This is a genomic window from Actinoplanes sp. NPDC051494 (genome assembly GCF_044454705.1).
In the GTDB taxonomy this organism is placed as follows: Bacteria; Actinomycetota; Actinomycetes; order Mycobacteriales; family Micromonosporaceae; genus Actinoplanes.
Map to the genome: position 1 here is coordinate 336,302 of NZ_JBITDZ010000008.1, position 56,819 is coordinate 393,120.

52 protein-coding genes (2 of these 52 running past the window's edge) are annotated in these 56,819 nt (G+C 71.3%); 30 read left to right on the forward strand and 22 right to left on the reverse strand.

Annotated elements, in window-relative coordinates:
• A protein-coding gene (locus ACIA6A_RS27110) for a M28 family peptidase (RefSeq protein ID WP_396100668.1) crosses the window boundary here: on the forward strand, positions 1-566 show its 3' portion. It extends 1,795 nt beyond the left edge of the window; 566 of the gene's 2,361 nt are visible here — the last part of the coding sequence; its start codon lies off the left edge, out of view; the stop codon is at positions 564-566.
• On the opposite strand, the gene ACIA6A_RS27115 is transcribed toward ACIA6A_RS27110, so the two are convergent.
• On the reverse strand, positions 563-850 hold the full coding sequence (locus ACIA6A_RS27115; RefSeq protein WP_396100669.1) for a Smr/MutS family protein: 288 nt from the start codon (positions 848-850) through the stop codon (positions 563-565). The two genes, ACIA6A_RS27110 and ACIA6A_RS27115, sit on opposite strands and share 4 nt — an antisense overlap.
• Positions 851-860: 10 nt before the next feature.
• Positions 861-1,250, reverse strand: coding sequence for a tetratricopeptide repeat protein (locus tag ACIA6A_RS27120; RefSeq protein ID WP_396100670.1), 390 nt, complete (start codon positions 1,248-1,250; stop codon positions 861-863).
• Between the two features lie 139 nt (positions 1,251-1,389).
• Here ACIA6A_RS27120 and ACIA6A_RS27125 point away from each other — a divergent pair, with 139 nt between their 5' ends.
• Entirely contained in the window at positions 1,390-3,525 is a 2,136-nt protein-coding gene (locus ACIA6A_RS27125) for a hypothetical protein (protein WP_396100671.1), read from the forward strand.
• 24 nt (positions 3,526-3,549) lie between these two features.
• Entirely contained in the window at positions 3,550-4,077 is a 528-nt protein-coding gene (locus ACIA6A_RS27130) for a DUF3592 domain-containing protein (RefSeq protein WP_396100672.1), read from the forward strand.
• Positions 4,078-5,106: 1,029 nt separating this feature from the next.
• On the opposite strand, the gene ACIA6A_RS27135 is transcribed toward ACIA6A_RS27130, so the two are convergent.
• Positions 5,107-5,514, reverse strand: a complete 408-nt coding sequence (locus tag ACIA6A_RS27135) for a hypothetical protein (RefSeq protein ID WP_396100673.1) — start codon at positions 5,512-5,514, stop codon at positions 5,107-5,109.
• 130 nt (positions 5,515-5,644) lie between these two features.
• Here ACIA6A_RS27135 and ACIA6A_RS27140 point away from each other — a divergent pair, with 130 nt between their 5' ends.
• Together ACIA6A_RS27140 and ACIA6A_RS27145 are read left to right on the forward strand one after the other, a co-directional pair.
• Positions 5,645-6,382, forward strand: coding sequence for a response regulator transcription factor (locus tag ACIA6A_RS27140; protein ID WP_396100674.1), 738 nt, complete (start codon positions 5,645-5,647; stop codon positions 6,380-6,382).
• A 1-nt stretch (position 6,383) separates the two neighbouring features.
• Positions 6,384-7,973: a sensor histidine kinase gene (locus ACIA6A_RS27145; protein ID WP_396100675.1), complete on the forward strand. Its 1,590-nt coding sequence runs from the start codon at positions 6,384-6,386 to the stop codon at positions 7,971-7,973.
• Here the strand turns inward: ACIA6A_RS27145 and ACIA6A_RS27150 are convergent.
• Positions 7,920-8,324 carry a hypothetical protein gene (locus ACIA6A_RS27150; protein ID WP_396100676.1) on the reverse strand — a complete coding sequence of 135 codons (405 nt, stop codon included), beginning with the start codon at positions 8,322-8,324 and terminating at the stop codon, positions 7,920-7,922. The genes ACIA6A_RS27145 and ACIA6A_RS27150 overlap by 54 nt on opposite strands.
• Positions 8,325-8,620: 296 nt before the next feature.
• Here ACIA6A_RS27150 and ACIA6A_RS27155 point away from each other — a divergent pair, with 296 nt between their 5' ends.
• The 4 genes from ACIA6A_RS27155 to ACIA6A_RS27170 all read left to right on the forward strand — a co-directional run bounded on the left by ACIA6A_RS27155 (position 8,621) and on the right by ACIA6A_RS27170 (position 13,776).
• Positions 8,621-9,682 (forward strand): 3-deoxy-7-phosphoheptulonate synthase, encoded by a 1,062-nt coding sequence (locus ACIA6A_RS27155; RefSeq protein WP_396100677.1) that lies wholly within the window; start codon positions 8,621-8,623, stop codon positions 9,680-9,682.
• 102 nt (positions 9,683-9,784) lie between these two features.
• Positions 9,785-11,983: an ArnT family glycosyltransferase gene (locus tag ACIA6A_RS27160; RefSeq protein ID WP_396100678.1), complete on the forward strand. Its 2,199-nt coding sequence runs from the start codon at positions 9,785-9,787 to the stop codon at positions 11,981-11,983.
• 134 nt (positions 11,984-12,117) lie between these two features.
• Entirely contained in the window at positions 12,118-13,353 is a 1,236-nt protein-coding gene (locus ACIA6A_RS27165) for a glycosyltransferase (RefSeq protein WP_396100679.1), read from the forward strand.
• Positions 13,354-13,482: 129 nt separating this feature from the next.
• Positions 13,483-13,776: a DUF3040 domain-containing protein gene (locus ACIA6A_RS27170; RefSeq protein WP_396100680.1), complete on the forward strand. Its 294-nt coding sequence runs from the start codon at positions 13,483-13,485 to the stop codon at positions 13,774-13,776.
• On the opposite strand, the gene ACIA6A_RS27175 is transcribed toward ACIA6A_RS27170, so the two are convergent.
• The 5 genes from ACIA6A_RS27175 to ACIA6A_RS27195 all read right to left on the reverse strand — a co-directional run bounded on the left by ACIA6A_RS27175 (position 13,742) and on the right by ACIA6A_RS27195 (position 18,116).
• Entirely contained in the window at positions 13,742-14,047 is a 306-nt protein-coding gene (locus ACIA6A_RS27175; protein WP_396100681.1) for a hypothetical protein, read from the reverse strand. The two genes, ACIA6A_RS27170 and ACIA6A_RS27175, sit on opposite strands and share 35 nt — an antisense overlap.
• Positions 14,048-14,105: 58 nt before the next feature.
• Entirely contained in the window at positions 14,106-15,191 is a 1,086-nt protein-coding gene (locus ACIA6A_RS27180; RefSeq protein WP_396100682.1) for a winged helix DNA-binding domain-containing protein, read from the reverse strand.
• A 16-nt stretch (positions 15,192-15,207) separates the two neighbouring features.
• Entirely contained in the window at positions 15,208-15,822 is a 615-nt protein-coding gene (locus ACIA6A_RS27185) for a GNAT family N-acetyltransferase (protein WP_396100683.1), read from the reverse strand.
• Positions 15,823-15,893: 71 nt separating this feature from the next.
• Positions 15,894-16,691, reverse strand: a complete 798-nt coding sequence (locus ACIA6A_RS27190) for an IclR family transcriptional regulator C-terminal domain-containing protein (protein WP_396100684.1) — start codon at positions 16,689-16,691, stop codon at positions 15,894-15,896.
• 3 nt (positions 16,692-16,694) lie between these two features.
• Positions 16,695-18,116, reverse strand: coding sequence for an amidohydrolase family protein (locus tag ACIA6A_RS27195; RefSeq protein ID WP_396100686.1), 1,422 nt, complete (start codon positions 18,114-18,116; stop codon positions 16,695-16,697).
• 196 nt (positions 18,117-18,312) lie between these two features.
• Here ACIA6A_RS27195 and ACIA6A_RS27200 point away from each other — a divergent pair, with 196 nt between their 5' ends.
• Genes ACIA6A_RS27200 through ACIA6A_RS27220 form a run of 5 tightly spaced genes read left to right on the forward strand, consistent with a single transcriptional unit; the run spans position 18,313 to position 22,011 of the window.
• Entirely contained in the window at positions 18,313-19,437 is a 1,125-nt protein-coding gene (locus ACIA6A_RS27200) for a CaiB/BaiF CoA transferase family protein (protein WP_396100687.1), read from the forward strand.
• Entirely contained in the window at positions 19,419-20,183 is a 765-nt protein-coding gene (locus ACIA6A_RS27205) for a citryl-CoA lyase (RefSeq protein ID WP_396100688.1), read from the forward strand. Before ACIA6A_RS27200 ends, ACIA6A_RS27205 begins: the two co-directional genes overlap by 19 nt.
• Positions 20,184-20,193: 10 nt before the next feature.
• The gene (locus tag ACIA6A_RS27210; protein WP_396100689.1) at positions 20,194-21,057 is read left to right on the forward strand and encodes an extradiol ring-cleavage dioxygenase; all 864 of its coding nucleotides are present in this window, start codon (positions 20,194-20,196) and stop codon (positions 21,055-21,057) included.
• On the forward strand, positions 21,054-21,413 hold the full coding sequence (locus ACIA6A_RS27215; RefSeq protein ID WP_396100690.1) for a hypothetical protein: 360 nt from the start codon (positions 21,054-21,056) through the stop codon (positions 21,411-21,413). Before ACIA6A_RS27210 ends, ACIA6A_RS27215 begins: the two co-directional genes overlap by 4 nt.
• On the forward strand, positions 21,364-22,011 hold the full coding sequence (locus tag ACIA6A_RS27220) for a class I SAM-dependent methyltransferase (RefSeq protein ID WP_396100691.1): 648 nt from the start codon (positions 21,364-21,366) through the stop codon (positions 22,009-22,011). Before ACIA6A_RS27215 ends, ACIA6A_RS27220 begins: the two co-directional genes overlap by 50 nt.
• Here the strand turns inward: ACIA6A_RS27220 and ACIA6A_RS27225 are convergent.
• Both ACIA6A_RS27225 and ACIA6A_RS27230 read right to left on the reverse strand, forming a co-directional pair.
• Entirely contained in the window at positions 21,974-22,330 is a 357-nt protein-coding gene (locus ACIA6A_RS27225) for a hypothetical protein (protein ID WP_396100692.1), read from the reverse strand. The genes ACIA6A_RS27220 and ACIA6A_RS27225 overlap by 38 nt on opposite strands.
• Before the next feature lie 21 nt (positions 22,331-22,351).
• Complete coding sequence (locus ACIA6A_RS27230; protein WP_396100693.1) at positions 22,352-23,209, reverse strand: AbfB domain-containing protein; 858 nt, start codon at positions 23,207-23,209, stop codon at positions 22,352-22,354.
• 185 nt (positions 23,210-23,394) lie between these two features.
• Between ACIA6A_RS27230 and ACIA6A_RS27235 the strand changes: the two genes are divergently transcribed.
• Complete coding sequence (locus ACIA6A_RS27235; RefSeq protein WP_396100694.1) at positions 23,395-24,396, forward strand: hypothetical protein; 1,002 nt, start codon at positions 23,395-23,397, stop codon at positions 24,394-24,396.
• Positions 24,397-24,447: 51 nt separating this feature from the next.
• Here ACIA6A_RS27235 and ACIA6A_RS27240 read toward each other — a convergent pair whose 3' ends face one another.
• Positions 24,448-25,236: an aminoglycoside N(3)-acetyltransferase gene (locus ACIA6A_RS27240; protein ID WP_396100695.1), complete on the reverse strand. Its 789-nt coding sequence runs from the start codon at positions 25,234-25,236 to the stop codon at positions 24,448-24,450.
• Between the two features lie 106 nt (positions 25,237-25,342).
• Here ACIA6A_RS27240 and ACIA6A_RS27245 point away from each other — a divergent pair, with 106 nt between their 5' ends.
• The gene (locus ACIA6A_RS27245) at positions 25,343-26,152 is read left to right on the forward strand and encodes a calcium-binding protein (RefSeq protein WP_396100696.1); all 810 of its coding nucleotides are present in this window, start codon (positions 25,343-25,345) and stop codon (positions 26,150-26,152) included.
• A 1-nt stretch (position 26,153) separates the two neighbouring features.
• On the opposite strand, the gene ACIA6A_RS27250 is transcribed toward ACIA6A_RS27245, so the two are convergent.
• On the reverse strand, positions 26,154-26,723 hold the full coding sequence (locus tag ACIA6A_RS27250; RefSeq protein WP_396100697.1) for a hypothetical protein: 570 nt from the start codon (positions 26,721-26,723) through the stop codon (positions 26,154-26,156).
• A gap of 49 nt (positions 26,724-26,772) precedes the next feature.
• Positions 26,773-27,780 carry a LacI family DNA-binding transcriptional regulator gene (locus tag ACIA6A_RS27255; protein ID WP_396100698.1) on the reverse strand — a complete coding sequence of 336 codons (1,008 nt, stop codon included), beginning with the start codon at positions 27,778-27,780 and terminating at the stop codon, positions 26,773-26,775.
• Positions 27,781-27,819: 39 nt separating this feature from the next.
• On the opposite strand from ACIA6A_RS27255, the gene ACIA6A_RS27260 reads away from it, so the two are divergent.
• The 4 genes from ACIA6A_RS27260 to ACIA6A_RS27275 all read left to right on the forward strand — a co-directional run bounded on the left by ACIA6A_RS27260 (position 27,820) and on the right by ACIA6A_RS27275 (position 31,214).
• Positions 27,820-29,010, forward strand: coding sequence for a glycosyl hydrolase (locus tag ACIA6A_RS27260; protein ID WP_396100699.1), 1,191 nt, complete (start codon positions 27,820-27,822; stop codon positions 29,008-29,010).
• A 90-nt stretch (positions 29,011-29,100) separates the two neighbouring features.
• Positions 29,101-29,535 (forward strand): glycosyltransferase, encoded by a 435-nt coding sequence (locus ACIA6A_RS27265; protein WP_396100700.1) that lies wholly within the window; start codon positions 29,101-29,103, stop codon positions 29,533-29,535.
• A gap of 180 nt (positions 29,536-29,715) precedes the next feature.
• Positions 29,716-30,450, forward strand: coding sequence for an EAL domain-containing protein (locus ACIA6A_RS27270; RefSeq protein ID WP_396100701.1), 735 nt, complete (start codon positions 29,716-29,718; stop codon positions 30,448-30,450).
• Positions 30,451-30,521: 71 nt separating this feature from the next.
• The gene (locus ACIA6A_RS27275) at positions 30,522-31,214 is read left to right on the forward strand and encodes a response regulator transcription factor (protein ID WP_396100702.1); all 693 of its coding nucleotides are present in this window, start codon (positions 30,522-30,524) and stop codon (positions 31,212-31,214) included.
• Between the two features lie 2,371 nt (positions 31,215-33,585).
• Here ACIA6A_RS27275 and ACIA6A_RS27280 read toward each other — a convergent pair.
• Positions 33,586-34,254, reverse strand: coding sequence for a hypothetical protein (locus ACIA6A_RS27280; RefSeq protein ID WP_396100703.1), 669 nt, complete (start codon positions 34,252-34,254; stop codon positions 33,586-33,588).
• 119 nt (positions 34,255-34,373) lie between these two features.
• Here ACIA6A_RS27280 and ACIA6A_RS27285 point away from each other — a divergent pair, with 119 nt between their 5' ends.
• A complete protein-coding gene (locus tag ACIA6A_RS27285; RefSeq protein WP_396100704.1) occupies positions 34,374-35,279 on the forward strand; it encodes a glycosyltransferase family 2 protein in 906 nt (301 codons plus the stop codon).
• Between the two features lie 78 nt (positions 35,280-35,357).
• Here the strand turns inward: ACIA6A_RS27285 and ACIA6A_RS27290 are convergent, their stop codons facing one another.
• The 3 genes from ACIA6A_RS27290 to ACIA6A_RS27300 are packed head-to-tail and all read right to left on the reverse strand — an operon-like array spanning position 35,358 to position 39,877.
• Positions 35,358-37,865, reverse strand: a complete 2,508-nt coding sequence (locus tag ACIA6A_RS27290) for a hypothetical protein (RefSeq protein WP_396100705.1) — start codon at positions 37,863-37,865, stop codon at positions 35,358-35,360.
• 35 nt (positions 37,866-37,900) lie between these two features.
• Positions 37,901-39,286, reverse strand: a complete 1,386-nt coding sequence (locus ACIA6A_RS27295) for a thymidylate kinase (RefSeq protein WP_396100706.1) — start codon at positions 39,284-39,286, stop codon at positions 37,901-37,903.
• A gap of 18 nt (positions 39,287-39,304) precedes the next feature.
• Positions 39,305-39,877, reverse strand: coding sequence for a hypothetical protein (locus ACIA6A_RS27300; RefSeq protein WP_396100707.1), 573 nt, complete (start codon positions 39,875-39,877; stop codon positions 39,305-39,307).
• A gap of 100 nt (positions 39,878-39,977) precedes the next feature.
• On the opposite strand from ACIA6A_RS27300, the gene ACIA6A_RS27305 reads away from it, so the two are divergent.
• From ACIA6A_RS27305 to ACIA6A_RS27320, 4 genes are read left to right on the forward strand one after another with little or no spacing between them, the layout of a single operon-like run.
• A complete protein-coding gene (locus ACIA6A_RS27305) occupies positions 39,978-41,222 on the forward strand; it encodes an oligosaccharide flippase family protein (protein WP_396100708.1) in 1,245 nt (414 codons plus the stop codon).
• Between the two features lie 16 nt (positions 41,223-41,238).
• A complete protein-coding gene (locus ACIA6A_RS27310; protein ID WP_396100709.1) occupies positions 41,239-42,324 on the forward strand; it encodes a glycosyltransferase family 4 protein in 1,086 nt (361 codons plus the stop codon).
• 16 nt (positions 42,325-42,340) lie between these two features.
• On the forward strand, positions 42,341-43,141 hold the full coding sequence (locus ACIA6A_RS27315; protein ID WP_396100710.1) for a glycosyltransferase family 2 protein: 801 nt from the start codon (positions 42,341-42,343) through the stop codon (positions 43,139-43,141).
• Complete coding sequence (locus ACIA6A_RS27320) at positions 43,138-44,289, forward strand: glycosyltransferase family 4 protein (protein ID WP_396100712.1); 1,152 nt, start codon at positions 43,138-43,140, stop codon at positions 44,287-44,289. The genes ACIA6A_RS27315 and ACIA6A_RS27320 overlap by 4 nt, the downstream gene beginning before the upstream one ends.
• A gap of 37 nt (positions 44,290-44,326) precedes the next feature.
• Here ACIA6A_RS27320 and ACIA6A_RS27325 read toward each other — a convergent pair whose 3' ends face one another.
• Complete coding sequence (locus tag ACIA6A_RS27325) at positions 44,327-44,980, reverse strand: hypothetical protein (protein WP_396100713.1); 654 nt, start codon at positions 44,978-44,980, stop codon at positions 44,327-44,329.
• Between the two features lie 124 nt (positions 44,981-45,104).
• Here ACIA6A_RS27325 and ACIA6A_RS27330 point away from each other — a divergent pair, with 124 nt between their 5' ends.
• The 5 genes from ACIA6A_RS27330 to ACIA6A_RS27350 all read left to right on the forward strand — a co-directional run bounded on the left by ACIA6A_RS27330 (position 45,105) and on the right by ACIA6A_RS27350 (position 51,402).
• Positions 45,105-46,244 (forward strand): HupE/UreJ family protein, encoded by a 1,140-nt coding sequence (locus ACIA6A_RS27330; RefSeq protein ID WP_396100714.1) that lies wholly within the window; start codon positions 45,105-45,107, stop codon positions 46,242-46,244.
• Between the two features lie 121 nt (positions 46,245-46,365).
• Positions 46,366-48,258, forward strand: a complete 1,893-nt coding sequence (locus ACIA6A_RS27335; RefSeq protein ID WP_396100715.1) for a fibronectin type III domain-containing protein — start codon at positions 46,366-46,368, stop codon at positions 48,256-48,258.
• Between the two features lie 56 nt (positions 48,259-48,314).
• Entirely contained in the window at positions 48,315-49,346 is a 1,032-nt protein-coding gene (locus tag ACIA6A_RS27340; RefSeq protein WP_396100716.1) for a WxL protein peptidoglycan domain-containing protein, read from the forward strand.
• 116 nt (positions 49,347-49,462) lie between these two features.
• Complete coding sequence (locus tag ACIA6A_RS27345) at positions 49,463-49,993, forward strand: hypothetical protein (protein WP_396100718.1); 531 nt, start codon at positions 49,463-49,465, stop codon at positions 49,991-49,993.
• Positions 49,984-51,402 carry a DUF4407 domain-containing protein gene (locus tag ACIA6A_RS27350; RefSeq protein WP_396100719.1) on the forward strand — a complete coding sequence of 473 codons (1,419 nt, stop codon included), beginning with the start codon at positions 49,984-49,986 and terminating at the stop codon, positions 51,400-51,402. Before ACIA6A_RS27345 ends, ACIA6A_RS27350 begins: the two co-directional genes overlap by 10 nt.
• A gap of 49 nt (positions 51,403-51,451) precedes the next feature.
• Here ACIA6A_RS27350 and ACIA6A_RS27355 read toward each other — a convergent pair whose 3' ends face one another.
• From ACIA6A_RS27355 to ACIA6A_RS27365, 3 genes are all read right to left on the reverse strand, one after another.
• Entirely contained in the window at positions 51,452-54,403 is a 2,952-nt protein-coding gene (locus ACIA6A_RS27355; protein WP_396100720.1) for a Neogenin, read from the reverse strand.
• A 206-nt stretch (positions 54,404-54,609) separates the two neighbouring features.
• On the reverse strand, positions 54,610-55,452 hold the full coding sequence (locus ACIA6A_RS27360) for an ATP-binding protein (protein WP_396100721.1): 843 nt from the start codon (positions 55,450-55,452) through the stop codon (positions 54,610-54,612).
• Positions 55,436-56,819, reverse strand: partial view of an ATP-binding protein gene (locus tag ACIA6A_RS27365; RefSeq protein ID WP_396100722.1) — the 3' portion only. 821 nt of this gene lie beyond the right edge of the window; only the last 1,384 of its 2,205 coding nucleotides appear in the window; its start codon lies off the right edge, out of view; the stop codon is at positions 55,436-55,438. Before ACIA6A_RS27365 ends, ACIA6A_RS27360 begins: the two co-directional genes overlap by 17 nt.

Sequence of the window (56,819 nt, forward strand, 5' to 3'; positions counted from 1 at the left end):
TGTACGCGCTGGACGCCGACACCGGTCAGGCCCGCTGGCTGAGCGAGTCCCCGGCCCCGGCCGACTGGACCACGCAATACGTCTCGGGCAAGCCCGCCCCGGTCACCGACCTGCTGCCGGCGTTCGGCGACGAGGCCCTGCTGAGCGGACCGGCCGAGGCGGCGGCGCTGCCCGCACCGTTGCTGACCACGACGTCGGACACGATCGCGGACGGGCTGCGAACCGTACGGGTGCACCTCACCCCGCAGCGCCCGAGCCGGCTGATCACGATGCACGTGGGCAGCACGGCGACGGTCACCGCGGCCACGATCGGGGGCCGCGAGGTGGCCACCGATCAGGTGGCCGGCGGCGCCTGGGGTTTCGGTTTCGTGTTCCACGCACCGCCCGCCGAAGGGATCGACGTGACGCTCACCGTCCGTACCGATGAGAAGCTGAAGCTCCGGGTGATGGACGCCAGCGACGGTCTTTCCGGGTTGCCCGGCTTCCGCCCCCGCCCGGCCGACGTCGGCATCGTCGGTTCACACAGCTCCGAGATGCTGGCGGTCGCCAAGACCTACGAGATCTAGCGGCCGCGGCCGCGACCCCGGCCGGTCGAGGTGTTGAAGCGGAAGTGGATGAACAGGCGGCCCCAGTTGTCGCCGTCCTTCTCGACCCGGTGGTAAAGCTGCTTGATCTCCTTCTGGTCGAGGAACCGCAGCACCTTCTTCTTGAGCGCCCCGCTCCCCTTGCCCGGGATGATCTCCACGAGGGTGGCCTTCTTGTCGATGGCCTCGTCGATGATGTCGCGCAAGGCCTTGTCGATCTGGGTGCCCTTGTTGAAGATGTCGTGGAGATCCAGCTTGAGCTTCACACCGGCCAGGCTACTCGTCGCCGTACGAGGTCCGGCCGCCGTTCTTGCCGACCCAGGCCTCCACCCGCTGCAGGGCCGTCTCGTAGTCGGCGTGCTGTTTCATCGCCGCCGCCAGCCGCAGGTGCGGCAGGGCCTCGCTGAACCGGCCGGCCCGCTCCAGGGTGCGCCCGAGCACGTGGTGCGCGTAGTGGTCCGACGGGTCCCGCTCGATCAGCTCCCGGAGCTGGGCCTCGGCGTTACCCAGCTGCGCCGAGTTGAAATACGCCCGGGCCAGCAGCAGGCGCACGGCCGCGTTGCGGGGCTCGGCCTCGACTATGGGCTCCAGCATGCGCGACGCCCCGAGCGGGTCGCCGGACTCGAAGACGAAATTTGCCCTGCGGTACTCCTCGAGAAGATCCATGAACGCGCTCCCCACGGTCGCTCACGCCGCCTACTTGACCAACGCTGGCACAACTCCGGCCGTACGGCGAGTGTTCCATCGCCTCCAGATTCCCGACTTTCCTGGGCATTCCGCAACCCTCGGGGCAGACAATGCCGGAGTGGGGGACTTCCCGCTGCACCTCGTCCAGGCTCCGGTCCGGCCTCGCTTCGGCCGGGCGAAGGCCGCGGCCATCGGGGTCGTGACGCTCGCGATGTGCCTGTTCCTGGCCGGCGCGACCCCCCGGCCCGAACTGCGGACCGCCGCGTTCGCGATCCCGGGCATGGACGAGATCGGCTCGCCCCCGGAAGGGCATTCCTGGGCGCCCGCCCCGGTCACCGGCCACGGGCTGCTCAGCCTCGCGACCGCGGACCGCGCCGGCTTCGCCCTGCACACCGCGTCCGGGGACGTGACCTTCCTGCCCGGCGTCAACCTGGGCAGCACCACCCCGGGCCATCTGCCCGGCGAGCTGGCGATCAGCGCGGAGCAGTACCGCACCTGGTTCGCGGCGATGGGCTGGCTGGGGCTGCGGGTGGTCCGGATCTACACCATCCATCCGCCCGCCTTCTACACGGAACTGGCCCGGTACAACATCGCCAACCCGCGCAGCCCGCTCTATCTCATGCAGGGCGCCTACTTCCCGGACGAGTCACAGGATCTCTACGACCCGGCGGTGACCAGGGGGTTCCAGGACGAGTTGCGGGACGCGAGCGCCGCGGTGCACGGCCGGCTCAGCCGCGAGCCGCGCCGGGGCCGGGCCGCCGGCACCTGGGACACCGACGTCACGCCCTGGCTGGCCGGATGGATCATCGGAATCGAGCTCGACCCGTACGCCGCGAGCGCCGTCGACCAGCGCAACACCGCGGCGCCGGCGGTCCGCGGCCGGTACTTCCAGAGCACCCCGGCGGCCTCACCCACCGAACGCTGGCTCGCCGCGCGGATGGACGAACTGGCCGGTTACGAGGCGAAGGAGGGGGTCAGTCAGCCGATCGCGTTCGTCAACTGGCCGACCACCGACCCGCTTCGGCACCCCGACGAACCGCTGGAGCAGGAGGACCTGTTCCAACTGGACGCCAACCACGTCCTACCGACCGGGAACTGGCCCGCGGGGACGTTCGCGAGCTATCACGCGTACCCGTACTATCCCGACTTCCAGCGACACGAACCGGCCTACCAGCGCTTCGTCCACGACGGCCGGACCGACCCGTACGCGGGCTATCTCACCGCCCTCGCCCGGCACCACCGGGACATGCCCACGCTGGTGACCGAGTTCGGCGTACCGTCCTCGATCGGCTCCGCCCACCAGAGCCCGCTCGGCCGCACCCAGGGTGACCACAGCGAGCAGGAGGCGATGCGGATCGACGCCGAGCTGCTCCGGCTGATCAAGGACGTGGGGCTGTCCGGCGGTTTCGTCTTCGCCTGGACCGACGAGTGGTTCAAGTTCACCTGGAACACCATCGAGCACCAGGACGGCGAGCGCCGCCAGCTGTGGCACGACCCGCTGACCAACGAGCAGCACTTCGGCCTGATCGCGACGGACCCCACCGGCTCCCCCGACGCCGGGCCGGAATATCTGCTCGACGACGAGGCCGCGTGGCCGGCCCGGCGGGTGATCGCCCGGGTCGACGAGGCGTACGTGCATCTGCGGGTCGGCCTGGGCACCCCCGATCCCGGCGCGCTGACCCTGGGTTTCGACGTCCTCCCCGGCCTGACCGGGCCACCCGCCCCGGGCACCGGCAACCGCGACGCCGACGCGGCGTTCGTGCTGGACCCGGTCGCCCGCACCGGCCAGGCCTACCTGCGCCGCGAACTCGACCCGGTGCCACTCGACTACGACGTGCCGGCCTCCCGGCGCGGTCCGGCGCCGGGCGGCTGGCGCCGCGTCGAGCTGATCGTCAACCGCGACCTGACCATCCCCACCACCGGCGAAAAACTCCCCACGGAACTGCAGAACGCCGGACTGCTCCGGTACGGCACCCCGCGGGACGACAGCCGGGCGCTCTGGTACCGCGACGGGGACGACCTGGTGGTACGGGTGCCCTGGGCGATGCTCGGATACGCGGACCCCTCGAAGCACAAGGTGGGACCGCGCCGGGAGGTCAGCCCCGGAGTCGCGGTCTCGGTGTCGGCCGCCGGCACCGACCAGCCGGTCGGCCACGTGACCTGGACCAACTGGAACCGCGTCTATTATCAGGAACGCCTGAAACAAGGGGCCGACCAGGTCCGCGACGCCGCCCTGGAGACGACGACACCATGATCATCCTCGGTTACCCTCACCGTCATGCCTGAGACGGACTTCATCGGGGACGGCGGCGGTTTCGCAACCCTCGTCTCCGCCCTGGTGGTCGGCTTCCCGGCGCTCGTCGGGCTGGCGCTCGTAGCGTTCGGGATCCGGACCTGGCTGCGGACCCGCACCCTCGCCACCGAGGGCGTCCAGGCCATCGCGGTGGTCGTCGACAACCAGCACGAATCCCGCACCGACGGCGAGATCATCTTCCGGCCGGTGGTCCAATTCCGGACCATGGACGGCCGCGAGATCACCACCGCACTCGAGAACGCGCCGAGCCGCCGCTCGCACATCGCCGGCCGCCAGGTCACCGTCGCCTACGACCCCCAGAACCCGGAACGAGCCAACGGCACCGGCGAAACCGGCTCCCGCAGCGGCGGAGGCATCGTGGCAATCATCGCCGGCACGGTCTTCATCGGCTTCGCAATCGTGGCATACCTGCTGGTCACAGCGATGACGCAGGCAAGCTCAGACTTCTTCGGCCCAGACTTCGCCGGCCCAGACTTCGCCGGCCTGGGCTGACCGGTCAGCCTTCCCCCGCCCACCCCCACGGCCGACTCGCCCCAGCCTCCATCCGGCGCGGGCCTTCCTCAGGCCGGCCTTCCTCAGCGCAGCCTTCCTCAGCACGTTCGGAGCGGTCGGTCTGAGCGGTCGGTTTGAGCGGTCGGTTTGAGCGGGATGGGCCGATGTGAGCGGTCAACCTGCTCGCCGGTGATGGGCCGGGCGGGGGCGACCGGCCGGCGGGCTCGGCGGCTTCCAGACCACCGGATCGCTGGGCGGCCGCCGGACCAGTGGCTCATCATCCGGCCTGCGGACCCGCGGCCTGATTGCCGGCCTCTGCAGCGGCGTCCCGCTCGCGGGCTTCCCACCCCGCGGCCCACGTCCCGGCTTCCCGGCCCGCGACCCGCGATCTGCCCTCTCTGCTGGCGTCCCGCGTGCCGTCTCCTCAACCTGCGACCCGCGACCCGTCTTCTCGACCCGCGACCCGCGTGCCGTTCTTCCTGCCTGCGACCCGCGCGCCGGCCTCCGGACCGGCGGGCTGCCTGCCTGCTTCCCGGCCGGTGTCTCGCTTGCGGGCTTCCGGACCAGGAGCGAGACGAGACCCAGGCCGACCAGCAGCGTTCCGACCGCGACCAGGGCCGACGGATCCAGCCCGCTCGACGGCACCCCACTGCCCGCGTCCGAGGGCAGCAACATCGAACGATCCACGCTGGGCACGACGCCGTCGACCGGCCAGTCAGTGGCCGGGACATCCGTGGCCGGGACATCCGTGGCCGGGACATCCGTGGCCGGGACATCCGTGGCCGGGACATCCGTGGCTGGGACATCCGTGGCGGGGGTGAGGGGGGTTGGAGTGGGGGCCGCTGCGGCGGGGGTGGCGAGAATTCCGGTCAGAGCCAGCGTGATGAGGGCGCTGCCCAGGGGTACCCGCACGCTTATTCTCCGCTCGACCGCCGGACACAATGCCGGAGATTATGCGGATTTTATTACTTTTAGTCTGTTTCCGACACGCGGGCCGGGGTGGTTCGGCACGAACGGTGGAGACGGGGCTCAGCTGGTGCGGCGGCCGGCGGCCGGGACCTCGGACAGGAACCCGTTGCTCCGGATCGTGTCCGCCGCGCTCACCGTGGCGAACGCGACCTGCTCCCCCGCGCCGAGCCGGGTGATCAGCGCCGGGCCGGGTCCGAAGACGGCCGCCACCGCGATCACCGCTGCCATCGCCGCTCCGACCACGCCGGCCGCTCGCCGTCGCTTGCCGGCCGGCTCCTCCTGAACCTCCGCCGCCGGACCCCCCGCCTCAGCCGCCGGCATCACAGCCAGGCCCACCGCCTCAGCCGCCGGCGTCACAGCCAGGCTCACCGCCGCCGGGCTCAGGGCTTCTGCCTGCGGCTTTGTGCGGCGCGGGCTTTCCTGCCAAGCCATCGGGTACGCGGTCCGGGTGATCGTCATCTCCGTCATGGCCATAACAATGAGTAGTCAACCCTTCCGCGTGCTGTGGCGAATCCATGGCTTTCCTGTGGACGCGACACACAGGTGCTACACAGGAAGCGGAAAGGCGCCGCATAGCGTCCCTCGCGAGACTAGAGGCATGACGATGGCGAACTCAGACACCAGCAACGAGCTCCGGCGCCCCGATGGGAGCCCGGTCCGCGTCCTCGTGGTGGATGACGAGCCCACGCTGGCGGAGCTGCTTTCGATGGCGCTGCGTTACGAGGGCTGGGAGGTGCGCAGCGCGGGTGACGGGCAGACCGCCGTGCGGACCGCGCGCGACTTCCGGCCGGACGCCGTCGTGCTGGACATGATGTTGCCCGACATCGACGGGCTCGAGGTGCTGCGGCGGCTGCGTGGGGAGTCGCCCGACGTGCCGGTGCTGTTCCTGACCGCCAAGGATTCGGTCGAGGACCGGATCACCGGGCTCACCGCCGGCGGCGACGACTACGTGACGAAGCCGTTCAGCCTGGAGGAGGTCGTCGCCCGGCTGCGCGGGCTGATGCGGCGGATGGGCCGCTCCCCGATGCGTACGGACTCCCAGCTCATCGTCGGTGACCTGAGCCTGGACGAGGACAGCCACGAGGTGCGCCGCGGCGACGACCTGGTGACGTTGACCGCGACGGAGTTCGAGCTGCTGCGCTACCTGATGCGCAACCCGCGCCGGGTGCTGAGCAAGAGCCAGATCCTGGACCGGGTGTGGAACTACGATTTCGGGGGCCAGGCGAACGTCGTCGAGCTCTACATCTCGTACCTGCGTAAGAAGATCGACGCCGGCCGCACGCCGATGATCCACACCATGCGCGGCGCGGGTTACGTCCTGAAGCCGGCGGACTGACATGGTGACCGCCGTCCACCGTCCCGCCCGCTGGCGCTCGCCGGCGGGCTGGTCGCTGCGGACCCGCCTGATCGCGATCATGATCGCGCTGCTCACCCTGCTCGGGCTCGCGGTGGGCGGCACCGCCGAGATCTATCTGCACAAGACGCTGTACACGCAGCTGGACGCCCAGTTGCAGGAGACCGCCAGCCGGGCGCAGGGCGGTCCCGGCGGCGGCGGAAACCCCAACTATCCGGGCATCCCGGGCGGTCAGCAGCAGCGGTTCCGGTCGATCCCGCCGCCGGGCGCCCAGGCCAACTCGATCTTCGTGAACCTGACGTCGGCCGGTGAGGTCAGTGCCGGCGGCCTCGTGAAGTACGGGCAGGGCACCGACGGCAACTACGACAACCAGTACGTGGCCCTGCCGGCCGCCACGGTCGCCGCGTTGCGCGCGGTCGCCGCCGACAACGATCCGGTCGACCTGGATCTCGGCTCGTACGGCGACTACCGGGTGGTCGCCCGGCAGAGCATCACCGGCGGTGTCGTGGTGGCGGCCCTCCCGCTCAAGGACACCCAGTACACGCTGCTGATCATCGCGCTGGTCACCGGCGGGGCGGTGCTCGTCACGCTGATCGTCGCGGGCTGGCTCGGCGCGGCCATCATCCGGCGCAACCTCAAACCGCTCAACCGGGTGGCGGCCACCGCGACCCGGGTGTCGGAGCTCAAACTGGACCGCGGTGAGGTGGAGCTCGCGCAACGGGTTCCGCAGGCGGACACCGACCCGCGCACCGAGGTCGGTGCCGTCGGGGCCGCCCTGAACCGGATGCTCGACCATGTCGGCAACGCGCTGGAGGCGCGGCACGCCAGCGAGATGCAGGTACGCCAGTTCGTCGCGGACGCGAGTCACGAGCTGCGCACCCCGCTGGCCGCCATCCGGGGCTATGCGGAGCTGAGTCGTCGCAGCCGGCAGCCCGTACCCGACGAGATCAGTCATGTCCTGCGCCGGGTCGAGTCGGAGGCCAAGCGGATGACCGCGCTGGTCGAGGACCTGTTGCTGCTGGCCCGGCTGGACGCCGGCCGGCCGCTCGCGCACGACCCGGTGGATCTGACCATGCTGGTGGTGGACGCGGTGAGCGACGCCCACGCGGCCGGGCCGGGGCACTACTGGCAGCTGGACCTGCCCGACGAGCCGGTGACGGTCACCGGTGACGGCCAGCGCCTGCACCAGGTGCTCGCGAACCTGCTGGCCAACGCGCGGACCCACACCCCGGAGGGCACCACCGTGGTGGTCGGCGTCGGCGCCGACCGGGGGGCCGCCGTGCTCCGGGTGACCGACGGTGGCCCGGGCATCCCGGCCGAGCTCCAGCCGCACATCTTCGAGCGTTTCGCCCGGGGCGACAGCTCCCGGTCGCGGGCCGCCGGCAGCACCGGCCTGGGCCTGTCGATCGTGCACGCGGTGGTCACCGCGCACGGCGGCACGGTCGGCGTACGCAGCGTCCCCGGCCGTACCGAGTTCACCGTGCGGCTGCCGATGACCGAGTCGCCGCAGTTCGGATACCTAGAGGCCGAGCCGCAGCCCGTCCATGAGTACATCCCGGAGATCGTCCAGTAACGCGGTGGCCGCGGCGCCGTCGGAGACGTGCAGGCGCAGCGGCACCGATTCGCTGTCCCGGCCGACGAGCACGTCGAGGGCGCACAGGGCGCGCCCGGAGAGTTCGCTGGTCACCTGCGGGCAGGCGGCCGCGCGGAGCCGGTCGTCGAGCCACGGCCGGCCCTGGGCGCCGGGCAGCCCGGCGGCGATCGCCGCGATGGCGGCCAGGGCCTGGGTCGGCGGAATCTCCCCGAGCAGCACCTGCGGGCTTTCCCAGACCCGGAGCACCACCAGGGCGACCGCTTCCCGCCGCTGCGCCGGGGCGAGGTCGGCGAGACCCTCGAGGAGGTACGGCGCGCTCGTCTCGTTCATGCATCTCATGTCAGCACACGCAACTTGCATCCGCCCATACCCCTCCTGACGGACACCTTCCGTGGTGGGCGGCGCGGCTTTGAGCTACAGTGACCGCGTGTCCCGTTGGTATTCGTGGTTTATGAGGCCGGCTCCCGCCGGTGTCTCAGCCATGAGTTAGTCCAGCCATGGATTCATGACCTGACGACACCCCAGCAGGGCCGGCCGAGGCAGCGACGACGTCGCTGCCTTTTCGTTTGTCACGAGCCGGCCCACGGCGATGCCATCCGGGGGTGCCGGCGGAGAGGACCACCGCTATGACCATCCCCGAGGTGCAGCGCGTCAGCGACCACCGCATCGAGTCCGTCGTGCCGCTGATGAGCCCAGCGCTGCTCCACCACGAATTACCGCTGACGCACGAGCTCTCCGCGAGCGTGCTGGAGAGCCGCCGTCAGGTGGAGGACGTGCTCAACGGCCGCGACCAGCGCCTGCTCGTCGTGGTCGGGCCCTGCTCGGTGCACGACCCGGTCGCCGCCGCCGAGTACGCGGACCGGCTGCGTGAGCAGGCCACCCGGCTCGCCGACGACCTGCTGATCGTGATGCGGGTCTACTTCGAGAAGCCCCGATCGACGGTCGGCTGGAAGGGGCTCATCAACGATCCCGGTCTGGACAACACCGGGGACGTCAGCAAGGGCCTGCGGGTGGCCCGGGCGCTGCTGCTGCAGGTGCTCGAACGCGACCTGCCGGTGGCGGTGGAGTTCCTCGACCCGATCACCCCGCAGTACATCGCGGACACGGTGGCGTGGGGGGCGATCGGCGCCCGTACCGTGGAATCGCAGGTGCACCGCCAGCTCGCCTCCGGTCTGTCCATGCCGATCGGCATGAAGAACCGTCCCGACGGGAGCATCGCCACCGCGATCGACGCGATCAACGCCGCGGCCGCCAAGCACGTCTTCCCCGGCATCGACGTCTCCGGCACCCCGGCGATCATGCACACCAGCGGCAATCCCGACACCCACCTGGTGCTGCGCGGCGGCAAGGGCCCGAACTACAGCGCCGAGGACATCGGTGCCGCGCTCGAGCTGCTGCGTGCGGCGGGCCTGCCGGAGCGGGTCGTGGTCGACTGCTCGCACGGCAACAGCAACAAGGACCACCTGCGCCAGCCGATCGTGGCGGACGACATCGCGGGCCAGCTCGAGGCCGGTCAGCGGGGCATCCGCGGCGTGATGCTGGAGAGTTTCCTGATCCCCGGGCGACAGGACCTGGGCGGCGAGCTCACGTACGGCCAGAGCGTCACCGACGCGTGCATGGGCTGGGATCCCACTGTGGAGGTTCTCGACCGGCTCGCCGCGGCTTCCGCGAAGCGCCGCACCTCCTGAGCACAACTCACAGACGCCGCACAGGAAGGGCATAAGGGTCCGACAGGCAGGCGGAAGAAAGTACGAGGGTCAGTGTGCTTCCGCCTGCCGTAAGGAACCTTGATGACCTCGACGTTGCCCGTACCGGACACGGCCGGTGTGGTGGAGCCGCCCGCGGCCGATCCGCCCGCGGCGCACCCTCGATCCCGGTGGACGGCGCTCTACCGGGGCCCCGCGACCGACGCGGCCTGGGTCCGCCCCTCTCTGCTCGCGCTGCTGGTGGTCACCGCGGTCCTCTACATCTGGGACCTCGGTGCCTCCGGCTGGTCGAACGCGTTCTACTCGGCGGCCGTGCAGGCCGGTTCGGAGAGCTGGAAGGCGTTCTTCTACGGCTCGTCGGACGCCGCGAACTCGATCACCGTCGACAAGACCCCGGCATCGCTGTGGATCATGGCGATCTCGGTACGGATCTTCGGCCTCAGCTCGTGGAGCATCCTGGTCCCGGAGGCGCTCATCGGCGTCGCCTCGGTCGGCCTGCTGTTCGCCACGGTCAAGCGCTGGTTCGGCCCGGTCGCCGGCCTGCTCGCCGGCGTGGTGCTCGCACTGACCCCGATCGCGGTCCTGATGTTCCGCTTCAACAACCCGGACGCGCTGCTCGTGCTGCTGATGATCGGCGGCGCGTACGCGACCCTGCGGGCGGTCGAGAACGGCTCCACCAAGTGGCTCGTGCTGGCCGGCACGCTCGTCGGGTTCGGCTTCCTCACCAAGATGCTCCAGGCGCTGCTGGTGGTGCCCGCGTACGCCCTCGCGTACCTGATCGCCGGGCCGCCGAGGCTGGGCAAGCGGATCGTGCAGCTGCTGCTCTCCGGGCTCGCGATCGTGGTCTCGGCCGGCTGGTACATCGCGATCGTCGAGCTGGTGCCGGCGTCGATGCGCCCGTACATCGGCGGTTCGCAGAACAACAGCCTGCTGGAGCTGACGCTCGGCTACAACGGGCTGGGCCGGCTCAACGGTGACGAGACCGGCAGTGTCGGCGGCGGTGGCAACAGCGGCTGGGGCGAGACCGGCATCCTGCGGATGTTCGACACCTCGCAGGGCAATCAGATCTCCTGGCTGCTGCCCGCCGCACTGATCGTGCTGGCCGGCGCATTGGTGCTGACCTGGCGCGCGGCCCGGACCGACGTGGCGCGCGCCGCGCTGATCGTCTGGGGCACCTGGCTGGTCGGCACCGGGCTGATCTTCAGCTTCATGCAGGGCATCTTCCACGCCTACTACACGGTGGCGCTCGCCCCGGCGGTCGGCGCGGTGGTCGGCATGGGCGCGGTGGTCCTCTGGCGGGCCCGCACCAATCCGTACGCGGCGGCCACGCTCGCGGCGGCGATCGGCGTGACGGCGTGGTGGTCGTTCCACATGCTCGGCTGGAGCCCGGACTTCGTACCGTGGCTGCGCTGGGTGGTGTTGATCCTCGGTCTGGTGGCCGCGGCCGGAATGCTGGCGTCGCTGCTCAGGCTGCCGGCGAAGATCGCGCTGTTCAGTGCGGGCGGTGCGCTGGTGGCGGTGCTCGCCGGGCCGGCCGCCTACGCGGTGCAGACCGTGTCCGAGCCGCACACCGGCTCGATCCCGACCGCGGGCCCGTCCGTCCAGGGTGGCGGCGGTTTCGGCGGCGGCGGCGGTCGCGGCGGCCCGGGCGGCGGCGGTGGACCCCGCGGTGGCGGCGGCTTCCCAGGGGGCGGACAGGGCGGCTTCCCCGGCGGCGGCTTCCCCGGCGGGAACCAGCAGGGCGGCACGACCCCGGGCCAGCAGGGCGGGACCGCTCAAGGCGGGACCACGCAGGGTCAGCAGGGCGGGACCACGCAGGGTCAGCAGGGCGGGACCACGCAGGGTGGCGGCACGCAGGGGGGCCGGCAGGGCGGCGGCGGGATGCGCGGTGGTGGGGGCATGGGCGGTCTGCTCGACGCCGCCACGGTCAGCGACGAGATGAAGGCCCTGATCGACGCGAACGCGGACCGGTACACCTGGGTCGCCGCGGCGGTGGGCTCGCAGAACGCCTCCGGTTACCAGCTGGCCACCGGCGACCCGGTGATGGCGGTCGGCGGCTTCAACGGCAGCGACCCCTCGCCCACGCTGGAGCAGTTCAAGCAGTACGTCGCCGACGGGAAGATCCACTACTTCATCGGTGGCAGCAGCATGGGGGGTGGTGGCACCAGCAGCACCGGTGGCAGCAACTACAGCTCGCAGATCTCCACCTGGGTGTCGGAGAACTTCACGTCGCAGACCGTCGACAACGTGACGCTGTACGACCTGACCACGCCGGTGCAGTAAGCCCACATCGGACGATCAGGCGCAGGCGGCTCCCATCCGGGGGCCGCCTGCGCCATGTGTGCGTAACAGCACTCACAGCCCTGCCACAGGTTCACCACACACCGGGCAAAGGCCCGGCGACGACCGTGAAGGGCATGAGCCTTTCCACGTTGCCGTCGCACGAGTCGGGTCCCGTGCGGGTCGTCGCCCCGGTCCTCGACGTCGTCGTCCCGGTCTACAACGAGGAGGTCGACCTCGAGCCGTGTGTGCTGCGCCTGCACGCGTACCTGGCGGCCGAGTTCCCGTACCGCTTCCGGATCACCATCGCGGACAACGCCAGCACCGACGCGACCGCGGACGTGGCCCGCCGGCTCACCGAGGCCCTGCCCGAGGTCAGCGCCGTGCACCTGAGCGAGAAGGGGCGCGGGCGGGCGCTCAAGTACGTGTGGACGCACTCGGACGCGGCGGTCCTCGCGTACATGGACGTGGACCTGTCGACCGACCTCGGCGCACTGCTCCCGCTGGTGGCACCGCTGATCTCCGGCCACTCCGACCTGGCGATCGGTTCCCGCCTGGCCCGCGGCTCCCGGGTGGTCCGCGGCGCGAAGCGCGAGTTCATCTCCCGCACGTACAACCTGATCCTGCGCGGCACGCTCTCCGCCCGCTTCTCCGACGCCCAGTGCGGTTTCAAGGCCATCCGCGCGGACGTCGCGACCCGGCTGCTGCCGATGGTCGAGGACACCGGCTGGTTCTTCGACACCGAGATGCTGGTCCTGGCCGAACGCGCGGGGCTGCGCATCCACGAGGTCCCGGTGGACTGGGTGGACGACCCGGACAGCCGGGTGGACATCGTCGCCACCGCGATGGCGGACCTGCGCGGCATCGCCCGGCTCACCCGGGCCCTCGGCACCGGCCGGCTGCCCCTGGCCGCGCTGCGCGAACAGCTGGGCCGCAACCCGCTGCCGGTCGCCGGCGTCCCCGCGGGACTCACCGGTCAACTGCTGCGCTTCGCCGCGGTCGGCGTCGCCAGCACGCTCGCCTACCTGGCGCTGTACGCGCTGCTGCGGACCGGCACGGGCGCCCAGTGGGCCAACCTGATCGCGCTGCTGGTCACCGCGATCGCGAACACCGCGGTCAACCGCCGGGTCACCTTCCGGGTACGCGGCAGCGACAGCGCCTGGCGTCACCAGGCCCAGGGGCTCGTGGTGTTCGGCATCGGCCTGGGCCTCACGAGCGGCTCGCTGGCCCTGCTGCACACCATGACGGCGCCGCCCACCTGGCTGGAGCTCGCGGTCCTGGTGATCGCGAACCTGGTCGCAACCGGCGTCCGTTTCCTACTTATGCGGATCTGGGTCTTCCGCGCGACGAAGGCCGCACCGGCAGACGCATGAATCGCATGTGAACACAACCCTGTCCACCATATGAATTCCGTGACCGGCGGGTAACAATGGAGGCATCGACCGGGACGGTCCCCCGCCTGGTCAGAGGCTCCTTCTGTCCGGACCCCGCCGGAGGTGCACATGCTCAACAAGGAAGACACCCGCCGGTTGGCGCTGCTCGAACGCCAGCTGCGCCGCGACGACCCGGACTTCTGCGCCCGCATGGCCGGCGGCCATCTGCGCCGGCGCGTCCCGATCTCGCTGGTCTTCGCCGCGACGATGGTCTGGGGCGTCGCCCTGATCCTCGCGGTGATCGGCTGGTGGGCGGCGGCCATCGTCTCGGGCATCTGGGCCCTGGTCATCATGGTCGCGATCGCCTACCGGGTCCGGGCCCCCAAGATCACCGCTCCGGACACTCTTCCGCCGGGCTGGTAGCCGGGCCGGTAGCCGGGTCCGCGGCTGAGTCCGCGGGCGGGCCGGCCGGCACCACCCGCTCGACCGTCTTCTCGACGAGCTGCCAGGCGAGGACCGCGGCGATGGTCAGCGGGATCATCACGTACCACCGGCCCAGCACGCCGAAGTCGGCCGAGCGGCCCATCGAGTGCAACACGCTGAGCACGGCGACCGGCACGCAGGCCACGCCGATGGCGAATCGTCGGGCCCAGACGCGGGTGGGGGCCGGGGCAGCGGTGCTTGTGCTCTCCATGTCGAAAATTCTGGCAGCGGACCGGCCCCGGCGGATCCGCCCGCAGCCGGAGATGCGGCTATGCCCTGGGGTATAGAACCGCCGCCGACGCGACGTCCCGGGCCCGGGCGACGACGTCGGCCTCCGCCTCGACGGCTTTGCGGGCCTTGGCGGACAGCGTGCCGAACGGGGTCACGGTGAGATCGACCCGTTTGCGGCCGGCGACCTTGGCCCGCCAGACGCCGGCGATCTCGCCGTCGACCAGCAGCGCGCCCGGGTTGCCGAGCGGGCGCCAGATCTCCTTCTGGTGTGCCCGTTCCGGGACCAGCAGATCCCGGTCCCGGGCCTGGAGCAGCGGATCCATCGGCGGGAGGAAGCGGACGCCGGCCATCGGCCCGTCCGCCTGCGGGGAATCGGCCGGCAGCCAGGCCTTGCGGCCGTCCACGGTCACCTCGGTCAGGCCCTCGGACGGCCAGACCTTCTTGATCTCGGTGGCGGTGCTGCCCAGATACTTCGCCACCTCGGCCGGGCCGGCCGGGCCGAGGAACCTCAGGTACGCGGTGATCAGGTCACCGATGCCCGCATTGGCCGACGGCTGGGGCGGGGCGTGCGGGATCGGGGCCAGCGTCGCGTCGCGGCCCCGGGACTCGACCTGGACTCCCCCGGCCAGACCGGCGTGCTGCCAGACGTTGCCCGCGATGTGCCGGGCGCCGCAGGGCTTGCAGTCGTAGGTGAGCTCTCTCGGCACGATCTTGCTGACCTTCGTGCTGGCCTCGCCACGCGGCATCGACGACGTCACCGCCGTGCGAAGCGCCGCCGCGGTGACCTCGAACGCCTTGAGCCCGAGTTTCACCCCGTCGAGGATCTGGGCGCTGTTGATCCGTGCCGACGCGTCCGCGTCGCTCACCGGCCACAGCGCCTTGACCAGCACCGGAAGGTCCGCCGCACGGTGCACGTGCGGGGCTCCACGGGCCGCCCAGACGGTGATCAGGCGGTCGTCGGCCAGGTCGGCCGAGGTGCGGGCGGCCAGCGCGACCTGGACCGAGCCGGGGGTGTACTCCTGCACGCCGAGGTCGAGCACGGGCAGGTCGGCGGGCCGGTCCGTGCCCCGGGAGGCGAGCCCGAGGGCGGCGACCCGGTGTGCCATGGCCTGTGCACGGTTCATCGGAACCTCCGTGTCGTCAGCCGCGACGGCCGCCGTACCGGCGGGCCGCGACGTTTCGCAGGCGTTCGAGCCGGGTGCTGCCCCCGGCCGCGACCTGCTCCCAGGTGTCGAGACTGCTGGGGCCGTACGGTCCCTCCTGCAGGATGGGCGGTTCGCCGGTGAGTTGGTAGCCGCAACGCCGGGCCACCCCCGTGCTCGCGGTGTTCGCCGGGTCGATCCGCAGCAGCAGGCGGCTCAGTCGCAGCGTGCCCCGGGCATAGCCGGAGAGCAGGGCGAGCGACCCCGCGGCCAGGCCACGACGGCGGTGCGCGGCGCCCACGAGGTAACCGATCTCGGCCTCGCGCAGACCGGCGTCGACGCCGAAGAGCAGGACCTCACCGAGCGGTTTGCCACCGTCGGTGGTGACCGCGAGCTGGATCCGGCTGCCACCGGTGCGGCCCAGCCGGGCGCGTTTGAGGTACGCGAGGCCGGCGTCGACACCGAACGGCGAGGGCATCGGGGTCCAGCGGGCGATCGCCGGCTCGTCGAGCATCGCCACCAGCTCGTCGAGGTCGTCGTCGCGCCACTCGCGCAGGATGATGCCGTCCCCGGTCAGGGTGATCGGGTACGGCAGCCGGCCCGGGGTCGTCATGCGCCGATCCTGCCCGGTGGCACCCGCATCCGGCCAGAGGGCGAGAGACGCCCCACAGAGACGGAATTCCGTCAGCTGCGGACCACCATGGGTGCCGCATCCCGCAATGCCCAGTCGTTACTGATGTCCGCGGCCGCGTGCAGCAGCGGCGGGAGATAGTCGTCTGTCAATTTTTCGACAGAGGTCTCGGCGGCGTGCACGGTCACGTTGAGCGCCGCCACCACCCGGCCGTCGCCGTTGCGGACACCGGTCGCGATCGACCGGATACCGAGCGCGAGGTCCTGGTCGGCGAGGGCCCAGCCCTTGACCCGGACCTCCCGCAGCGTGCGGTCCAGCTCCGGGCGGGGCGGCAGGACCCGGGCCGCGATGCCGGAGCGGGTCGGCTGCTCCAGCACCGCGTCCAGCTCGGCCGGCTCCAGCGCGGCCAGCAGGACCTTGCCCATCGAGGTCGCGGCGGCCGGAAACCTGGTGCCGATGGTCACGGACAAGGTCACGATCTTGGGTACGGCCACCCGGGCCACGTAGACGATGTCGGAACCGTCGAGCTGGGCCATCGACGTCGACTCGCCCGTCCGGGCGACCAGCCGTTGCATGTGCGGGCGGGCCACCTCCCACATGTCGAGGCTGTGGACGTACGCCATGCCGAGCTCGAGCACCCGCGGTGTGAGGGCGAACCCGCGCTCCTCGGCCCGGACGTAACCCAGCTCGGTGAGCGTGAGCAGGATCCGGCGCACCGTGGGCCGGGCCAGGCCGGTGTCGGCGGCGATCTCGCTGAGCGTCGACACCCGGCGGCCCGGCCGGAAGCTGCGCAGCACGTCAAGGCCCCGGGCGAGGGCCTCGATGAAGTCGGGTCCGGCTGCGCGTGTCACGGGTCAATGCTTCCATTCAGCCGAGCCGGCGTCGTACTCGGTGTACGTGTACGGATTATCGGTCACCTTCGCCTCCGGGACGTCCGGGTTCATCCCCTTCACCCAGGCCTGCTCGCCCATCGTCGAACGCAGGTGGTCGATGGTGTTCTCCACGGCGGTACGCGCGGCGGCCAGGTCCACGTCGACGAGCTTGTGGTCGCGCTTCACGATCCGCCCGTTGACCAGCACCGCTTCCACGTCGCCGCGCTGCGCCTGGAAAGCCACGTGACCGTACGGGTTGAGCACCGGGAACATCACCGGCGAGCTCTCGTTGCGGAGCAGCACGATGTCGGCTTTCTTGCCCACCTCGAGGCTGCCGACCTTGGCGTCCAGCCCGAGCGCGCGGCTGCCACCGCGGGTCGCCCAGTCGACGACCTGCTCGGCGCGCAGGTGCACGTTGGTGACGGTCTCGGAGCGGGCGTGCGCCTCGAGGTGCTCCCGGGACCGGTCGGCGCCGAGCGTGGTGCGCATCGCGGAGAACAGGTCGCCACTCCACCACACGCTGGTGTCCATCGAGAGCGACACCGGGATGCCGTGGCGGCGCAACGCCCAGGTGGGCGGGTATCCCTGCCCCGCGCTCTGCTCACTCTCGGTGGAGACGGAGACCGAGCCACCGGTGGCCGCGATGCGCTGGTACGAGTCGTCGTTCAGGGTGGCCGCGTGCACGTACACGGTGCCGGGGGTCATGAATTTGTGCTCGTGCATCAGCCGGATGCCGTCGTCGTTGGTGGCGCCCCACACCCCGGCGTGCGTGGTCACCGAGACGCCCAGCTCACGGGCCACCTCGAACGCCGCCTTCTCGGGGAACGCGGGGTCGCCGGTGACGTCGAACGCCATCTGGAAGCCGAGCATGTCGTCACCGGGGGTGAACCGCCGGGCGACGAAGTCGCGGAACTCCGGCGCCGCGGACCACTCCCACGGGCCCTGCTGGATGTTGCCGTACGCGAGCACGAAGCGCCCCGGCACCGCCTGCAGCGCGTCGACCGCGGCGTCCGCGTGCTGTGTGGTCTGCAGGCCGTGCGACCAGTCGACGGTGGTGGTGACGCCGGCGTCGATCGCCTCGAGCGCGGCGAGCAGGTTCCCGGCGTACACGTCCTCGGGACGGAACGTCTTCCCGTGTTCGAGGTAGTACCAGACGAAGTACTGGGTCAGCGACCAGTCGGCGCCGTACCCGCGCATCGCGGTCTGCCACATGTGCCGGTGGGTGTCGATCATGCCGGGCATCAGGATGCCGCCGGACGCGTCGATCACCGTGGCGCCCTCGGGGGCGGTCAGGCCGGTGCCGATCCCGGCGATGGTCTCGCCGATCACCAGCACGTCGGCGCCGGTGAGCACGGTGTGCGCGTCGTCCATCGTCACGACGGTGGCATTGCGGAAGAGAAACATGGGCGGCCCCTTCGAGAGAGCGGCGGACAACTGTCCGACCAGCGGTCAGTGCCGTTGGCCAGTGTGTTGCCGGTCACCCGCTATGTCAACAGCATGTTTCGTAGCGATGACCGTTGACAGTTCCAGGGGGCACAACCGAAACTCGATTAGCGCGGACGCCTGTCCGTAGAGCGGTCACATCTAAGGAGGGCGGCCCATGGGCGCACTGGACGGACTGCTCGTCGCGGACTTCTCCCGCATCCTCGCCGGCCCCTACGCGACGATGCTGCTCGCCGACCTCGGCGCCACGGTGGTGAAGGTGGAGAGCCCCGGCGGCGACGACACCCGCACCTGGATGCCGCCGGTCCGTGACGAGGTCTCCACGTACTACCTGGGGATCAACCGCAACAAACGATCCATCGCCCTGGACCTCAAGAACCCGGCCGACCTGGAGGTCGCGCAGCGGCTGGCGCACCGGGCCGACGTCATGATCGAGAACTTCCGGCCCGGCGGGCTCGCCCGGTTCGGCCTGGACTACGACACGGTGTCCGCGGCCAACAGCAGGATCGTGTACGCCTCGATCAGCGGTTTCGGCACCGGCGCGGGCGCGGGATATCCCGGGTACGACCTGATGGTCCAGGCCATCTCCGGGCTGATGAGCCTCACCGGGGACCCCGACGGGTCGCCGTACCGGGCCGGTATCTCGGTCTTCGACGTGATGGCCGGGCTGCACGCGAACATCGGCATCCTCTCCGCCCTGCACCATCGCGGGCAGACCGGCACCGGCCAGCACGTCGAGGTCAACCTGCTGTCGTCGGCGCTGTCCGGGCTGGTCAACCACTCCAGCGCGTACGTCGCCGGGGGCACGGTCCCGTTCCGGATGGGCAACGCGCACCCGAGCCTGTTCCCGTACGAGCCGCTGCCCACCTCGGACGGCGAGTTGATCGTGATCGCCGGCAACGACGGCCAGTTCCGCAAGCTGTGCCAGGTGCTGGGCCTGCCCGAGCTGCCGGACGACCCGCGGTTCGGGCGCAACCAGGACCGCACCCGGCACCGCGAGGAGCTGCGCCCGATCCTCATCGAGCGGCTCACCAAGCGCACCAAGGACGAGTGGTTCCGCGAGCTGCTCGCGGCCGGGGTGCCCTGCGCCCCGATCAACACGATCGACGGCGGGGTGGCGATGGCCGAGGAGCTCGGCCTCGACCCGGTGGTGACGGTCGGCGGGATCCCGTCGGTCCGTAACCCGATCACGTTCTCGGACACCCCGGCCGGATACCGGCTCCCGCCGCCCGGCCTCGACGAACACGGTGAGGAGATCCGCGCGTGGCTGACGAAGGACTGAGGTTCTCCACCTCACTCGGCACGTCCGACGAGACTCAGATCAAGCTGCTCGGCCAGGACCTGGCGGCCGACCTGATGGGCAAGGTCGGGTTCGGGGAGCTGGCGTACTGGCTGGTCGCCGGCCGGCGCCCGACGCCCGGACAGACCCGGGTGTTCGAGGCGGTGCTGGTGGCCCTCGCCGACCACGGGTTCACGCCGACGGCCATCGCGGCCCGGCTCACGTACCTCAGCGCTCCGGAGTCGATCCAGGGCGCACTGGCCGCCGGCCTGCTCGGCGGGGGCAGCCGCTTCCTCGGCGTGACCGAGGACTGTGGACGCTTCCTGCACGAGGCGCTGCCTTCCAGCACCGCCGAGGTCGACTGGGACGAGCTCGCCCTCTCGACCCTGCGCGGCGCCACCGGCCGGATCCCGGGGCTCGGGCATCCCGTGCACAAGAAACAGGATCCGCGCACCCCGGTGCTGTTCCGGATCGCCGAGGAGGAAGGGCTGCTGGGAGACCACCTGCGGCTCTTCGAGGCGATCGGCCGGGTGCACCCCCAGGTGCTCGGGAAGACGCTGCCGCTCAACGGCGCGGGAGTCTGCGGCGCGGCCCTGGCCGACCTGGGCCTGCCCGTCGACATCCTGCGCGGCTTCGCCCTGCTGGCCCGCACCGCCGGCCTGCTCGGGCACCTCGCCGAGGAGCGGCGCCGCCCGCTCGGCATGGACATCTACATGACGGTCGACCGCAACGCGGTCTACGAAGCCTGAGAGGAACGCCATGGCAACCGTCGTCGCCGTGATCGCTTCCACGCACCATCCCTTCTACTACAAGGCCAGCACCGCGACCGGCGCGGACCGACCGCCGTTCGCGGACGCGTGGGTCTCCAAGATCACCGCCTTCCGGGAGACGCTCACCAAGGCCCGGCCCGACGTGCTGGTCATGGTCGGCTCCGACCACTTCCACCAGCTGTGGCTGGACAACATGCCGCAGTTCCTGGTCGGCAAGGCACCGTTCTACGACGCCAACTTCTACAACGAGGAACGCGAGTTCGGGCTGCCGAAAATGCTGCTCAAGGGGCAGGAGGACCTGTCCGCGCACATCCTGCGGGCCGGCCTCGACGAGGGCTTCGACCTGGCGTTCAGCAACGAGCTGCGGATCGACCACAGCGTCACCTGCCCGATCATCACGCTGCGGCCCGAGGCGGACCTGCCGATCGTGCCGATCTACACCAACATCTTCGCGCCGCCGTTGCCCCGGCCCAAACGGTTCGTGCAGCTCGGCAACGCGATCCGGGAGATCGTCGAGTCGTGGCCCAGCCACCTGCGGGTGGCGATCATCGGGACCGGCCACCTCTCGCTCGAGCTGGGCGGGCCCCGGCAGTTCGGCCCGCACGGCCCGGACCCCGAGTTCGACCGCAAGGCCGTGGAGTGGATCGCCACCGGTGATCTCGACCGCTGCCTCGCCGAGGTGAGCCTGGACAGCCTGCACGCACCGGGCAACGCCACCCACGGCTTCATGGACTTCATGCTGATGATGGGCGTCGCCGGCGCCGGGCAGAAGGCCGATTACGTGGACACGCTCGACCTGTTCCACACGATGGAGGCCTACTTCACCTGGTATCCGAACGGGGCGCCGGCATGAGCAGATACCTGCTGAACAAGTTCCTGTACACCGTGGACCGCGATCCCGAGCTGGTCGAACGGTACCGCTCGGAGCCGCGGGAGACGGTTGAGTGGTGGGAGGAGTCGCGAGCCAATGCGGTGCTCAACTGCCACGACGGCGAGGCGTCGACGTGGCTGCGGTTCACCGCGGAGGAGCGTGCCGCCCTGGCCGGTCACGACCACGTGGCGCTGTTCGCGCTGGGGGCGCACCCGTTCCTGACGCTGACGCTGTTCATCGCTATGTTCGAGCGTGACCACGGACCCCTCGAATACCAGAAGGCCTACGGTGCCCGACTCGCCCATTTCGACCTCCCATACCCGGACATCGCCACCTGACGAGCACTGGGTCGCGTACAACACCGGCCAGGGTGGGCGGGCGGTCCGGCCGCTGCTGCGTGACGCGCTGGTCACGGCTTCGCGAGGCACCGCGATCGACATCGGCTGTGGGGCGGGGGTCGAGACCCGCGCCCTGCTCGAGGCCGGGTGGCGGGTGCATGCGATCGACGGCGCCCCCGGCACCGCCGCGCTGCTGACCAGGACCATCGGCGGCGTCCACGACCGGTTGACCGTGGACGTCCGCCACTACGCGGAACTGGATTCGCTGCCCGCCGCTGATCTTGTGTACGCCGGCTACTCCCTGCCGTACCAGCCGCCGGAGTCTTTCGACCGGGTGTGGAATCTGCTGCTGGCGAGCCTGCGACCCGGTGGGGTGCTCGCCGTGAACCTGTTCGGCGAGCGGGACGAGTGGGCCGGCACCGGCGGCATGACGTTCCTGAGCGAGCCGGCCGCCCGGGCGCTCTTCACCGGCCTGGACATCGTGTCCTGGCAGGAGGAGGACGCGGACGGGCCGGCCTACAGCGGCTCGAAGCACTGGCACGTCTTCGACGTGATCGCGGTCAGGGCTGGCGCCACCCCGCGTCCTCACACGCGTTGATCAGCGCGTCACCGCTGGTCTTCCAGACCCTGTCGGTCTCGTTGGCACTGCGGCCCATCTCGGCCGCGCGGTCCCGGATCGCGTCGTTCCCGGTTTCCACCGATGACTCCATCACCCTGTCGGCGAGGCTGAGCCGAGCGGTCTTGTTCTTCGCGTCGCCGTAACCACCGGCGAAGTCGGTGCACGCCCGGGTGGCCGCGTCATCCGCGACCCCGGGCCCCTCGGCCTGGTCGGACCTACTCGCGAACAGGGCTGCGACCGCCACGAGCAGGACGACCGCGCCGATGACGATCTGACGCCGGTTCAGCTTGAGCTTCACAGTAGGTCAGGCTATCAGCGCTCACAGTGGTGACTGAACGGTGAAGCTGGTGGCCACCGACGTGAGCGAGAGTAGCGAGTCACGCCGGGTGAGGTAGCGATCGGGATAGTTGTGCGAGCGCAGCACGACCGTGCCACCCGCCGCTTCCACCGGGCAGAACGTCGTGTCCGCCGCGAACAACGCGGAGGATTCCGAGGTGTCGAGATAGAGCTCGTAGTCACGGTGCCGCAGGAAACGGCCCCGATAACTGTCGGACTCGAACGACACGCACCGGGCGTCGGCGGCACCGGCGCGGACGACGAACCGGGACTCGGCCCGTTCCCTCGCCGGACTCCGCGCATTCAGCGCCAGGATCCGGGCGCGGAAGTCGTCCGAGCGGACCCGCACCCCGGGGTCGCCGGCGAGGGCGAGACCGATCGTGGCCCCCACCACGAGCAGCGGCGCCGGAACCGACGGCGCGGCGGACGGCGCCGACGAGGCCGCGGGGCTGCCACTGGCGACCGGATCGGTGACCGGACGGGTGGTCGCGGCACCGTGCGGACGTACCGTGGAATGTGGTGTGTTCCTGGTCCCCGGCCCGGCGGGCGCATCCGTCGCGCTTTCCTGCGTGGCGGAGGCCACCGGCGCGAGCGGGATCGGGTCCTTCGGCACGAACAACGTCGCGGGTTTCTCCGCGCGGGGCGCGAGCGCGATCCCGGCGGAGACGGCGAGCAGCAGCGCGGCGAGGCCACCGCCGACATACACCGCGCGGGTCCGGCGGCGCACCCGCATCGCCCGGGCCGGGCTGGTGTAGACCGTCGGCTTGGGTGGCGTCGGCGGAAAATACTGAGCCGGGGGAACCCATTCCCCGTCGCGGGGAATACCGTCCTGCGGGGACATGTACGTCCCTTCCCTCAACTGTTTAATAAACGTGCTGATATACCCCTTCGTGGGGCGTTGGTAATATTCACGGCAAAGATCGTCGAAGGCAAGAGGCAATCCTCACCCACGATCGATCCGGTGGCCCTCCGCCTGCGTATGACCCGGTGACGACGATCCGCCGGCCCGCCACCGAGGAGTCCTTCGTGGACCATGTCCCTTCCACCGATCCCGACGCCCTCTACCGACGGCCGGGGGCCGAGCCGGAGCCCGCGCGGCTGCCCGCGATCGCCGATTTCTGGCCGGACGCCCCGCACCGGATGGGACCACCGGCCGACCATTACACCGAGGAACCGCTCGACGACGGTCCCCACCGGATCACCGTCCCGATCCCGGTCGGCGCCCGCAACCGCACGCCCCCGCCGCCGGCACCCCCGCACTCGTCAGGACGGCGCCGGACCTTGCTCGGGGCAACTCTGGCCGTACTGCTGCTGGCCGCCACCGGCGTGGTGATCAGCGTCGTCGCCAGGGACAACGCCGCGGAGCCGACCGCGGCCACGCCACCTGCCGTCACGCCGTCCGCCGCCGCCTCGCCGCCGGCGAACACGCTCTCCGCGCCGGTCTCCGGTTTCGACAAGGCCAGCTTCGAGATGGTCAGCGACACCAACGAGCTGAAGGTGCGCTCCACCGACCTGGGTGACGACCTCTACCGGATCACCACCCCGTTCGGCGGGCCGATCCTGCCCCGGACGGCGGTCGACGACGGTGCGGTGAAACTGTTCCTCGACCAGAGCGGCCGCAGCGGCACCGAAGAGGTGGAAGTGCTGCTCAACCAGGACGTACGGTGGCGGATCACGATGACCGGCGGGGTCAAGCGCGGGACGTTCGACCTGTCCGGCGGCCCCATCGACGGCGTCGATCTGGCCGGCGGCGCCACCCGGATCGACCTCACGCTCCCCCGGCCGGACGGCACGCTCCCGATCCGCATGTCGGGCGGCGTCAACCAGTTCGAGGTGCGCGCCGACAGCGGCGTCCCGGTCCGGCTGCGCACCCGGCGCGGCGCCGGCCAGGTGACATTCGAGGGTAGGACCGACGACGGGGTCGCCAAGGAAGCGTCGTTCCTCAGCCCCGGCTGGCAGAAGAGCACCGACCGCATCGACGTCGACGCGGTCGCCGGCATCGGCAGCCTGCAGCTGGACCGGCTCTAAACGGATAAATCGCCGACGGCTTCGGCATAGAACCGTTCGGCGCCGGCCGAATTATGCGCGGTGGGTGCGCATCCAGTCGGTGGCGTAGTGGACGAGGTCGCGCTGGGACATCAGGCGGGTGGGGGCGTTGCCGACGCGGCCGCGGCGGGGGATGCCGGTGGCGTCGTAGTCGGCACCCAGGGTCTCGAAGTCGGAGGTGTCGGTGCGCAGGCCGGTCCAGGTGGTCCAGTGGCCGGTGCCGTCCGGACCGCGTACCGATGATCCGAAGGTCGTGGTCGGGGGTTGATCCTGCCGGGCCTCGGCCAGGTGCAGCGACGTGTTGGAGCCGTAACCGCAGCCCAGCAGCAGCACCTTGCCGTCCAGACGGTAGACCGCGCCGAGCGGCGACTTCTCACCGAAACCGTCCTCGAGCGGGTGGGTGGCGGTGACCTCGGCGGCCCGCGCGCCCAGCGCCGCGAAGGAGACGTGCGGGTGCCCGGTACGGATGGTCCCGGGCCAGGTGCGCACCGTTTCCGGGAGCACGCCCATCCAGCGGCTCGGGGTGCGCTCCGGGTCGAAGCCCGGCCCCTGGTCGCGGATGATCGTCCGCCAGGCCTCCGGCACCGGGGGATTGCTCCAGTCCGCCGGGTCGCTGTTGTCCGGGGTGTGGGTCGGCACGACGAGCGTGCCGGCCTCGCCCAGCACGTCGAGGAACGCTTGCAGGATCGCCTGTACGCCACCGGCGACGTAGCCGATGCTGCTCTTCGACGAGTGCAGCAGCACGGTGTCCCCCGCGGACAGTCCGAGTGCGCGCAGGTCTCCCGACAGGGTCCCGGTGGTGTGCGGCAGCGACTGGGTCACCGAGTCAGTCTGCCTCAGCCCGGCGGTCCATGGTTGCCCGAAAGGTGGACGCCGGAACGCAACCGTCACGTTCTATGCTGATGTCGATCATGGAGGAGGGTCCACAGTGGCTCGTTTGGTTTGGCTCACGCTCGCCGCCGTCGCGGTGAGCACTCTCGCAGCCGTTCCCGCGCAGGCGGCGACCGCCGGCATGGCCTCGGTGTCGGGCACGACGGTGCGGTACAAGGCGGCCAAGGACAAGCGGAACAAGGTCGTCGTCACCCGCTCGGGCCGGACCGTCACGATCGACGACGCGGTCGCGATCACTGCGGGCAAGGGCTGCAAGAAAGTCAAGGGCGACAAGACCAGGGTCCGCTGCACCACGAAGAAGAACCCGGGCCGGGTGGACATCTACACCTACGACCGCGGCGACTCCGTGGTCAACAGGACCGGCCTGCGGAGCGTCATCGACGGCGGCACCGGCAACGACCGGATCACCGGCGGGCCGAAGCGGGACGACATCCTCGGCGGGAAGGGCAACGACAAGATCTGGGGCCTCGGCGGCCGCGACTTCATCCGTCCCGGATACGGCGACGACCTCGTGCACGGCGGCGACGGCGAGGACCACATCGGGGACGACGGCGTCGACGGCGTCACCGACCCGCCGTCCGGCAACGACCGCTTGTACGGCGACAACGGCCCCGACCACATCTTCGGCGACCAGGGCACCGACCACCTGGACGGCGGTGCCGGCAGCGACTTCCTGAACGGTGGGCCGGGCCGGGACGTGGTGGTCGGCGGGTCCGGCGACGACGGGGTCTTCGGTGACGAGGGATCGGGCCCGTTCGTGGCCGACAAGGTCGACGGCGGCACCGGGTGGGACACGTGCACGGACGACCGGCGCGACCGGCGGGCCAGCTGCGAACTGCTGGTCTGAGTCAGAGCAGGTCGCCGTCGCACGCGATGCGGGCCTGGTCGTTCCACTGGGTGGCGTCCAGGACGGCGACGGCGACATGCTCCTGTTCGTCCGAGGTGCGCACCTCGAGGCGTACCAGCAGCTTCTTGAGCGGCAGCCCGTGCGCGCAGACGATCCGGATGTCCGCGTCGGCCCGTACCGACTCGCCGTGCCCGATCCGGCGCTGCTTCTCCGTGCCGCGCAGCGTCAGGCCCGGCCGGTCCACGCTGAGATCGTGCACGTCGACCGGGAGCGGCCCGGCGTTGACGAGCGTGACCCGGCGCACCAGCGACGCCTCGGTGACCCGGTCGTTGACCACGATCGCGCCGACGCCCGCCTCGTTGGACTGCGGCCCGGTGTCCGCGAGCACCAGCACCGAGATCACCCCGGCCAGGAACCGGTGCTGCTGCCAGTTGTCCCAGCAGCGGGTGCCCGCGCCACCGAGCAGGATGCCGAGCAGGAGCACCGCCGCGGCCGCGACCAGTGTCCGCGGGCGGCGGCGCGCGGGCGGCTGACGCACGGCGGCCGGCCGGTCCAGGTCGATGACATCCATGGCCCATAGAACGTACGGCACCACGCGCCGGTGATGGGCGGCGAGCGGGTCAGGCCGGGTGGGCGACCCGGGCCGTGCTCCCGCGGACGACGAGTTCCGGGGTCGCGGCGCGCACCCCGGGCCGGGCCCCGGGATCCGCCATCACCGCCAGCAGGCACTCCGCGACCTGGGCACCGAGGGCGTACGTGTCGCGGGACAGACTGGTCAGCCCCGGGTGCACGACGCGGGTGAGCACCGAGTCGTCGAAGGAGACGATCGACAGGTCGCGCGGGACGCGTACCCCCATCTCCAGGGCGACCCCCAACCCGGCCGCCGCCATCAGATCGCTGTCGAAGATGATCGCGCTGGGCGGGCCGGGCCGTGACAGCAGTGCCCGGGTGGCCGCCGCACCCTGCGCGTCGCTGAAGTCGGTGGGCACCGACTCGCCGCCGTCGAGACCGCGTACGACCGCCGCGCGCCGGGCGGTGTGCCGGTAGACCGGCGGGCCGGCGACGTGCGCGATGTGCCGGTGTCCCAGGCCGGTGAGGTGGTCGACGATCGTGGTCATCGCCGCGCCGTCGTCGGCCCACACGCCGGGCAGGCCGTCGTCGCGGTCCGGGCCCAGCGTCACAGCGGGGATGCGCAGCTCACCGACCACCGCCACGCGCGGGTCGCCGACCAGCGGGTCCACCAGGACCAGGCCGTCGACGCGGTACTCCGACGCCCAGTCGCGATACAGCGCGAGCTCCGCGGCGGTGTCCCGGACGAACTGCATCTGCACCGCGGTGGAACGGGCGGCGAGCACGTCCTGCATGCCGTACAGCAGCTGGGTGTAGAAGTGCTCCGATCCCAGCGTGCGCGGGTCGCGGGCGAGCACCATGCCGACGATGCCGGCCCGCGCCCCGCCGAGCGCCCGGGCGGCCCGGTGTGGGCGGTACCGCATCTCGCGCGCCACCTCGACGACCCGCGCGCGGGTCTGCTCGCTCACCCCGGGCCGGCCGTTGAGCGCGAACGACACCGCGCCCGGCGACACCCCGGCCCGCCTGGCGATGTCCGCGATCGTCGGCCGCTCGGTCACCCGTTGACTATAACGCTTTAGTTCCCCACGATGGCCGCCATGAGATTCGGCGTCAACTACACCCCGGCAAACGGCTGGTTCCACAGCTGGCTCGACTTCTCCCCCGCCGACGTCCGGCGCGACCTGACGGCCATCGCCGGGCTCGGGGTCGATCACGTGCGGGTGCTGCCGCTCTGGCCGCTGATCCAGCCCAACCGGGGGCTCATCCGGCCGCAAGCACTGCGCGACGTGGTGACCGTGGTCGACATCGCCGCCGAGGTCGGCCTCGACGTGAACGTCGACGCGCTGCAGGGACACCTGTCCAGCTTCGACTTCGTACCGTCATGGCTGGAGAGCTGGCACCGCCGCAACATGTTCACCGACCCGGACGTCGTCGGATCGCTCGCCGACTACGTGCACGCGCTCTCGGCGGCCGTCGCCGACCGGCCCAACCTGCTCGGCATCACGCTGGGCAACGAGGTCAACCAGTTCGCCGCCGCGCCGCACCCCACACCGCACCCGGTCACCCCGGCCGAGGGCGACGCCTGGCTGAGCCGGCTGGTCGACGCGGCCCGGACCGGCGTACGCCCCGGCACGCTCGTCACCCACGCCATGTACGACGCGGCCTGGTACGACGACACCCAGCCGTTCGGCCCGGCCCACGCGGTGCAGCACGGCGACGCGACAGTCGTGCACTCCTGGGTCTTCAACGGCACCGCCCAGAAGCACGGGGGACTCGGCGCCGGCTCGGTACGGCACGCGGAATACCTGACCCGGCTCGCCGCGGCCTGGCACACCGATCCCGTACGGCCGGTCTGGCTCCAAGAGGTCGGCGCCCCCACCAACGTCGTCGCCGAACGGGACGCCCCCGACTTCCTCGAAGCCACGCTGCGGCACGTCGCCCAGGTAGAAGGCCTGTACGGCGTCACGTGGTGGTGCTCGCACGACGTGTCCCGCAGCCTGCTGGACTTCCCCGAACTCGAATACGACCTGGGCCTGTTCACCGCCGACGGCAAACTCAAGCCGACCGGGGAACGCTTCGCCTCGACCATCGCCGCGCTGCGGGCCGGCGCGGTCACCCCATCGGCTCCGGCTGAGACGCTTCTGCTCGACGACATCTCGTACGGCTATCGCGCGGCAGCGTCCCCGAACGGTGAGTTCAACCGTTCCTGGCTCGCCGCCACCGTCGACGGCCGGCCCGGACCGCGGATCGCGCTCGCCTCGACAACCGTTCCGCAACCCAGGCCCTGAGCGGTACGCACCTGAGCTGCAACCTGAGCTTTGCGCCCCAATTGACTCATGGCTGAGACTGCCTTGAGGAACCCGGCCGAACTACGGGGCATGACTGTTGCACACCTCATCGCCGTTCCCCCCGTCGTGATCGCCGGTCCTGGCCGGCCCGAGTCGCAGTCCCCGGACCCGGTGGCTGTCGAGTTCACCGTCGTCATCCCGTTCCACAACCCGGGTGCGGCGCTGCGCCGGGCCGTCGAACGGATCACCGACGCGCTGTACGCCCAGGGCATCACGTTCGAGGTCCTGGCCGTCTCCGGTGGCTCCACCGACGGCTCGGAGCGCACCCTGGACGGCATCGCCCGGACCCGCGTCGTGGCACACCGCGACATCCGCGACCGGGGCGCCGCCCTGCAGGCCGGATTCGCCGCCGCCACCGGCACGTGGATCGGCTTCGTCGACGTCGACGCCGACGTCGAGGTCGACCCGTACGAGCTCGTCGAGTGCCTGCACCGGGCCCGCGAGGAAGCCACCGTCCTCGTCTGAGCCACCCCGTCCCCCTGTCCGTTCTGTACCACAAGACCCCGGCCGCGCACCCGCGCTGCCGGGGTCAGGTCGTTTCCGGCACCCGTCCTGAAACCGGCCCGGTTGTCACCCGGGTGCTACTTGAGCCGAACTTGACGTGGGACTGAGATCACCTTGAGGGCCGCTGCCGATCTCGATTGCATGACCGTCACCGCCATCGCGCCCACGACCTACCGGGAAATCCGGGAGATCCTGGACTCACAGGCCCTCCAGCCCACCTTCCAGCCCGTGGTCTCGCTGGCGGACGGCACCGTCAAGGCGTACGAGGCCCTGGCCCGTTTCGACCAGGCCGTCTTCCCCAACCCGGTGGACGCCTTCACCGCCGCCGGCAAGGTGGGCCTCGGCGTCGACCTCGAACTGCTCGCCATCGAGCGGGCGTTCGAATACCTGCCCGCCATGCCCGCCGGCACCTGGCTGAGCGCCAACCTGTCGGTGGAAGCCCTGCTCACCCCCAGGGTGCACGCTCTGCTCCTGGCCCACGCGTCGGCCGGCATCGCGGTCGAGCTGACCGAACACGCCCAGGTGCACGATTACCCGGCGCTGATCGCGGTCACCGAGAACCTGCGGGCCAACGGCATCCAGATCGCGGTCGACGACACCGGCGCCGGTTTCGCCAGCCTCAGCCACATCCTGCAACTGCGACCCGACATCATCAAACTCGACATCACTCTGGTACGCGGTATCGACACCGACCCGGTCCGAGCGGCGCTGGCCCGGTCCCTGGTCGGTTTCGCCCAGGACATCGGCGCCACCCTGATCGCCGAGGGCATCGAGACCCTCCCGGAACACGACCGGCTGCGCAACCTGCACGTCAAGCTCGGGCAGGGCTACTTCCTCGCCCGCCCCGGAGCCCTGCCCTCTTCCACCACCCACTAATCCTTCGATCAGCCCGGCGTCGACCGATAAGAGCGTCGGTTCCGTCTTCTAGCAGTCAATCCGGAGGTTCCGTGTCCAGGCCGCGCGCGCTCGTCGTCGAGGACTCACCGGAGTTCATGCTGCTCTGCCGGCACCTGCTGGAAAAAGAGGGCTTCGACGTCCTGGCCGTCACCGACGGGCACGCCGCCGTCGAGCAGGCCCAGCTCCAGAACCCGGACATCGCCATCCTCGACCTCGGCCTCCCCGACGTCGACGGCATCGAGGTCTGCCGCCGCATCCGCCAGTTCACCGACGCCTACATCATCATGGTCACCGGCCGCAGCGACGAGGTGGACAAGATCGTCGGCCTCTCCGTGGGCGCCGACGACTACGTCACCAAGCCCTTCTCCCCGCGCGAACTGGCCGCCCGCATCCAGGCCATGCGCCGCCGCCCCCGAACCTCGGTCACCGCGGGGAAAAAGGAAGCCATCCGCGAGTACGGAGACCTCCGCGTAGACCCCGAGGTCCGCGAAGTAACCCTCGCCGGCGAAGTCCTGGAGCTGACCAAAATCGAGTTCGGCATCCTCGACCTGCTCTCCTCAGCCCCCCGCCGAACCTTCACCCGAGGCCAGCTCCTCGAAGACGTCTGGGGCGACAACTGGTACGGCGACGACCACATCATCGACGTCCACGTAGGCAACCTACGAAAAAAACTGGGCGAATCAGCCTCATCCCCCCGCTACATCCGAACCCTCCGAGGCGTCGGCTACCGCTTCGAACCCTGACCCCAGCCCGGCTCTGACCCTGCCCCCGGCCCGGGCTCTGGCCCCGGCCCCGGCTCTGGCCCCGGCTCTGGCCCCGGCTCCGGCTCCGGCTCCGGCCCCGGCCCCGGCCCCGGCCCTCGCCCTCGCCCTCGCCCTCGCCCTCGCCCTCGCCCAGCCTTCAGCCCCAGCCGCCGACGGCAGCCCTTCTGACACCCAGCCGCCATAGCCCCACCAGCCACAACCGCCGCCGGCTCACCGATGGCCAGCCCGCCTTGCCGCCAGCCCGCTGAAGACCAGCTACTGACTCCCGTCACGCTGCTAACCCCCGGCTCGTTGACGCCCCGTTTGTTGCCGGCCGGCCTCTTGACGCCCCGCTCGCTGACGCCCCCTTCCTTGCCGCCCGGCCTCCTGACGCCCCCTTCGTTGCCGGCCGGCCACCTGACGCCCCCTTCCTTGCCGGCCGGCCACCTGACGCCCCGCTCGCTGACACACGGCTCGCTGACGCCCGGTTTCCAGACGCCCAACTCGCTGGCCGCAGACTCGCTGACACCCGGCTGCTGCCAGCCGCCTGCGCTACTGCCGGCCGCAAGTTTGCTGACGCGCGGCATGTACTCGCCGCCCGCCCACCCGTTTCCGGGCTCCACCGCAGGCTTCCACGGAGCCGCCGGACATCGACCCGAGCGGCAGGCCGAACGTCCATCGCCCAGGAACCGTGGAAACGCACCAACAGGCGAAGCCCGGAGGCGAACGGCCTGACCACAGGCAATCAAGCTGTTCATGTGACCTGAAGCCGCCACACGAACGAACCATCAGAACCCGCCAGTCACAACCGCGGTCACCAGTTCCATCGCCGCCCCCACCGTGGACGCCGCGCCCAGCACAGCCACCGCGCTCACGCAGCCATCGCTGAAGGACGGCCGGCCCGGCACAGGTCTCCGAGCCCAGCGCAGTGACAACCGAACCCGGCCGCCACCATGCCGCAGCTCGCCGACCAGTCACCGCCAGATCCCGTACGGCAGACCAGCGCAGCGACTTCGAACCCCGCGGTCTCCCCGGCAAGCGCCACCAGGCATCTCCACCCACCTGCAAAACCCGAGCCACGACCAGCAGTCCCGACGGCCGCGTTCCAGCAGACACGGCTCGGCGCAACTCCGCGGACCGGGTCCCGAGCAAAGTCCCAGACTCACTCCTCAGCGATCCGTCTCCCTCAACCATGCGGCGTTCCGCAGGCACCGCAGGCACCGCAGGCACCGCAGGCACCGCAGGCACCGCAGGCACCGCAGGCACCGCAGGCACCGCAGGCACCGCAGGCACCGCAGGCACCGACGAAGCTACGCCGAGCTGGGAGCGGTTCGCGTCGGTGCTCGGGAGCTGGTCGGCTTGGCCTCTCGGGCCTTGCATCACGCTCGACCCGGCCGGCGACCTCCCGCCCCGCACCGACGGCAGGGCGCGGCTGGCGGAACGGTCCGGTCCAGGCGTAGCCCGAGCCAGAGACGGGCGGGAGACATCGGCCGCCATGATCGCCCAAGGGTCACCTGCGGCTCGTAGCTGCCTCAAGCGCTCCGTGTGACCCCTGAACTTGCCCCAAGCGCGACGTTCGGCATGGTCGCGACGAAACTCTTCACGCTCGGGTGAGTAATTGCGGGACTTGGTACGGTCGCGCATTGCAGAGATCTGATCCCTATTGAATATCTGCAACTGCCCCATACCCCACTCTATCCCCGTACCAGCGGCGGAGACAAAGCATCAGATCGATTATTTCCGACGGTCTACTAGCACACGCCACCCAGGACCTCCGAGTCCGATGTAGCGGAAATCACTGACGCGAAACTGACACTCGCTGGGGGTAGCTCGGCTCGCCAACTCCTACTGGGGCGGCATACGCTGGCGTGACTCGAGGAGTTCGACCCTGATTGCGTGCAGAATAAAACAACAGCGACGTGCAACATTGATGCATTTTGCCGTGGTCGATTAACATTGGGCACAACGGCGACACTAGGGCTTGCTGGCGACATCATTTGTGAGGGCTGGATATAACATTCGGCGGGGCCAGCGTCGTCGCGCTAAAAGGAGCAGAGAACTGCGGTCCGGGCGGCAGGGGAATTGGTTATATACGCCGATGCGGGATGGGCGCCCGCCGGGGCGGCTCGGGATGAGCTCCGGGCGGTTGCGCGGGTTGATACCGCAGGTTGAGGTAGGCGGCTGCGCGAAGGGTCCAAGACCGAGTGGGGCGGACCATGCGTCGCGTGAACGGACCAGACGGCTGCGGGAAGGGTCGCTCGGGTCCAGCAACCGCGCGAGAGCAGGCTGCCGCGCGAGAGCAAGCCGCCGCGCGAAGGCAAGCCGCCGCACGAAGGCAAGCTGCCACGCGAAGGCGGGATGCCGCGTGGGGTCAGGCTGCTGCGTGGGTGGGGGTTGCTCGGTGGCGGGGGTGGTGGCGGTGACGGGAGGGGGGTTTTTCGTCTGGGGGGCCTGCTGGGTGGAAGCGGGTCCGGGCCCGGGTGGAGGCCATGGCCGCGGTCAGGGAGAAGCCTTGGCGGCGGGCCCAGACTGCCGCCGCGGCCAGGGCGGCTACGGCTCCGGCCCAGGGGGCCAGGTCCTGGACTCCTCGGCCTGCCTCGGGTGGGGGGACCGAGCCGATCAAGCGGCGAATATCGCCTGCCGGGGTCTCGCCGAGGGCCAGGACGCTGGTTCCGGCGGAGAAGCGGTTGGTGCTTGTCTGGTCGACCTTGAGGACGGTGGTGTCCTCGGCTGCGGTGGGGGCTGTCGCCTCGGTGTTGACCACCAGGACGCGGAGGGCTCCTGACTGGTCTGCTGCGATCGTACGTTCGGCGTCGGCTCCGACTCTCAGCTGGACCGGGGAGCCTCCTCGGAAGCCGACCGCGTAGACAGCCAGACCGTCGGATTTCTTCGACTCGGCCTGCCATTGCACGGTGAGGGTGTCCGCGGTGCCTCCGTAACCAGGGCCGTCCGCGAGTGCGGCGCCCGGGGCCAGGATGGCGCCCAGAGCGGCGCCGACCAGCAGGAGCTGGCCTGACCTGCGGTAACGGGGACTGATCACCTCTCCATGGTGCCACGGGAATCCGGGGTCACGGCGCTGTGCACAACCCGCCTGCAACCTTGCTGCCAGCTTGAAGCTGGCCTGAGGTTGCGTTGAGGTAGCGGTCCGATCTCTGGGGCATGACCGCAACGAAGCTCGCCACCACCGCCACCGCTGCCTCGACCGGAACGGGCCGCCCGGCCCACCTGTTCGACGCCTCGCGGCTGTGGTCGCCGGCTGACGCGGCGGTTGAGCTGACCGTGGTGGTGCCCTTCTACAACCCCGGGGCGGCGCTGCGGCCGACCGTCGAGCGACTGATTGCGAGCCTGCGGGCCGAGGGTGTGGCGTACGAGGTCATCGCCGTTTCCGACGGCTCCACGGACGGCTCGGAGCGTAGCCTCGACGGTCTCCCCGGCGTACGTGTCGTGGGTAGCCCGGTCAACCAGGGCAAGGGTGCGGCGCTGCACCTCGGGTTCGCCGCCGCCAAGGGTGCGTGGATCGGGTTTGTCGACTCGGACGGGGACATCGACCCGGTGCACCTCGTCGAGTACCTGCGGGTCGCCCAGTCGGGTGGGCACGCCGGGGTGTACGCGGACAAGCGCCACGAGGCCTCGGCCAGTGCTTCCTCGTCGTTCCGCAAGCTGGTGTCGATGTTCTACTCGACGCTGGTCACGATGCTGTTCGTGCTGGGGATGCGGGACACCCAGACCGGGTGCAAGGTGCTGCGGCGCGACGTGCTGGCGATGCTCCTGCCCCGGATGCGGGAGCGGCGGTTCGCGTTCGACCTGGAGTTCTTCGTGGCCGCCAAGGCCGCCGGCGTCGACGGGTTCGTCGGGGCGCCGGTGCGGCTGGAAGAGCGGGTCGCGGGTTCCACGGTGACGTCGAAGGCGATCCTGCGGACCGTGCGCGACACCCTGGTGATCTTCGCTCGGCTGCACCTGACCCACCAGTACCGTCCGGCGGTCACGGCGCTGATGGCGGAGCTGGCCGCGACCCGTCCGCAGCCGGTGCCCGCCTGGGACGACGCCATGGTCCGCGCCGCCTGACCCGACCGGAAAACGGCCCGGGAGGAACAGCTCGGAGCGAGACCTCCCGGAAAGGGTGGGCTGGGCGTGGGGTCGCCCTCAGGGAGACGGCCCAGGAGAAGACGACCCGGAGGAAGCCCGCCCGGGAGAGCGCGGCCCGGAGGAAGAGCGCCCGGGAGGTGGCGGCCCCGCGGAAGACCACCCGGGAGGTGGCGGCCCCGCGGAAGACCACCCGGGAGGCGGTGGCCCCGCGGAAGACGGCCCGGAAGACGGCGGCCCCGCCGAAGACGGCCCGGAAGACGGCGGCCCCGCCGAAGACGGCCCGGAAGACGGCGGCCCCGCGGAAAACGGCCCGGAAGACGGCGGCCCCGCCGAAGACGGCCCGGAAGACGGCGGCCCCGCGGAAGACGGCCCGGGAGACGGTGGCCCCGCGGAAGACAGCCCGGAAGACGATGGCCCGGAGGAAAACGGCCCGGGAGGTGCGAACCACCAGTGGGACAGGTCTCGGCGGTGTTCGAGCAGGCCGGCGGTCAGCAGGACGAGCAGAGACAGCATCGAGGCGGCGATGCCCAGGCGGAGCCACTGCCAGGGCTGGTATTTCACGGTCACCGGGTCCGGGCCGGCCAGGACGGCCAGGGTGCCGGCCACGGTCCGGGCGGTGGGCAGCTTTCCGGCCTGCCAGCCCGGCGACCATTCCTCGGGGATCACCACCCAGCCTGATTCGCCGGCTTCGACCCGCCAGCTGGTGGAGCTCGTCCGATCGATCTTGCCCGAGACGGTGGACGGCACGATGCCACCAGCGGTGCCAGTAGCAGTGCCAGTAGCGGTGCCGGCGGCCAGGACCGCCTCGCTTCCCAGGTTGTCCTCGGCGGCCAGCGCGACCGTGGAGGCGTAGTCGCCGGTGCGGGACGCTCCTACCCGGCCTGTCCCGGTCGGTTCTACGCGGTAGAGCACGATCTCCTCGGTACGCAGGACCTCGGTCAGGTCGCGCTGGGTGGACAGCCAGGCGTACTCCGCGGCTTCCCGGTCCCGGGCCAGCGCGACGTAGCGGACCCCGAGCGGGGCGATCAACCGGCCGAACGCGTCGTGGCCGCCGTCGACGACCAGGCGCTGGATGTACGCCATCCGGCGGGATGACGAGTTCGTGCGGACCGGGCCGAGTTCGACGGCGTCGCTGCTGAGTACGGGGCGCCGGAAGAACGCTCCGGCGGGGGTTCCCACCGTGCGGTTCCCGGTGAAGCCGAACGGCTGGTATTCGTGCCAGGGCAGAAACAGCACCGCCTCGGGGCCCTCACCCATGATCCGGTCCGCCCGGTACCAGCTCAGCGGGTAGTGGCTGACGTGCACGCTGCCGCCGAGCCCCCAGAACAGCGACGGTGCCGTGCCCGCGTAGCCCGCCGCGAGCGCCAGCAGCGCCGCGCCGCTCGCCAGCCGTTTGACCATGGGGCGGCCCTGGTTCGCCGAGTGCGTCGCCCGGGTGGGGCGGGCCCGGCGGCAGAGCCCGGCCAGCGTCTCGGCTGTCACGCCGACGCCCACCGCGTACGCGATCATTGTCAGGGCGACCCATTTCTGCTGCTCGCGCATGGCCGCGAAGAGCGGCACGACGTCGAAGGCGAGGCGGTATGCCGCGGCGAGCGGGCCTTTGATCCCCGCGCCGAGCAGCAGGCCGGTCGCGGCGAGGGCGGTCAGCGGCGCTCCGAGGACCGGGGTGCGGCGGCACAGCAGCACCAGTCCGGTCGCCGCGGCCACCACCATGACCGCGCCGGGGATGAAGCCGAGGGACAGTTGCGGGCTGCTGTCGGCGGCCCCGCGCCAGAAGCCTCGCAGCGAGAGCAGCGTCGCGGGCAGGCCGCCGGGTCCGGCATGCGGGGCGTACACCTCGAGGTCTCCGGGGCCGACCTTGACGGTGAGGATCGCGCTGAGCACGACCACCACCGCGTACGCGTAGATGCAGCCCGCGCACGCGACCATGACCACGGTCCGGATCAGGTCCCGGCGCCGGGGCCTCGGCAGCAGCGCGACCGCCAGCAGGCTCATGCCGCCGAGCCACGCGGCGTGCGGGCCGACCGCCATGGCCAGCGCGTACCAGCCGGCCGGGCGGGCCGCGAACCATCCGCCGCGGCGGCGGGCTCGCAGGGCGGAGGCGAGCAGCCAGCACAGCAGGGAGACCGACAGCAGGAACGGGACGTGTCCGGCCTGGAGGCGTTCGACGACGAACGGGTTGCAGCAGACGAACAGCGCCGCGGTGTGCCGGCGCCATCGGCCACCTCCGGCGAGGGCGGAGACGCCGCCGGCCGCGATCGGGAAGTAGCAGAGGATCAGCAGCCAGCCGGTCGCTCCCGGGCCGACGAGTTCGCGCAGGGTGTGGGTGACCAGCCGGTACGGCAGGGCGTCGAGCGCGGCCGGGTCGAGTCCGTACAGGCCGGTGGTGAGGGCCTGGTGCGGGCCGGCGACCCAGTCGAGCAGCAGCAGGTAGCCGTCGCGGGTCCAGGGTGCGACGACGGCGAGGCCGGAGAGGAACCCGATGAGCGCGGATTCGGCGGTGAGGCGGGCCGCGGCGGCGTCGACCCCGGGCAGCCGCCGGTGCCGGGGCACGCGGGTGCTCACCGGTGGCGCCGCGGCGGGTCGCGGCGCCAGGGCGGTCACCTGCGGCGCCGCCGGGGCGTGTGGGCCGCCTGCACCACCGCCGCGACGAGGGCCGCCAGGGAGCCGCCGGGTGCGCCGGAGGTGTCGACCACCAGTTCGGCCCGCCGGGCCGGGTGCTCGGCGAGCAGCCGCCGGTATCGCTCCTGCTGCGCGCGTTGCTCGGCGAGGGGCCGTTCGGGTTTGCGTTCGTGGATCACCTCAGCCGGGGCGTCCGGGAGGACCAGCAGGTCCGGGGCCGGGACGAGGAATTCCGCGACCCGGGCCGCGGGCGAGCCGGGCCACGGGGATTCGCGCAGGTCGTAGACCCAGCGGTCGGCGATCACGACGTGCCGCCGGGCCCGCGCGGGGGCGACCGTGCTCAGGTATCGCCAGACGTATTCGGCCGCGTAGAACCAGGCCGCAGCCTGCCGCAAGCCCGGATGATCATGAGTGGGAGCAGCGGATGGGGTGGTGGCTGAGGGGGCGGTGGCTGAGGGGGCGGTGGAGCCGACGCCCAGGAGGCGGCGGGCGAGGGTCACGCCGGGCAGGTTGCCTCGGGCCATGCCGAAATAGGCCGCGCTGGTGCCGAAACCGAAAGCACGCAGCCGGGTGCTGAGGTCACCGCCGACGGTCGACTTGCCGGAGCCGTCGGTGCCGACCAGGGCGACGACCACACCGTGGGTACGCAACCCGAGCGGCCCCCGCATTCCCACCGCCGGCAGCACGGCGCGGCGCTGTGCCCAGGTGGCCGTGACCACCGACGGCGCGAGGCTGCGGGTGGCCAGCCGGAGCCGGGCCCGGGTGGGCAGTCCAGGGTCGGGGCGTGCTCCGCCGGCGATGGCCAGCAGGTCGGCCGTGACCCGGGCGCCGAGCTGGTGGGTGAGCCGCCGGGCCAGCGCTTCCCGGTGTGCCGGCTCGGCCGACATCCAGGCGGCCCGGGCCTCGGCGACCCGGGCGGGTTCGGGGATCCGGCCGCGCAGCACCGGCCGGACGAGCAGGTCGGCCAGCGCCGCGATGCCGGTCAGCCGGTGGTCGGTGGTGGTGATCTCGGTGGCCGGCACCAGCAGCACCGGCCCCACGAACAGGTCGCCGTAGGTGACGTCCACGACCGCGAGCCCGGTGGTGGTGGCGACCGCGAGGCTGACGTGCCGCAACCGTCGCGGGTCGTGGGCTTCCGCGACCCGGGCACACGCGTACCGGCTGAGCAGGTCGTCGGCCGGTGACCCGGCGGACCAGATGTCGAGGTCCTTGGGCCCGTTGTCGGCGGCCCATCGCTTCGGGGCGTCTGACGTGCCCTGCCAGGCCCAGGGGCCGGGGAGTGCGTCCGTCAGCGCCCGCAGCAGCTCGTCGCGGTCAGCCGCGACGCCGCTGGAGTCTTGAGAAGCCTGCCGGTAATCGGTCATTTCTCCCGATTATTACGCTCAAGCGAGCTGCAGGGAGGCGGAATCCACGGCTAGGCCGGAGCGGGTCCTGCGGGCGCGACGGGTGTTGCGGTGCGTCCCGCGCCGCGGGCGGTGGCCGAAGCCCGCGCCGAGCGCCATCAACTCCAGCAGCCCGGCGACCGCCCACGGGGTGACGTCACGGGGGCCGGTGGCGCTCGCGGCCGGCGGCAGGCCACCGAGCAGCGTCCGCGATCCGGCACTCGCCGCCCGCCCGCTGACCAGCACCGACGTCCCGGCGCGACCGGCGGCCGGGCCGAGTTCGTCGGTCAGGTGCACGGTGCCGTTGTCGTCGGCGCGGACCTCGCGCCAGGCCTCGCTGCCGATCCGGACCTTGACCATCGAGCGCTTCCGGAACCCGATCGCGGTGACCTCGAGTTCGTTGCTGCCGTCGTGCCAGGTGGTGGTCAGCCCGGTGTTGGCCGGGTTGACCGTGGACTGCTGCTCGGTGACCGGGCTGCGCAGCATCACGAACGCCACGAGACCGGCCACGAACAACACCAGGACGAGGACGACTCGTACGGGCCGGCGAACGGAGCTGGTGGGCGCTGTCATGTCTCGAGCATGCGGCCTCCGGGCCCCGTTGTGACGCTGCGTGACAGAACCTTGCGACGGAATTGAACAGTTCTTGACTCGGCGGCCGATAGGCATGCTCGTGACCAGCCCAGCGCGCCGCATCGCCGGCCTGCTCGCCGCGGGAGCCGCGCCCATCGCGGTGGCCGTGGCGGTGCAGGCCGCGGGCAATCTCGTCTTCCACGCGGTGGTCGGGCGGCTGATGGACCCGGAGGAGTACGGCGCCCTGGGCGCGGTGCTCGCCGCGATGCTCATGCTCGGTGTCCCGCTCGGCGCGTTGCAGACCGCGGCGTCCGCCCTGGTCGCCGAGCACGGCCCGGGGTGGGGCCCGGCCCGCCGTACGCTGCGGTCGGTCGGGCTTGTCGCACTTGTCCCGGCCTTGGTGCTCCTCGCCTGCGCGCCGCTGGTGCGCGACTACTTCCACCTGGCCTCGCTGGCCGACTCCGCGCAGCTGGCGCCGTATCTGGTCGTCGCCGCGGTGACCGCCACCGCGCGTGGGCTGCTGCTCGGTGACAAGCAGGTCGGTGCGGTGGCGCTGACGTATTTCGTCTCCACCGTGGTCCGGCTCGGTCTCGGGCTGGCGCTGGTGCTGCCGTTCGGGGTGAAGGGCGCGCTGGCCGCGACCGTGCTGAGCGAGCTGGCCGCGCTGCTGGTGGCGGTGCGCCCGTTGCGCCGCCCGACCGGTCCGGGCGGCGGTTCCACACTGCGGTTGAAGAGCGTCGCGCACGCCGGTCTCGCGGTCACCGGGCTGTTCCTGTTCTCGACCGTCGACCTGCTGCTCGCCCGCCACCATCTGCGCGACGGGAGCTCCGGGGCGTACGTGGCGGCGGCGACCGTGGCCAAGACCGTGCTGGCGCTGCCCGCCGGGATCATGTCCGCGGTCTTCCCCCGGTTGCTGGCCGGCTGGCCGACCAGAAAGCGGGGCCGGGTCCTGACCTCCGGCGCCGTCGCCGTCGCCGGTCCGGCGCTGCTGGGCGGCCTGGTCATCGTGGCGCTGCCGGCGCTGGTGCTGCGCGTGCTCTACGGCGACGGGTACGCGGACGCGACCGGCCTGGTCCGCACGCTCGCGGGCGTGGCGGCGCTGACGTCGCTGGTGACCGTGCTGACCAACGCCGCCCTGGCCCGCCGCTCCTGGACCATCGCGATCCCCTGGGCCGGCGCGGTCCTCGAGGTGGCGCTCATCGAGCTGTGGCACGGCGGCGCCACCCAGATCGCGGTCTGCTCGGCCGCCGCCCTGACCGTCACCCTGCTGGCCATGGTGCTGCTCGAAGCGCGGGCCTGGTTCCGCTCCCCCACCCCCGCCCCCGAACCCGCCCTCGCGGCCTGACCCCCCGGAGTCACTTGTGCGCATCCTCGTCCTGAACTGGCGCGACCTGGCCCACCCGGCGTCCGGCGGCGCCGAGGTCTACACCGAGCAGGTGCTGCGCCGCTGGGTGGCCGCCGGGCACCAGGTCACCCTGTTCGCCGCGGCGGTCGCCGGCCGGCCCGCGGTCGAGACCGTGGACGGTTACCGGGTGGTCCGCGCCGGCAACCGGTTCACCGTGTACCGCGAGGCCCGGCGCTGGTGGGAACGCTGCGGCCGGGGCAACTTCGACGTGGTCGTGGACGAGACGAACACCGTGCCGTTCCTGGCCCACGAGTGGGTGGACGACGGTGCGCGCACGGTCGCGCTGGTGCACCAGACGTGCGAGGAGATCTGGCACCACAACGCCCCGCCGGTGGTCGCCCACCTCGGCCGGCACGCGCTGGAGCCGCGCTGGCTGCACCGGCTGGCGGCCGCCCCGGTGCTGGCCGTCTCCGAGTCGACGCGGGACGCGCTGGCCCGGTTCGGCGCGCATGACGTCACCGTCGTACCGGAGGGTTACGAGCCGCCGGACGACGTGCGCCCGCGGCAGAAGGAAGAGCGGCCCACGGCGGTGTTCTGCGGTCGTATGGTCAGCTACAAACGCCCGTGGGACGTGCTGCGCGCGGCCGAGATCGCCCGTCGTGAGCTCCCTGACCTGCGCCTCTGGATGATCGGTGGCGGCCCGATGCTCAGCCGGCTGCGCGGTGCGGCGCCGGCCGGGGTCGAGTTCTTCGGCCGGGTCAGCGAGCCGGTCAAGCACGACCTGATGGCCCGCGCCCACATGCACCTGGCGACCAGCGTCCGCGAGGGCTGGGGACTGGTGGTCACCGAGGCTGCCGCGCTGGGCACACCGACCATCGCGTACGACGTCCCGGGCCTGCGTGACTCGACGCTGGCGGCCGGTGGTGTCGTGGTGCCGCCGAGTCCGGACGCGCTGGCCCGCTGGATGTGCGACCTGATGCCCTCGTGGCGGCAGCGCCCCTGCGAGCCGGTGCCGTACGGCGGCGCGCACTCGTGGGACGACGTCGCTTCCACACTGCTGACCGCCGTGCAGGACCACGCCCGCGTACCCGTCGCCGCCTGACCCTTTCTGGAGAGTCATGAAGATCAGCTTTGTCGTCCCGACCCGCAACTCGGCCCGGACCCTGGCCGCGTGCCTGGGTTCGCTGCGGACGCAGACGCACCCCGACGTCGAGGTGCTGGTGGTGGACAACAAGTCCACCGATGCCACCGTGGCGATCGGTGAGCGCTTCGCCGACCAGGTGCTGCAGTGGGGACCGGAACGCAGTGCGCAGCGCAACCACGGCACGAAGTGCAGCACCGGCGACGTCGTCGTGTTCATCGACTCCGACATGGTGATGGAACCGCACCTGGCCGCCGAGATCGCCGAGAAGTTCGCGGCCGAGCCCGGGGTCGGCGCGCTGGTCATCCCGGAGCGCTCGTTCGGCGACGGCTTCCTGGCCCAGTGCCGCCGGCTCGAGAAGAGCCTGTACGTCGGGGACGCGGCGGTCGAGTCGCCGCGGGCGTTCCGCCGGGAGCTGATCGAGGAGCTCGGCGGCTGGAACGAGGACCTCACCGCGGCCGAGGACTGGGATCTCGCCGACCGGACCCGGGAGGTCGCCACGATCGGGCGGGTGGAGACGTACATCTGGCACGACGAGGGCCACATCAAGCTGCGGGCGACCTTCGCGAAGAAGCGCTATTACGGCCGCTGGATCGACCAGTATGTGAGCATGCATGCCGATTCCAGCACCAAGTTCACCCGGACCGCGCTGCTGAACAAGCCAGGGCGGCTGCTGCGCCACCCGGTGCTGACGGCCGGGCTGGTCACGCTCAAGGCCACCGAGGCGGCCGGGCTGCTGCTCGGGGTCCGCGACAGCCGGGCGGCGAACGCGCGATGACCAGGATCGTCCACCTCATCGCGGAGTACTCCGGGCACGAGGCGATGGGACGCACCGTCTCGGAGACCGCGTCGCGGGTGCCGGGTGACCACTACCTGGTGACCTCGCACGCGCACGACGGCACCGGGGTGTTCGCCGGGGTGGACGAGCTGGGCGGGGCGGTGGCCAGCTTCCCGCTCGGGCGCACCGCCGCACTGGCCGGGGTGCTGGCCCGGATCCGGCCCGACGTCGTGCACCTGCACGCCGGGGCGCTGGGCCCGTTGCAGGCCGCGATGTCGGTGCTTCGGCCGTACAAGACCGTGCTCACCGCGTACGCGTGGCCGACCGTGCCCGGTCCGGCGACCTGGCGGCGGGCGTCCCTGGCCGAGATGCGGTCCTCGAACGTGCTGCAACCGCGGGTCGCGCTGACCACGCTGCTGCCGCCGATGCTCGCGACCGCCGCGCTGCACCGCGCCGGGGTGTCCACTGTGCTGACCCCGGACCCGCGCGTCGCGGAACGGCTCGGCGGGCATCGCGGTCTCACCGTCACCCGGCTGCCGTCCGGGGCGCCCACCGACGAGCGGCGGGCACGCTTCACCACCGGCCGGCCGACCGTCGTGTTCGCGGGCCGGGCCGAGACCGTACGCGGACTCGACACCCTGCTGGCCGCCTGGCCCACGATCCGCGAGCGGGTCCCGGGCGCCCGCCTGCGCCTGCTGCTGATCCCCCGCCCCGAGCTGCCCGCGATCCTGGCCCGGGCCGGGTCCGCGGCCGACGTGGAGGTCGTCACCGAACCGGTGCAGGACCTGCTCGCCGAGCTGGCGGCGGCCCAGGTCGGCACGTGGCCGTTCAAGTTCGACTACACGACGTCCCCGCCGGCGATGGCGGTGGCCGAGGCGATGAGCGTCGGCCTCCCGGTCGTCGCCACCGACGTCGCCTGCGTACGCGCGGTGCTCGAACCGGGCGTCAACGGCATCGCGGTGCCCCCGGCCCGCCCGGCCGCCCTCGCCGACGCGATCGCCGGCCTGCTGCGCGACGAGCTGGGCTGGCACCGCTACGCCGAGGCCGGCCTGCGCTCGGTCCGCGACCAGCTCGGCTGGGACCGCGCCGCCGAGGTGACCGCGCGGGCGTACGCGCTCACCGGCCCCAGCCCCAGCGCAGCTGGGTGACGCCGGGTTGATCGGCAGCCGCACGGTGGCGTAGCGCCTACTCCAGCCAGATCACTATCCCGGTGAGGTCGTGCAGGACCGCGGCGACACCGGCCCGGATCGCGGCGGAGCACCGGGCGGCGGTGAACGAGGCCGGGTCGTACGTGGAGGCCGAGCCGAGGCCCTCGCCCCGGAACGACGCACCGGTCCAGTCGACCGCGGTGACGTTGTGCGTCGGCTCGGCGAGCTCGGCGCCCACCACCAGGAATCGCTGGTCGAGGTGGCTGGGGGTGACCAGGGTGAGCGGGTCGACCAGAGCGTTGCCGGCGCTGACGACGAGGTCCGGCTTCAGCGCCATCGACCGCGTGATGCTGGGCACCAGGTCGGCCGGGCCGTCGGCGACCACCGTGCGCAGGTCCGCGTCCTCGGCATCGGCCCAGTCCTCGACGGCCGCCACCAGCGCTTTCGTCGGGGCGTCGTCGCCGTAGGTGAGCAGCACCACCCGGTAGCCCGCCGACGGGTGGACGCCGTCCCACGATCCCGGCGCCGGGGTCACGGTCGCTTCCGGGGCGGGCGGCGCGACGATGAAGCCGGCTCCGAGGGCACCGACCGCGCTGGGGGCGGGGTGCGGCTGGGACCAGTCGCCGTCACTGCCACAGCCGGCGGTCAGAGCCGCGGTGAGCAGGGCGGCGACCCAGAACAGGGGACGCATGGGCTCATTGATATCCCAGCCGCAGCCACCCTGAGCAGGTTGTTTCCAGGGGTTCGCCCGCTGTCTCGATCTTGTTCATCCACGGCGTGCACCGTGCACTCGTTCATAGCGAAGGAGCACCACGTTGCGACGCCTAGCCGTCATCTTCCTGGGCATCGCGGCGACCGCGATCGCCGCCCTGTCCGCCGCGCCGGCGCAGGCCCACGGGTTCTCGTCGACCGTGTACGCCCACGTCGACGGGCAGCTGCGCACCACAGTGGAGCTCGAGTACGACCTGTTCATCGTTTCGGTGGCCGACGATCCGCTGTTCCTGGAGGGGACCCCGGCGTTCGAGTCCGGTGACGCCACCGCTCAGGCCGCCGCCCTCAACAACCACAAACCGGCCGCGTTCGGGTACGCGACCCGCCACTTCACCGTGTCGGCGGGCGGGACGGCATGCACCCCCACGCAGTCGGGTGACTTCACGATGGGCGAACGCGACGGGGTTCCGTACACCACCCTTGTCGTCGATTGGGCCTGTATCGGTGACGACTATGAGCTGACCAGCACCCTTTTCCCCGATGAAGACGGGTATGTGAAGGGCACGAAGACGATCGTCGACTACGACATCGCCGGGCATTCCGGCAGCGCCGCCCTCGACGCCGCGCACCCGTCGTTCTCGACCGGCCAGTCCTGGTACGCCCGGTTCGGCGAGTTCTTCGTGCTGGGCGCCGAACACCTGTTGTTCGGGATCGACCACATCCTGTTCCTGCTGGCGCTCATCGCCGGCTCGCGGCGGCTGCGGGAGATCGTGCTCGCCGCCACCAGCTTCACGCTCGCCCACTCGGTGACGTTCCTGCTGGCCGCGCTCGGCCTGGTCGACGTGCCCGGCAGCGTCGTGGAGCCGGTCATCGCGCTGTCCATCGCCGTGGTCGCCGCCTGGGGTCTGCTGAAACGTCCCGCCGCGGTCGAGGAGGGTGGCCTGGATCGCGCGGGCTGGATCCGGCTCGGCGTCGTGTTCTGCTTCGGGCTCGTGCACGGGCTGGGCTTCGCCGGCGCGCTCGGGATCGACGAGGCGTGGTCGTGGACGCTGCTCTGGTCGCTGCTGGTGTTCAACGTCGGCATCGAGGTCGTCCAGCTGTCGATCATCGCGGTCGTCTTCCCGCTGCTCCTCGTGCTGCGCCGCCGGGCGCCGCGGGCCGGGCGCTGGGTCACCGGTGGCATTTCAGCGGGTGTGTCCGTCATGGGGCTGATCTGGTTTGTGCAGCGCGTCACCGGCGGCTGAAACCTTCTCAGGTCTTCCGGGTCGATCCACCCGTTCTCCTGATCGTGTTCACCGCCGGTTCATCCGGTCCGCCCAGCTTGATCTTGCTTCGTCGTACACCTTCTCTCATCCGGAGAAAACATTGAGCACCTCCAAGCTGGCCACCGGGGCGGCAGCCGCCGTCCTGGGGCTCGCGGTCGCCCTCGGCAGTGGACTGACGGCACCCGCCAGTGCCGCCGAACCGGCCACCCTGAGCGCCATCATCCTCGGCGTCGGCGCCAACGAGACCCAGCGCGTCGTCACCTGGTACTCCTCGGCGGACACCGCCCAGCAGGTCCAGATCGCGCCGACCACCTCGATCGCCAACGGGGAGTTCCCGGCCGGATCGAAGACGTTCGCCGCGCTCGGTGAGGCCAACCTCGCCACCAGCGGCGGCTACAACCGGCACGCCACGATCACCGGGCTCGAGGAGCACACGGCGTACTCGTACCGGGTCGGCACCGAGGGCAACTGGTCCCCGGCGTACGCGTTCAAGACGCAGGACTTCGAGGGCGACTACGACTTCCTGTTCTACGGCGACCCGCAGATCGGCGCCTCCGGCAACCTGGCCAACGACCAGGCCGGCTGGCAGGACACCGTGGACGTGTCGCTGGCCGCCAACCCCGACGCCGAACTGCTGGTGTCCGGCGGCGACCAGGTCGAGACCGCCAACACCGAGGCGCAGTGGAACGCGTTCCTCGCGCCCGACAAGCTGCGTCAGTACCCGTGGGCGCCGACCATCGGTAACCACGACGTCGGCGGCAAGGCCTACGAGCAGCACTTCTTCCCGCCGAACACGGACCGGTCGGCCGCGTACTACTCCAACGGCAACCCGGCCTCGAACACCTCGGGCGGTGACTACTGGTACATCTACAAGGATGTCCTGTTCATCGACCTGAACAGCAACAGCTACGCCACCTCGCAGGGGGGCGGCGGCGACGCGGCGCACGTCAACTACGTCACCGACATCATCAACAAGCACGGCGACGAGGCCAAGTGGAAGGTGCTCGTCTACCACCACTCGATCTACTCGGCCGCCTCGCACGCCAAGGACGCCGACGCCAAGGTGCGCCGGGTCGACTTCCCGACCACGTTCTCCAAGCTCGGCGTCGACCTGGTGCTGCAGGGTCACGACCACGTCTACACCCGTAGCTACGAGATCAAGAACGGCGTGAAGGCCAACCCGGACGAGAAGCCGGGCGACGCCGACGTGTTCACCGGCCCGGGCGGGGTCATCTACATGACCGCCAACTCGGCGTCGGGCTCGAAGTACTACGCCATCACCGCGCCGGACAACACCGGGACCAGCGGCGCCGGCAACGGTGCCGACCCGCTGAAGCCGGAGAACTACTGGTACAACTCGGTGCAGAACCAGGAGAACGCGCGGTCGTACGTCAAGGTGCAGGTGCGCAGCGACAAGCTGGTCCTGCAGAACGTACGCAGCGCCGCGGCCGCCGGCCAGCCGGTCGGTTCGATCGTCGACAAGGTGACCGTGCACCCGTACATCGCGGACGGCCAGGAGATCCAGGTCGACGTGCCGAACGCCGCCCCGGGCGAGTTCGGCTGGACGATCGACGGCTACAACGGCCTGGTCGACCTCGGCACCGCGCAGGACCACAACGGCGAGTACTTCGGCGCGACCGGCAAGATCAACCCGATCGCCGTGTCGGACACCCGTCGCACGCTCGCGCCGTGGTCCATCTCGGCCAGCGTCGGTGACTTCAAGGACGCCGCCAAGTCGTTCCCCGGCTCCTACCTCGGCTGGACCCCGCAGGTCATCACCGACGGCGCGGGCGCCAAGGCCGGCGCGCCGGTCAAGTCCGCGTACGACGACGGTGGCCAGGGCCTGTCCGTCGCCCGGGGCCTCGCCTCGGCCGACCAGGGCCACGCCAAGGGCACCGCGAAGCTCGGCGCCGACCTGGATCTGAAGATCCCGAACAGCGTCGACAAGGGCACGTACCGCGGCACCCTCACCATCACCGCACTGAGCAGCTGAATGCCCGGCGGGGCCGGTCCGCCGGCCCCGCCACCCCTCCTCGAAGGACGTTTGTGATGCACCTCCGCAGAACCGCCACCGTGGCCCTGATCGCCGCCTGCACGTTCGCCGGCCTCGGCACCGGCCCGGCGCTGGCTGAGGAGGGCGACGTCACCTGGACGGTCCGCACCGCCTCCAACACCTTCGGCGAGGACCGGTCGAGTTACAGCTATTCGGTCAACCCCGGCGGCACGGTCGAGGACGCCATGATCGTCGCCAACCGCGGCAAGGACCCGGTCGAGCTGACCGTGTACGCCGCGGACGGCTTCACCACCGACACCGGCCAGCTCGACGTCGGCACCAGGGACAAGAAGGCCGTCGCGGTCGGCGCCTGGCTCAAGGCCGGCACCACCGCGCTGACGATCCCGGCCGGCAGGACCGTCGAGGTGCCGTTCGCGGTCACCGTCCCGGCCAACGCCACCCCCGGTGACTACGTCGGCGGCCTGGTCACCTCGATGACCCAGCCCGACCAGACCGAGACGATCAATGTGGAGCGCCGCCTCGGCATCCGGGTCAAGCTCCGGGTCGGCGGCGACCTGCTGCCCACGGTCGCGATCGAGGACCTGCACGTCGGCTACGCGGGCTCGCTCAACCCGTTCACCAAGGGCGACGCGACCGTCACGTACACGATCCACAACACCGGCAACGCGGCCCTGTCCGCGCAGCAGACCGCCGAGATCACCGGCCCGTTCGGCACGTTCCGCGCCCGGGCCGGGACGATCGAGCAGTCACCGGAGCTCCTCCCGGGCGAGAGCTGGAAGGTGACGGTGCCAGTGCCCGGCATCGCCCCGGCCTTCCGCCTCACCGCGACCGCCACCCTGACCCCGGTGCTCACCGACGCGTCCGGCTCGCTCACCTCGCTGAAGCCGGTCACCGCCACCGCCGGCACCTGGGCCGGTCCGTGGGCACTGCTCCTGCTGGTGGTCCTGCTGATCGCGGCCGTCATCGCGGCGACGATCGTCTCCCGCCGCCGGCGCGTCCGGCGCAAGCTCGCCGAGGACGCCCGCGTCCAGGAAGCCGTCGAGCAGGCACTGCAACGACAGGCGTAACCGTCCGAACACCTGAGTCGTTGGGGTCCAGGTGAGCGGTATCGATCGCAGTGTCGGAGATGGATCTGTCCTGTCAGCCGCTGTGTTCCGCATAGGTCACTTCTAGGGTCGACCACGTGACCGACGACATCCCGGCTCCGGTGCTCGACGCGGTCCTGGTGACGCCCACGACCGCGCCGGCCGGTGAGCAGGTGACGGTCCGCTGGCAGACGCGGTACGCCGACACCGTCGAGGTCACCGGCCCGGACGGCACGACCGTGGGGGTCCCGCCGGCGCGGGTGGACGACGGTTCGGCCCGGATCGTCGTGACCCGGCCCGGGCCGATCACCCTGCATCTGCGCAACGCGGCCGGGACGAGCCGGCACACCACCCGCTGGGTGCACGTCTTCGAGCTGCCCCGGATGTGGGCGGTGCCGGTGCCCGCCGCTCCGCCGCTCACCTCCGGCCGGGCCCTGTCGGACGTGGCCGACCTGATCAGCGGCGCGTGGACCGGTGCCCCGGCGCCGGCCGGCCCGATCCCGGTGCCCCCGTTCGACCCGTCCACGGCACTGACCTCCTTCCCGTACGACGTGGGCCGCTGGTTTTTCCGGCGGCCCACGTTCTCCCGTTCCCGAATCAAGAAGTGGTGGAGATCGCCATGGGCCTGACACACCATCTGGCACTGGTCGCCGGTGCCCGGCCGGACGTGCTGGAAGCCGCGCCCGGCGACCGGATCCGCTACGCCGCCATGGGTGGCGTGATCATCTCGACGGCCGCGGTGGCCGCCGCCTCGGCCATCATGGCCGTGCGCATGGCCATGGGTCTGCCGATCGCCTGGGCCCTGCTGATCGGGCTGGTCTGGGGCGTGATCATCTTCAATCTGGACCGCCTGCTGGTGGTGCAGATGATGCGCCAGCCCCGCAAGCTGATGTCGCTGGCCGCCGCCGTCCCGCGGGTGCTGCTCGCGCTCGTGCTCGGCACGGTGATCTCCACCCCGGTGGTGCTGGAGATCTTCCGGCCGGAGATCGAGACCCAGCTGCTGGTGCTGCAGGCCGAGCAGAACGAGGAATACCTGAAGCAGATCTCCGGGAACCCCGATTACGCCCGCATCCCCGGCCTCACCGAGCAGGTCGCCGCCGACCAGGCGGTGCTCGACAAGGGCGCGCCGGTCAACGTGGAGAGTGATCCGGCGGTGGTCTCCGCGCGCACGTTGTACGACAACGCCCAGAAGGACTACGCGACGGCGGAAAAGGCCGTGGTCTGCGAGAAGGAGGGCACCTGCGGCTCCGGGAAGGCCGGTGCCGGCATCGCGTTCGACGAGAAGGTCCGGATCCGCGACGACCGGCTGGAGATCCGCGACGAGGCCGCCGACCGGCTGGCGAGCGCCCGGGAGCAGGCGACCACGAACCTGGCCGCCGCGCAGCGGACCGCCATCACCGCGGCTCGGACCCGGCTCGCGGCGAATCAGGAGACGCTGGCCGGGCTGAACCAGCGCCTGGAGGCCGAGAAGCGGGCCCACGCGGCGCGCAGCGGCAAGGACGACGGCCTGCTGGCCCGCCTGGAGGCACTGGACCGGCTGGCCGCCGACCGGCCCACCCTGCAGCTCGCCCACCTGACGTTGTTCCTGCTGTTCCTCGCGCTGGAGCTGCTGCCGGTGCTGATGAAGCTCCTCCAGGTGCTCGGCCCGGAGACGGCGTACGACCGGTCGGCCAAGGAGGTGGATGCCGGTCACGCGCGCCGGGCGGCGGGGCGGCGCGACGCGGAACGCGAGATCGAGGACGAACGCCTCGAGCTGATCAAGGCGGCGGCCAAGGCGGGCAACCAGAAGGTGGTCGATGCCCAGAGCCAGGTGATGGGCCGGGTCCTCGACGCCTGGGAGCAGCACGCGCTCGAGGAGAGCGAGCGGGACGTGGACCGCTGGCGGGCCCGGCCACCGGTTCCGGACGACGACGACCTGACCCGGCCGCAGCCGGCGCTGTACGAACCGGCGCCCCGTACCAATGGCCGCGCGTACTGGCCGGCGCTGGACGACTTCGACGACCCGGGGATCCCGCCGCAGCGCACCGCCGGCTGGTGATGACAAAAAGGGCCGGAGCATCAGCTCCGGCCCTCTCAGCGTCCTACGGTCAGTACTTGCGGTCCAGGACGAACGCCCAGTAGATCAGCGTCGTGGCCTGGGCCGAGGTCAGCGAGGCCTTCTTACCGGCCGAGAGCAGCAGGACCTTGGCGATGTAGATCAGGAACTGGTGCTTGTTGAGGTTGGCGTCGATGTCCTTGAGCGTCGCGGCGCTCGCCGACGGCAGGTACTGGTGGGTCAGGGCGATCAGCCAGGCGACCGAGGTCTCCACCGTGTAGGTGATGGTGACCGGGGCGGCCGTGTTGCCGGCCTTGTCGACCGCGCCGGCACAGATGATCGTGTGCAGGCCCTTCTCGTTGCTGGTGTGGGTCATCGTCGCCTGGGTGGCGACGCCCGCACCGTCGTCGGTGGTGCGGCAGGAGACCGACGGGTTGGCCTCGGTGCCGTAGACGGCGCCCTTGATCGCGCCCAGGACCGACACGACCGGCGCGGTCTTGTCGATGTTGACGGTGGCCGTGGTGGTGGTGCTGTTACCGGCCTTGTCGGTGGCGGTACCGGGGACCGCGATCTGCAGACCCTCGGTGCCGACGACCACGTCGGCCGGGCAGGAGGCCACCGCGGAACCGTTGTCGGAGCAGGTGAAGTGGACGGTCGGGGCGGCGTTGTACCAGCCGGCGTCGTTCTTCCTGCCGTCGACCGTCGCGCTGATCTCCGGGCCGAGCAGGTCGACGCTGACGTTGACGCCCGCGGTGGCCGGGTTGCCGGCCTTGTCGACCGCGGTGCCGGTGATCCGCTGCATGGCACCGTCCGTGGCGACCTTCACGTCGGCCGGGCACTCGGCCAGGCCGGAGCCCTCGTCGGTGCAGGTGAAGTGGACGGTCGGGGCGGTCTTGTACCAGCCGTCGGCGGTGGGCTCACCGACGATCGTCGCGGTGATCGACGGGGCGGTCTGGTCCATGTTGACGCTGATCGAGGTGCTGGCGACGTTGCCCGCGCCGTCGGTGGCCGAGCCCAGGATGAGCTGGCCGGCGCCGTCCGCGGTGACCGGCACGTCGGTGGGGCAGTCGGCGATGCCGGCGATGTCGTCGGAGCAGGTGAAGTGGACGGTCGGGGCGGCGCGGTACCAGCCCTCGGCGTTCGGCTTGCCGAGGATCTCGGCGGTGATGGTCGGCGCGTTCGGGTCGACGTTCAGGATGACCCTCGCGGCGCCGGTGTTGCCGGCGTTGTCGACGGCGGTGCCGAGCACGGTCTGCGCCGCGCCGCCGGTGGCGACCACGACGTCCGCGGGGCAGGTGGCGATGCCGGAGCCCTCGTCGCTGCAGCTGAAGTGCACGGTCGGTGCGGTCTTGTACCAGCCGGTGGCGTTGGCGTCGCCGGAGATGGAGGCGGTGACGACCGGGCCGGTCTGGTCGAGGTTCAGGGCGACCGTGGCGGTGGCGGCGTTGCCGGCGACGTCGAACGCGGTGCCGACGACCTTCTGGCCGATCGTGTCGATGGCGAGCGTGCGGTCGGCCGGGCAGCTGGCGATACCGGAGCCGGCGTCGGCGCACTCGAAGTGGACGGTCGGCGGCGTCTTGTACCACCCGGCGGTGTTGAGCTCACCCAGCACGGTGGCCGTGATGACCGGGGCGAGCTGGTCGAGGTTGACCGTGACGGTGGCGGTGGCGGTGTTGCCGGCCTTGTCGAGCGCCGTGCCGGTGAGCTTCTGGTTCATCGCGTCGATCCGGATCGGGGAGTCCGCCGGGCAGGTCGACAGCGCCAGGTTGTCGGCACAGGTGTAGTGGATGGTCGGCGGGGCGGTGTACCAGCCGGCCGCGTTCTTGACACCGATGACGGCGGCCGAGATGGTCGGCGCGGTCTTGTCGACGCTCAGCTGCAACGTCGTCGTGGTGGTGTTGCCGGCCGTGTCCACCGCGGTGCCGGTGACTCGCTGCAGGAGCCCGTCGTCGGAGAGCGTGACGTCGGTCGGGCACTTCGCGATGCCGCCCTCGTCGGAACACGCGAAGTGCACAGTGACAGGCTGGTTGAACCAGCCGTTCTTCTTCACCGCCGACAGCGTCGTGGTGATGACCGGCGGGGTCTTGTCGGAACCGGTGGTCACCGTGGTGCTGGTGGTGGTCTGCGTCGGGTCCGGCGTGGCCGCCGCGTCGGTGGCCGGCGTGTCGGTGGCCGGGATCGGCTCGGCGACGGGCACGGGTGCGGTCCAGATCGGCACCGAACCGGTGGCCGCGCCGCTGCCGCCGTTGCTGTTGTACGCCTTGAGCTCGATCATCCAGCTCTTGTTGAGGTCGAGCTTCAGCGTGCCGGAGGTGGCCGACGCGTCCACGCGCTGCGACCCGGTGATCTTGGCCTCGCCGTAGTTGAGCATGTAGTACGTGGGGGTCGGCCCGGTCGTCGCGGCGTCCCAGACCACCTCGACGGTGCCCGGTGAGTCCGCCCGGCGCTTCACGACCAGGCCGGTCGGGTCGGCCGGCTTGAACGGCATCATCGTCGACTTGGCGGTGAGGCAGGAACCGTAGTCGTTCAACGCGGTGACCGAGAGGGAATAGGTGCGCGCCCCTTCGACTCCGGCGTACCGGAACGACGTGTCCGTCGTGGTCGTCTCCCGCAGCACGGTGCCGTCGGACGTACGGGCGAACACGACGTGGTAGCCGGTGACCGGGGAGAGGCCCGGCGAACTGGGCACCTTCCACGACGCAACGGCGGTGGAGCCGTCGTCCTCGCGGCCGGTGGACAGGCTCGAGACGTAGCCGGGGGCCAGCGACTTCACGGCCCACCAGCTGGTGAGGGTGGAGTTGCCGTCCTTGTCGGCGGCACCGACGCGGATCTTGTAGGCCGCGCACTCGTCGGGCGCGTTGAGGACATAGGACGTCGTGGACGCCGGCACGTTGATCACGGTCTCGACGTCGCCGGTCATGAAGTCGACGACGTAGTGGTCGGCGTCGGTGACGGTCTTCCACCCGACGTTGATCTTCCGCACGTCGTCGGTACCGCGAGCCACACTCCAGCTCTTCGGTGCCGCGGGGGCGGCGTAAGCGGCCATGGGCGTGCCCACGGCGGTCGCCGTCACGCCGACCAATCCGGCGCCCACAAGTGTGAGCAAACGCCTCACGTCCATTTGTCCTCTTCTCGGTTCGAGCGGTTCGACTCGTAGATCGGCGCGCTCTCTCAAGCCGATCTCAAGGGGTGGTGTTCTCCGGGTAAAAGTCACAGCGCCAGCTCAGCCCGGGACGGGGCCCGCTCGACGACGGCGGTCGCGGCGACCGGCAGGGTGAACCAGATCCGGGCACCACCGCGGAAATCCGGGTCGGCGCCGATGGCCCCGCCGAGACGTTCCACGATCCGCCGGCAGATGGTCAGGCCCAGACCGGTTCCCGGGTACGCGTCCGGGTGCGCCCGGTGCAGCTCCCCGAAGATCGCCTCGTGCTGCCCGTCCGGGATGCCGACGCCGTGGTCGCTCACCTCGATCCGGACGGTGCCGTCGGCCCCGGTCAGCGCCGAGACGTGCACGCGCGCCGGCTCCCCGGGCCGCACGTACTTGACCGCGTTGCCGATCAGGTTCTCCATCAGCCGTCGCAGCATGCCGTGGTCGCCGCGGACCGGGGGCAGCTCGGCGTACGTGATGTGCGGTGCCGGCCGCGGCTGGGCGCCGGGCCGGGGCAGTTCCACGGCCCGGTCCGCGACGACGTCGTGCACCAGCGCGGTCAGGTCGATCGCGGTCAGGTGCAGCGGCGCCCCGCGCACGGTCGAGTACGCCAGCACGTCGTCGATCAGCCGGCGCATCCGGTCGGTGCCCCGGTTGATCTCGGCCACGAAGTCGTCGTAGTCCGCCGGACGCGGGTAGCCGACGTCGAGGTGGGTGAGCAGCTGGGCGTACCCGAGGATGCCGGCCAGCGGCGCCTTCAGGTCGTGGCTGATCTCCCGGGAGAACGCCTCGAGGTCCTGCACGGACCGGCTCAGCTTCGCCACCTGCGCCTCGAGCTCGGCGTTACGCTGCATCAGGCGTTCCACGTCGGTCTCCGGGGTCGGCGTATCAAAGTTGTGCGGCACGGTGCGCTCCTTCGTCCCCGGCCAGGTATCCGGCCATCACGCGGACCGTTCCGGCCACCGCGTTCTCCACGCTCTCGACCAGCCCGGCCAGCTCTTCCTCGCTGGTGCCGGCGGTCGCGTTCCGTTCCACCCGCGCGCACGCCTCGGCGAGCGGGTCGGCGCCCAGCAGTGCGCTGGACGACTTGAGCGTGTGCGCGGTGGCGCGCAGCGCGTCGTGGTCGTGGTTGCGCAGCGCCTCGGCCAGCGCGGTGCGCCGCCCGTCGAGCTGGGCCAGGAACGTGTTGACGGTGATCTCGACCAGCGCCCGGTCCTCCAGCTGCCGTTCGAGCTCGTGCAGCTTCTCCAGGTCGACCGGGTCCTCGGGGACCGGCGGTTCGGGCCCCGGATCGGACTCCGGCTCCCGGGCCAGGTACGGCTCCAGCGCCGCCCGCAGCTCGGGCAACGTGATCGGCTTGCTGAGGTGGCCGTTCATGCCGGCCGCCAGGCACCGTTCCTTGTCGCCCTGCAACGCGGTCGCGGTCAGCGCCAGCACCACGGTCAGGTCGCCGGCCGCGCGGATCCGCCGGGTCGCCTCGAGGCCGTCCATGCGGGGCATCTGCAGGTCCATCAGCACGATGTCGTACGTCGCCGGGCCGAGCAGCGCCTCGACCGCGGCGGCCCCGTCGGCCACCGTGTCGCACTCGACGCCGAGCAGCTCGATCATCCGCTTGAACACGGTGCGGTTGACGTCGTTGTCCTCGGCGAGCAGCACCCGGCCGCCCTCGAGCCTCGGCACGGTCACCGGTGCGCCGCGGACGCCCGTACGTTCCTGGTTGAGCGTGGCCACCAGGCGGGCGAGCACCAGCGGGGCGGTCAACACGCCCGGCTTGCGGACCAGGCCGGTCCGCGGGTCGGTGGTGCTGATCATGAGCGCGCGGCCGTTCGGGCCGAGCACCTTGGCGACCGCGTCGGCGCGGTGCACCGCTTCCTCGTCGTGCGCGTCGTCGCACCACAGCACGGTGTCCACGCCGGCGATCCCGGCGATGACGTCGTCGAAGCGGGCCGGCACCGGGTCGGCGCCACCGCTGATCAGCAGCCAGGTCAGGGCCAGCTCGGAGCGCGGGGACGGCGCGACGACCGCGACGCGGCGCCGGGCCAGCTGCGGCCGGCTGTCGGTGTCGGGCTGGATCGGGGCCGGCTCGTACGGCAACCGGATCCGGAACTGGGCTCCCCGGCCCGGCTCCGACTCCACCTCGATGGTGCCGCCCATGCACTCCACCAGCCGCCCGGCCAGTGCGAGCCCGAGCCCGGCGCCCTCGTGCCGGCGCGCCGCCGTCGAGTCGGCCTGCACGAACGGGGCGAAGATGCGCCGCAGGTCGGGCTCGGCG

What these genes read in the sequence shown, in the direction of transcription:
- ACIA6A_RS27120 (WP_396100670.1), bottom strand. Translation starts at nt 1,250, where the DNA reads ATGGATCTTCTCGAGGAGTACCGCAGGGCAAATTTCGTCTTCGAGTCC.
- ACIA6A_RS27130 (WP_396100672.1), top strand. Translation starts at nt 3,550, where the DNA reads ATGCCTGAGACGGACTTCATCGGGGACGGCGGCGGTTTCGCAACCCTC.
- ACIA6A_RS27135 (WP_396100673.1), bottom strand. Translation starts at nt 5,514, where the DNA reads ATGACGGAGATGACGATCACCCGGACCGCGTACCCGATGGCTTGGCAG.
- ACIA6A_RS27140 (WP_396100674.1), top strand. Translation starts at nt 5,645, where the DNA reads ATGACGATGGCGAACTCAGACACCAGCAACGAGCTCCGGCGCCCCGAT.
- ACIA6A_RS27145 (WP_396100675.1), top strand. Translation starts at nt 6,384, where the DNA reads ATGGTGACCGCCGTCCACCGTCCCGCCCGCTGGCGCTCGCCGGCGGGC.
- ACIA6A_RS27150 (WP_396100676.1), bottom strand. Translation starts at nt 8,324, where the DNA reads ATGAACGAGACGAGCGCGCCGTACCTCCTCGAGGGTCTCGCCGACCTC.
- ACIA6A_RS27155 (WP_396100677.1), top strand. Translation starts at nt 8,621, where the DNA reads ATGACCATCCCCGAGGTGCAGCGCGTCAGCGACCACCGCATCGAGTCC.
- ACIA6A_RS27160 (WP_396100678.1), top strand. Translation starts at nt 9,785, where the DNA reads ATGACCTCGACGTTGCCCGTACCGGACACGGCCGGTGTGGTGGAGCCG.
- ACIA6A_RS27165 (WP_396100679.1), top strand. Translation starts at nt 12,118, where the DNA reads ATGAGCCTTTCCACGTTGCCGTCGCACGAGTCGGGTCCCGTGCGGGTC.
- ACIA6A_RS27170 (WP_396100680.1), top strand. Translation starts at nt 13,483, where the DNA reads ATGCTCAACAAGGAAGACACCCGCCGGTTGGCGCTGCTCGAACGCCAG.
- ACIA6A_RS27175 (WP_396100681.1), bottom strand. Translation starts at nt 14,047, where the DNA reads ATGGAGAGCACAAGCACCGCTGCCCCGGCCCCCACCCGCGTCTGGGCC.
- ACIA6A_RS27180 (WP_396100682.1), bottom strand. Translation starts at nt 15,191, where the DNA reads ATGAACCGTGCACAGGCCATGGCACACCGGGTCGCCGCCCTCGGGCTC.
- ACIA6A_RS27185 (WP_396100683.1), bottom strand. Translation starts at nt 15,822, where the DNA reads ATGACGACCCCGGGCCGGCTGCCGTACCCGATCACCCTGACCGGGGAC.
- ACIA6A_RS27195 (WP_396100686.1), bottom strand. Translation starts at nt 18,116, where the DNA reads ATGTTTCTCTTCCGCAATGCCACCGTCGTGACGATGGACGACGCGCAC.
- ACIA6A_RS27200 (WP_396100687.1), top strand. Translation starts at nt 18,313, where the DNA reads ATGGGCGCACTGGACGGACTGCTCGTCGCGGACTTCTCCCGCATCCTC.
- ACIA6A_RS27210 (WP_396100689.1), top strand. Translation starts at nt 20,194, where the DNA reads ATGGCAACCGTCGTCGCCGTGATCGCTTCCACGCACCATCCCTTCTAC.
- ACIA6A_RS27215 (WP_396100690.1), top strand. Translation starts at nt 21,054, where the DNA reads ATGAGCAGATACCTGCTGAACAAGTTCCTGTACACCGTGGACCGCGAT.
- ACIA6A_RS27230 (WP_396100693.1), bottom strand. Translation starts at nt 23,209, where the DNA reads ATGTCCCCGCAGGACGGTATTCCCCGCGACGGGGAATGGGTTCCCCCG.
- ACIA6A_RS27250 (WP_396100697.1), bottom strand. Translation starts at nt 26,723, where the DNA reads ATGGATGTCATCGACCTGGACCGGCCGGCCGCCGTGCGTCAGCCGCCC.
- ACIA6A_RS27260 (WP_396100699.1), top strand. Translation starts at nt 27,820, where the DNA reads ATGAGATTCGGCGTCAACTACACCCCGGCAAACGGCTGGTTCCACAGC.
- ACIA6A_RS27265 (WP_396100700.1), top strand. Translation starts at nt 29,101, where the DNA reads ATGACTGTTGCACACCTCATCGCCGTTCCCCCCGTCGTGATCGCCGGT.
- ACIA6A_RS27270 (WP_396100701.1), top strand. Translation starts at nt 29,716, where the DNA reads ATGACCGTCACCGCCATCGCGCCCACGACCTACCGGGAAATCCGGGAG.
- ACIA6A_RS27285 (WP_396100704.1), top strand. Translation starts at nt 34,374, where the DNA reads ATGACCGCAACGAAGCTCGCCACCACCGCCACCGCTGCCTCGACCGGA.
- ACIA6A_RS27295 (WP_396100706.1), bottom strand. Translation starts at nt 39,286, where the DNA reads ATGACCGATTACCGGCAGGCTTCTCAAGACTCCAGCGGCGTCGCGGCT.
- ACIA6A_RS27300 (WP_396100707.1), bottom strand. Translation starts at nt 39,877, where the DNA reads ATGACAGCGCCCACCAGCTCCGTTCGCCGGCCCGTACGAGTCGTCCTC.
- ACIA6A_RS27315 (WP_396100710.1), top strand. Translation starts at nt 42,341, where the DNA reads ATGAAGATCAGCTTTGTCGTCCCGACCCGCAACTCGGCCCGGACCCTG.
- ACIA6A_RS27320 (WP_396100712.1), top strand. Translation starts at nt 43,138, where the DNA reads ATGACCAGGATCGTCCACCTCATCGCGGAGTACTCCGGGCACGAGGCG.
- ACIA6A_RS27325 (WP_396100713.1), bottom strand. Translation starts at nt 44,980, where the DNA reads ATGCGTCCCCTGTTCTGGGTCGCCGCCCTGCTCACCGCGGCTCTGACC.
- ACIA6A_RS27340 (WP_396100716.1), top strand. Translation starts at nt 48,315, where the DNA reads ATGCACCTCCGCAGAACCGCCACCGTGGCCCTGATCGCCGCCTGCACG.
- ACIA6A_RS27350 (WP_396100719.1), top strand. Translation starts at nt 49,984, where the DNA reads ATGGGCCTGACACACCATCTGGCACTGGTCGCCGGTGCCCGGCCGGAC.